50 protein-coding genes and 1 pseudogene (2 of these 51 running past the window's edge) are annotated in these 57671 nt (G+C 40.1%); 24 read left to right on the top strand and 27 right to left on the bottom strand.

Annotated features, from left to right (window positions below; translation table 11 throughout):
* On the top strand, window positions 1-3 hold the 3' portion of the coding sequence (locus H561_RS0103520) for a glycerophosphodiester phosphodiesterase family protein (protein ID WP_027385760.1). 876 nt of this gene lie to the left of the window's left edge; the window shows 3 of its 879 coding nt (coding positions 877-879); its start codon lies beyond the left edge, outside the window; its stop codon occupies window positions 1-3.
* A 166-nt stretch (window positions 4-169) separates the two neighbouring features.
* Window positions 170-442 carry a hypothetical protein gene (locus H561_RS0103515; RefSeq protein ID WP_027385759.1) on the top strand — a complete coding sequence of 91 codons (273 nt, stop codon included), beginning with the start codon at window positions 170-172 and terminating at the stop codon, window positions 440-442.
* A 408-nt stretch (window positions 443-850) separates the two neighbouring features.
* Here the strand turns inward: H561_RS0103515 and dnaK are convergent, their stop codons facing one another.
* A complete protein-coding gene (gene dnaK, locus H561_RS0103510) occupies window positions 851-2752 on the bottom strand; it encodes a molecular chaperone DnaK (RefSeq protein ID WP_027385758.1) in 1902 nt (633 codons plus the stop codon).
* Between the two features lie 254 nt (window positions 2753-3006).
* On the opposite strand from dnaK, the gene ppk1 reads away from it, so the two are divergent.
* The 6 genes from ppk1 to H561_RS0103475 all read left to right on the top strand — a co-directional run bounded on the left by ppk1 (window position 3007) and on the right by H561_RS0103475 (window position 11072).
* Window positions 3007-5079 carry a polyphosphate kinase 1 gene (gene ppk1, locus H561_RS0103505; RefSeq protein WP_027385757.1) on the top strand — a complete coding sequence of 691 codons (2073 nt, stop codon included), beginning with the start codon at window positions 3007-3009 and terminating at the stop codon, window positions 5077-5079.
* A complete protein-coding gene (locus H561_RS0103500) occupies window positions 5076-5963 on the top strand; it encodes a Ppx/GppA phosphatase family protein (RefSeq protein ID WP_027385756.1) in 888 nt (295 codons plus the stop codon). Before ppk1 ends, H561_RS0103500 begins: the two co-directional genes overlap by 4 nt.
* Before the next feature lie 285 nt (window positions 5964-6248).
* Entirely contained in the window at window positions 6249-6893 is a 645-nt protein-coding gene (locus H561_RS0103490; RefSeq protein ID WP_027385755.1) for an NAD-dependent epimerase/dehydratase family protein, read from the top strand.
* Window positions 6890-7045 (top strand): hypothetical protein, encoded by a 156-nt coding sequence (locus H561_RS23840; RefSeq protein ID WP_155845724.1) that lies wholly within the window; start codon window positions 6890-6892, stop codon window positions 7043-7045. Before H561_RS0103490 ends, H561_RS23840 begins: the two co-directional genes overlap by 4 nt.
* Before the next feature lie 156 nt (window positions 7046-7201).
* A complete protein-coding gene (locus tag H561_RS0103480; protein ID WP_027385754.1) occupies window positions 7202-10243 on the top strand; it encodes a choice-of-anchor I family protein in 3042 nt (1013 codons plus the stop codon).
* A 76-nt stretch (window positions 10244-10319) separates the two neighbouring features.
* Window positions 10320-11072, top strand: coding sequence for a barstar family protein (locus tag H561_RS0103475; protein WP_027385753.1), 753 nt, complete (start codon window positions 10320-10322; stop codon window positions 11070-11072).
* Between the two features lie 273 nt (window positions 11073-11345).
* Here the strand turns inward: H561_RS0103475 and H561_RS0103465 are convergent, their stop codons facing one another.
* Window positions 11346-11594, bottom strand: coding sequence for a NifU family protein (locus tag H561_RS0103465; protein ID WP_051289253.1), 249 nt, complete (start codon window positions 11592-11594; stop codon window positions 11346-11348).
* A gap of 42 nt (window positions 11595-11636) precedes the next feature.
* On the bottom strand, window positions 11637-12743 hold the full coding sequence (locus H561_RS0103460; RefSeq protein ID WP_027385752.1) for an Mrp/NBP35 family ATP-binding protein: 1107 nt from the start codon (window positions 12741-12743) through the stop codon (window positions 11637-11639).
* Window positions 12744-13016: 273 nt separating this feature from the next.
* Here H561_RS0103460 and H561_RS0103455 point away from each other — a divergent pair, with 273 nt between their 5' ends.
* Window positions 13017-15821 (top strand): GH92 family glycosyl hydrolase, encoded by a 2805-nt coding sequence (locus tag H561_RS0103455; protein WP_027385751.1) that lies wholly within the window; start codon window positions 13017-13019, stop codon window positions 15819-15821.
* 151 nt (window positions 15822-15972) lie between these two features.
* On the opposite strand, the gene H561_RS0103450 is transcribed toward H561_RS0103455, so the two are convergent.
* From H561_RS0103450 to H561_RS0103440, 3 genes are read right to left on the bottom strand one after another with little or no spacing between them, the layout of a single operon-like run.
* Window positions 15973-16686, bottom strand: coding sequence for a phytanoyl-CoA dioxygenase family protein (locus tag H561_RS0103450; RefSeq protein ID WP_027385750.1), 714 nt, complete (start codon window positions 16684-16686; stop codon window positions 15973-15975).
* A 32-nt stretch (window positions 16687-16718) separates the two neighbouring features.
* Window positions 16719-17153, bottom strand: a complete 435-nt coding sequence (locus H561_RS0103445; protein ID WP_155845723.1) for a SecDF P1 head subdomain-containing protein — start codon at window positions 17151-17153, stop codon at window positions 16719-16721.
* Window positions 17154-17162: 9 nt separating this feature from the next.
* Window positions 17163-18413: a dicarboxylate/amino acid:cation symporter gene (locus H561_RS0103440; RefSeq protein ID WP_027385748.1), complete on the bottom strand. Its 1251-nt coding sequence runs from the start codon at window positions 18411-18413 to the stop codon at window positions 17163-17165.
* Between the two features lie 223 nt (window positions 18414-18636).
* On the opposite strand from H561_RS0103440, the gene H561_RS0103435 reads away from it, so the two are divergent.
* Together H561_RS0103435 and H561_RS0103430 are read left to right on the top strand one after the other, a co-directional pair.
* The gene (locus H561_RS0103435; RefSeq protein ID WP_027385747.1) at window positions 18637-19128 is read left to right on the top strand and encodes a BON domain-containing protein; all 492 of its coding nucleotides are present in this window, start codon (window positions 18637-18639) and stop codon (window positions 19126-19128) included.
* Between the two features lie 6 nt (window positions 19129-19134).
* Entirely contained in the window at window positions 19135-19554 is a 420-nt protein-coding gene (locus tag H561_RS0103430) for an SH3 domain-containing protein (protein ID WP_027385746.1), read from the top strand.
* A 200-nt stretch (window positions 19555-19754) separates the two neighbouring features.
* Here the strand turns inward: H561_RS0103430 and H561_RS0103425 are convergent, their stop codons facing one another.
* Complete coding sequence (locus H561_RS0103425) at window positions 19755-20150, bottom strand: VOC family protein (RefSeq protein WP_027385745.1); 396 nt, start codon at window positions 20148-20150, stop codon at window positions 19755-19757.
* A gap of 451 nt (window positions 20151-20601) precedes the next feature.
* Here H561_RS0103425 and H561_RS0103420 point away from each other — a divergent pair, with 451 nt between their 5' ends.
* Window positions 20602-22461, top strand: a complete 1860-nt coding sequence (locus H561_RS0103420; protein WP_027385744.1) for a CocE/NonD family hydrolase — start codon at window positions 20602-20604, stop codon at window positions 22459-22461.
* 151 nt (window positions 22462-22612) lie between these two features.
* On the opposite strand, the gene H561_RS0103410 is transcribed toward H561_RS0103420, so the two are convergent.
* The 3 genes from H561_RS0103410 to speB all read right to left on the bottom strand — a co-directional run bounded on the left by H561_RS0103410 (window position 22613) and on the right by speB (window position 25166).
* Complete coding sequence (locus tag H561_RS0103410) at window positions 22613-23221, bottom strand: alpha-ketoglutarate-dependent dioxygenase AlkB family protein (protein WP_027385743.1); 609 nt, start codon at window positions 23219-23221, stop codon at window positions 22613-22615.
* A 158-nt stretch (window positions 23222-23379) separates the two neighbouring features.
* The gene (locus tag H561_RS0103405) at window positions 23380-24240 is read right to left on the bottom strand and encodes a bifunctional helix-turn-helix domain-containing protein/methylated-DNA--[protein]-cysteine S-methyltransferase (RefSeq protein WP_027385742.1); all 861 of its coding nucleotides are present in this window, start codon (window positions 24238-24240) and stop codon (window positions 23380-23382) included.
* A gap of 68 nt (window positions 24241-24308) precedes the next feature.
* A complete protein-coding gene (speB, locus tag H561_RS0103400) occupies window positions 24309-25166 on the bottom strand; it encodes an agmatinase (protein ID WP_027385741.1) in 858 nt (285 codons plus the stop codon).
* A 268-nt stretch (window positions 25167-25434) separates the two neighbouring features.
* Between speB and H561_RS0103390 the strand changes: the two genes are divergently transcribed.
* Window positions 25435-26094, top strand: coding sequence for an HAD family hydrolase (locus H561_RS0103390; protein ID WP_027385740.1), 660 nt, complete (start codon window positions 25435-25437; stop codon window positions 26092-26094).
* Window positions 26095-26225: 131 nt separating this feature from the next.
* On the opposite strand, the gene H561_RS0103385 is transcribed toward H561_RS0103390, so the two are convergent.
* The 9 genes from H561_RS0103385 to H561_RS0103345 all read right to left on the bottom strand — a co-directional run bounded on the left by H561_RS0103385 (window position 26226) and on the right by H561_RS0103345 (window position 34732).
* The gene (locus H561_RS0103385) at window positions 26226-27617 is read right to left on the bottom strand and encodes a type III PLP-dependent enzyme domain-containing protein (RefSeq protein ID WP_027385739.1); all 1392 of its coding nucleotides are present in this window, start codon (window positions 27615-27617) and stop codon (window positions 26226-26228) included.
* 119 nt (window positions 27618-27736) lie between these two features.
* A complete protein-coding gene (locus tag H561_RS0103380; protein WP_027385738.1) occupies window positions 27737-28360 on the bottom strand; it encodes a thiamine diphosphokinase in 624 nt (207 codons plus the stop codon).
* A 2-nt stretch (window positions 28361-28362) separates the two neighbouring features.
* Window positions 28363-29010 carry a tetratricopeptide repeat protein gene (locus H561_RS0103375; protein ID WP_027385737.1) on the bottom strand — a complete coding sequence of 216 codons (648 nt, stop codon included), beginning with the start codon at window positions 29008-29010 and terminating at the stop codon, window positions 28363-28365.
* Window positions 29000-29569: a cob(I)yrinic acid a,c-diamide adenosyltransferase gene (locus H561_RS0103370; RefSeq protein WP_027385736.1), complete on the bottom strand. Its 570-nt coding sequence runs from the start codon at window positions 29567-29569 to the stop codon at window positions 29000-29002. The genes H561_RS0103375 and H561_RS0103370 overlap by 11 nt, the downstream gene beginning before the upstream one ends.
* Before the next feature lie 353 nt (window positions 29570-29922).
* Complete coding sequence (locus H561_RS0103365) at window positions 29923-31917, bottom strand: PAS domain-containing sensor histidine kinase (protein WP_027385735.1); 1995 nt, start codon at window positions 31915-31917, stop codon at window positions 29923-29925.
* A 117-nt stretch (window positions 31918-32034) separates the two neighbouring features.
* Entirely contained in the window at window positions 32035-32841 is an 807-nt protein-coding gene (locus tag H561_RS0103360) for a GLPGLI family protein (RefSeq protein ID WP_027385734.1), read from the bottom strand.
* Between the two features lie 182 nt (window positions 32842-33023).
* Complete coding sequence (locus H561_RS0103355; protein WP_027385733.1) at window positions 33024-34016, bottom strand: phosphotransferase; 993 nt, start codon at window positions 34014-34016, stop codon at window positions 33024-33026.
* A gap of 117 nt (window positions 34017-34133) precedes the next feature.
* Window positions 34134-34391 carry a hypothetical protein gene (locus H561_RS0103350; RefSeq protein WP_027385732.1) on the bottom strand — a complete coding sequence of 86 codons (258 nt, stop codon included), beginning with the start codon at window positions 34389-34391 and terminating at the stop codon, window positions 34134-34136.
* Entirely contained in the window at window positions 34355-34732 is a 378-nt protein-coding gene (locus tag H561_RS0103345; protein WP_027385731.1) for a hypothetical protein, read from the bottom strand. The genes H561_RS0103350 and H561_RS0103345 overlap by 37 nt, the downstream gene beginning before the upstream one ends.
* 679 nt (window positions 34733-35411) lie before the next feature.
* Between H561_RS0103345 and H561_RS0103340 the strand changes: the two genes are divergently transcribed.
* The 6 genes from H561_RS0103340 (at window position 35412) to H561_RS0103315 (ending at window position 44785) form a co-directional block, all read left to right on the top strand.
* The gene (locus H561_RS0103340; protein ID WP_162143019.1) at window positions 35412-36377 is read left to right on the top strand and encodes a DUF4932 domain-containing protein; all 966 of its coding nucleotides are present in this window, start codon (window positions 35412-35414) and stop codon (window positions 36375-36377) included.
* 203 nt (window positions 36378-36580) lie between these two features.
* On the top strand, window positions 36581-36877 hold the full coding sequence (locus H561_RS21970; RefSeq protein WP_051349291.1) for a transposase: 297 nt from the start codon (window positions 36581-36583) through the stop codon (window positions 36875-36877).
* Window positions 36878-37217: 340 nt separating this feature from the next.
* On the top strand, window positions 37218-38732 hold the full coding sequence (locus H561_RS21965; RefSeq protein WP_051349290.1) for a reverse transcriptase family protein: 1515 nt from the start codon (window positions 37218-37220) through the stop codon (window positions 38730-38732).
* A 45-nt stretch (window positions 38733-38777) separates the two neighbouring features.
* Window positions 38778-42122 (top strand): WGR domain-containing protein, encoded by a 3345-nt coding sequence (locus tag H561_RS0103325; RefSeq protein ID WP_027385729.1) that lies wholly within the window; start codon window positions 38778-38780, stop codon window positions 42120-42122.
* 3 nt (window positions 42123-42125) lie between these two features.
* Entirely contained in the window at window positions 42126-43769 is a 1644-nt protein-coding gene (locus H561_RS0103320) for a hypothetical protein (RefSeq protein ID WP_027385728.1), read from the top strand.
* 524 nt (window positions 43770-44293) lie between these two features.
* Complete coding sequence (locus H561_RS0103315; protein WP_027385727.1) at window positions 44294-44785, top strand: DinB family protein; 492 nt, start codon at window positions 44294-44296, stop codon at window positions 44783-44785.
* A 70-nt stretch (window positions 44786-44855) separates the two neighbouring features.
* Here the strand turns inward: H561_RS0103315 and H561_RS0103310 are convergent, their stop codons facing one another.
* The 4 genes and pseudogenes from H561_RS0103310 to lptB all read right to left on the bottom strand — a co-directional run.
* Complete coding sequence (locus H561_RS0103310) at window positions 44856-45956, bottom strand: linear amide C-N hydrolase (RefSeq protein ID WP_027385726.1); 1101 nt, start codon at window positions 45954-45956, stop codon at window positions 44856-44858.
* 22 nt (window positions 45957-45978) lie between these two features.
* A complete protein-coding gene (locus tag H561_RS0103305; RefSeq protein WP_027385725.1) occupies window positions 45979-46929 on the bottom strand; it encodes a helix-turn-helix transcriptional regulator in 951 nt (316 codons plus the stop codon).
* A 107-nt stretch (window positions 46930-47036) separates the two neighbouring features.
* A complete protein-coding gene (locus H561_RS0103300) occupies window positions 47037-48764 on the bottom strand; it encodes an ABC transporter ATP-binding protein (protein WP_051349307.1) in 1728 nt (575 codons plus the stop codon).
* A gap of 500 nt (window positions 48765-49264) precedes the next feature.
* Window positions 49265-49990: pseudogene (gene lptB / locus H561_RS21960) on the bottom strand (LPS export ABC transporter ATP-binding protein); the annotation flags it as partial.
* Window positions 49991-50333: 343 nt separating this feature from the next.
* Here lptB and H561_RS0103290 point away from each other — a divergent pair.
* Entirely contained in the window at window positions 50334-51062 is a 729-nt protein-coding gene (locus tag H561_RS0103290) for a hypothetical protein (protein ID WP_027385723.1), read from the top strand.
* A gap of 81 nt (window positions 51063-51143) precedes the next feature.
* On the top strand, window positions 51144-51326 hold the full coding sequence (locus H561_RS0103285) for a bacteriocin (protein ID WP_027385722.1): 183 nt from the start codon (window positions 51144-51146) through the stop codon (window positions 51324-51326).
* Window positions 51327-51381: 55 nt separating this feature from the next.
* Here the strand turns inward: H561_RS0103285 and hemB are convergent, their stop codons facing one another.
* Window positions 51382-52371: a porphobilinogen synthase gene (hemB, locus tag H561_RS0103280; RefSeq protein ID WP_027385721.1), complete on the bottom strand. Its 990-nt coding sequence runs from the start codon at window positions 52369-52371 to the stop codon at window positions 51382-51384.
* A gap of 121 nt (window positions 52372-52492) precedes the next feature.
* On the opposite strand from hemB, the gene H561_RS0103275 reads away from it, so the two are divergent.
* The 3 genes from H561_RS0103275 (at window position 52493) to H561_RS0103265 (ending at window position 55172) form a co-directional block, all read left to right on the top strand.
* On the top strand, window positions 52493-52843 hold the full coding sequence (locus H561_RS0103275) for a T9SS type A sorting domain-containing protein (protein ID WP_027385720.1): 351 nt from the start codon (window positions 52493-52495) through the stop codon (window positions 52841-52843).
* Window positions 52844-52947: 104 nt separating this feature from the next.
* Complete coding sequence (locus H561_RS0103270; RefSeq protein ID WP_027385719.1) at window positions 52948-53859, top strand: ABC transporter ATP-binding protein; 912 nt, start codon at window positions 52948-52950, stop codon at window positions 53857-53859.
* Window positions 53860-53861: 2 nt separating this feature from the next.
* Window positions 53862-55172, top strand: a complete 1311-nt coding sequence (locus H561_RS0103265; RefSeq protein ID WP_027385718.1) for an ABC transporter permease — start codon at window positions 53862-53864, stop codon at window positions 55170-55172.
* A 78-nt stretch (window positions 55173-55250) separates the two neighbouring features.
* On the opposite strand, the gene sucD is transcribed toward H561_RS0103265, so the two are convergent.
* From sucD to efp, 3 genes are all read right to left on the bottom strand, one after another.
* Window positions 55251-56123 (bottom strand): succinate--CoA ligase subunit alpha, encoded by an 873-nt coding sequence (gene sucD / locus H561_RS0103260; protein WP_027385717.1) that lies wholly within the window; start codon window positions 56121-56123, stop codon window positions 55251-55253.
* A gap of 92 nt (window positions 56124-56215) precedes the next feature.
* Window positions 56216-57118 carry a UDP-3-O-(3-hydroxymyristoyl)glucosamine N-acyltransferase gene (locus H561_RS0103255; RefSeq protein ID WP_027385716.1) on the bottom strand — a complete coding sequence of 301 codons (903 nt, stop codon included), beginning with the start codon at window positions 57116-57118 and terminating at the stop codon, window positions 56216-56218.
* 125 nt (window positions 57119-57243) lie between these two features.
* A protein-coding gene (efp, locus tag H561_RS0103245) for an elongation factor P (protein WP_027385715.1) crosses the window boundary here: on the bottom strand, window positions 57244-57671 show its 3' portion. Its footprint extends 139 nt past the window's final position; 428 of the gene's 567 nt are visible here — the last part of the coding sequence; its start codon lies off the right edge, out of view — the gene reads right to left on this strand; the stop codon is at window positions 57244-57246.

Raw genomic sequence — 57671 nt, 5'->3', positions numbered from 1 at the left:
TAATAATCAAAAAGCCTCTTTAAAAAAGTAAAAATAAAAAATTGCCATTTTAGAATTATAAAAAAAATTGGTGGACATTTATGGATTATCCTTTCGGGAAATCAACAGAATTACCACTGAGAATATCAATAAAATTTTAGTACTTTAGATCAACTTTAATCATCATATTATGAAAAACAAATCTCAGGTATTACTGATCATTGGCATAATGGCTTTGGTCACAGGCGGCTATCTTTATTTTCAGGCAGATGGTGACGCAGTCAATCAGAAAAACACAGAAATTGCTACAACGGCAACCAGTGCAGAAGAGGCTGCTAAGCAAATTTCTGCCAATAACCGAAGTGAAATCGGCGGCAATTCTGCAGCATTGTTTTTACTAGGTCTGGGCGGTGTTCTTACTTTAGCATCTATCGTCAGCATGGTGAAGAAAAAACCGGTGTAATTTAATATTCAGTACGATAAAATAAAAACCGGAAATTGCTTCCGGTTTTTTATTTTACTTTTTTCTGTATGAACTGTTCTTAGTTAAGGCCTTTCGGTACATTGAACTGTTGACCTTGGTCCATGTTGAAAAAGCTTGTTGTTGTTATCTAAGTTTCTCGAAAAGTATGTTGTAAAAGGATAAAATAATTAACTTTAAACTGTAAGGATGTGAAATAAAAGATTCGGTCCGGAGAAGTCAGCACTAATTTTATTAAGTTCGCTTTATCGCACACTAAGCTCCGGTACAAATGATAAACTAAAATGCTGAAAAAAGTATAAGATTGGAAAGTATCCAAAAAAGAAAACCGCTACAAACAATTGTTTGTAGCGGTTTATATATTTTATTGATTAATATGTTAATCAATAATTATTTTACTTCTTCAAAATCTGCATCCTGTACATCGTCTGCACCTCCTGCATTGTTTCCTCCAGGATTCTGCGCACCTGCTGCATCAGCACCCGGCTGTTGACCTGCTGCATACAACTCTTCTGAAGCCGCCATCCATGCTGCATCCAAAGCTTCTGTTTTAGCTTTTACATCATCTCCGTTCTTCGCTTCGAAAGCCGTTTTCAATTCTGCATGAGCAGATTCGATTGCTGCTTTTTTGTCAGCAGATAATTTATCACCGAATTCTTTCAGCTGCTTTTCAGTCTGGAAGATCAGTCCGTCTGCTTTATTGAAGATTTCAACTTCTTCTTTTTTCTTGGCATCGGCTGCAGAGTTTTCCTGAGCTTCTTTTTTCATTCTTTCGATTTCTTCGTCAGAAAGACCTGAAGATGCCTGAATTTTAATCGTCTGTTCTTTACCGGTCCCTTTATCTTTAGCAGAAACGTTCAGGATACCGTTAGCATCGATATCGAAAGTTACTTCGATCTGAGGAACGCCTCTTGGTGCCGGCGGAATATCAGCAAGGTCAAATCTGCCGATCTCTTTGTTATCGTTAAACATCGGTCTTTCTCCCTGGCCTACTCTGATGCTTACAGCCGGCTGGTTATCAGAAGCGGTAGAGAATACTTCAGATTTTTTAGTCGGGATCGTAGTGTTCGCTTCAATCAATTTAGTAAATACAGAACCCATCGTTTCGATTCCTAAAGAAAGCGGTGTAACGTCAAGAAGCAATACATCTTTTACATCACCGGTCAATACACCACCCTGGATAGCAGCACCGATCGCTACCACCTCATCCGGGTTCACTCCTTTAGACGGCTTTTTACCAAAGAATTTTTCCACTTCTTCCTGAATGATCGGGATTCTTGTAGAACCTCCTACCAGGATTACTTCATCAATATCAGAAGTTGACAATCCTGCATCTTTCAGAGCTTTTGCAACCGGATCCATAGATCTTTTTACCAGTTCTGCAGATAACTGCTCGAATTTGGCTTTTGTTAAAGTCTTCACTAAGTGCTTAGGACCTGTAGCCGTAGCGGTAATATAAGGAAGGTTGATTTCAGTCTGTGGAGAAGAAGACAACTCGATTTTTGCTTTTTCAGCAGCTTCTTTCAGCCTCTGTAATGCAATAGCATCGGTTTTAAGTTCTACTCCTTCTTCAGCTTTGAACTCATCAGCCATCCAGTTGATAATAACATCATCAAAGTCATCACCTCCTAAGTGCGTATCTCCGTTTGTAGACAACACTTCGAAAACCCCGTCACCCAAATCAAGGATCGAGATATCGAAAGTACCGCCCCCAAGGTCATACACCGCAATTTTTTGATCTTTATGAGACTTATCTAAACCGTAAGCCAATGCTGCAGCGGTAGGCTCGTTGATAATTCTTTCCACTTTAAGGCCGGCAATTTCTCCCGCCTCTTTAGTTGCCTGTCTCTGCGCATCATTAAAGTAAGCCGGAACCGTGATTACCGCTCTTGTTACTTCCTGGCCAAGATAGTCTTCAGCCGTTTTCTTCATTTTCTGAAGCGTCATGGCAGAAATTTCCTGCGGCGTATATTCTCTGTCGTCGATTTTTACTTTTACCGTATCATTTGGACCTGATACAACTTCATAAGGGACTCTGGAAATTTCTTTTGCATCTTCTTTAAAGTGCGTTCCGATAAATCTTTTGATAGAATATACCGTTTTTTTAGGGTTTGTTACCGCCTGTCTTTTGGCAGGATCCCCTACTTTTCTTTCTCCGTCTTCCGTAAATGCCACGATAGAAGGTGTTGTTCTTTTACCTTCTGCGTTAGGGATTACAACAGGGTCTTTTCCCTCCATTACAGCCACACAAGAGTTGGTTGTTCCTAAGTCAATTCCAATTATTTTACTCATAATATTATTTATTTTTTCTGTTTTAAAATTAATTACACTCTCAATTTCTCAATATTTGTACCATTCAAAATTTTATGACAAAATGACACAATACCTAACACCAGACCCTTATCGCAGATAAAAAACGTCTTATTAGCTACCATTAAGACAGTGTGCCGATAAAGACAGAATGAAAGAATTAATTAAAGTTTAACCTGGAATATAGAGCCGGAAAGGGATCGAATTATTATTTTTGATAAATTATAAACTAACGAATGTCATTACACTTTAATCCGAGAGATATCACATGGCTTGCCTTTAATGAAAGGGTTCTGCAGGAAGCAATGGACGAAAAAGTACCTTTGCATCTGAGAATTCGGTTTTTAGGAATTTTCTCCAATAATTTAGACGAGTTTTTCAGGGTACGGGTCGCCGGCCTGAAACGGGCGATGGATTTTAAGGAAAAAGTAATTGCGGAATCCTTTTATCAGCCGCCGTCAAAAATCCTTCAGAAGATCAATGACATTGTGATGACGCATCAGCAGAATTTCGATAAGACCTGGAAAAGGATTCAGGAGGAAATGGCTGAACAGAAAGTTTTCATTAAAACCTCAAAAAACCTCAGTGCAAAACAGAAAGATTTTGTAAGAAGATATTTCGATGAAGTGGTAGAGTCCAATGTGATCCCTATTCTCCTTCACGAAAATACACCGATGCCTTATATGCGGGACAAGAGCCTGTATTTAGGGGTGGCTATGAGAAAAAAAGAATGGCTATATTCAAGCAATTATGCCATTATCGAAATTCCGTCACGCTTTGTCGGGCGGTTTGTCCTGCTTCCAACAGAAGATCCGGAAGAAAAGAATGTCATGTTGCTGGAAGATGTCATTACGTTCAATTTACCGCATATTTTTTCTTATTTTGGATATGACGAATTTTCCGCCAATGCTTTTAAGGTAACCAAAGATGCCGAGCTGGAGCTGGATAACGATATCAGGACCAACTTTGCGGAAAAAATTGAAAAGGGATTAAAAAACCGAAGAAAGGGAAAACCTACCCGTTTCGTTTTTGATAAAGATATGGATAAAGCGCTTCTTGAAATGCTGATCCGCAAACTGAACCTCACCAAAAAAGACAGCATTATCCCGGGAGGAAAGATTCATAATTTCAAACATTTCATGGATTTTCCCGATGTTTTTGAAAAATATGAAAGACCTGTTGAAAGAAGATCTTTCACCCATCAGGCTTTTGAGCACGGGGAAAGAGTAACGGATATTATTCTGAAACAGGATATCCTTCTGAGCTTTCCGTATCACAAATACAACCCGGTCATTGATCTGCTCCGTGAAGCGGCCATGGACCCGGATGTAAAATCCATTCAGATCACGGCGTACCGTCTGGCAAGCAGCTCAAAGATCATCAATGCCCTGATTTATGCGGCCAGAAACGGAAAAGAGGTGACCGTCATGCTTGAGCTTCAGGCGAGATTCGATGAAGAATCCAATCTGGAGTGGAAAGAAATGCTGGAGCCGGAAGGCATTACCGTGTTAATCGGCATCCCCAATAAAAAGGTACATGCCAAATTATGCATCATTAAAAAACGGGCACATAACAAAACCATCCAGTACGGCTTTATCAGTACGGGAAATTTCAATGAAAAGACCGCAAGGATTTATGGAGACCACCTGCTGATGACTGCAGACCGTGGGGTAATGGCAGATATCAACAAGGTGTTTAATGTTCTTAAAAAACCGAAAGAAGATTATCTGACCATTTTAAGGACGTGTAAAAACCTGCTGGTATGCCCGCAGTTTATGCGTGAAAAAATCGTTTATCACATCGATAAGGAAATTGAAGAGGCCAAGGCCGGAAGGCGTGCCGAAATGATCATCAAAGCCAATTCCGTAAGTGACCGGGCCCTGATTGAAAAATTATATGAAGCCGCCACAGCCGGGGTTATGATAAAGATGATTGTAAGGGGGATTTACTGTGCCATCAACCAGAGGGAATTTAAGGAAAAGATAAAAGCCATCAGTATCGTTGATGAATACCTGGAACATGCCAGAGTGATGTATTTTTATAACAAAGGGGCGGAAGACCTCTATATTTCTTCTGCAGACTGGATGACGAGAAACCTGGACTACAGAATTGAAGCTGCAGTAAAAATTACAGATAAGAATCTGAAGAAGGAATTGAAGGATATTCTGGACATACAGTTGAAAGATAACGTAAAAGCCCGTATTTTAGATAAAAAACTGAGTAACGAATACATCAGCAATGATAAGGAAGAATGCCGTTCTCAGATTGAAACATACCGATATTTAAAAGCCAAAACGAACAAGAAATGAAGATTGCAGCGATAGACATAGGAAGTAATGCCGCCAGACTTTTAATCAATGAAGTAAAAATCAATAACAATAAGCCTGAATTCATCAAACTTAATCTTCTGAGGATCCCTTTACGGCTGGGGATGGATGTTTTTACCCTGGGGAAAATAGGGGAAGAACGGGAGAAAATGGTAATCGACGCCATGAGGATTTTCAGCGACCTGATGAAAATGTATCGTGTTGAACATTATCGGGCCTGTGCTACAAGCGCGATGCGTGATGCGGAAAACGGACAGGAAATCATCAATGAAGTAAGAGAAACTTCAGGCATTGATATTGAAATCATTTCCGGTGACGAGGAAGCCACCCTGGTCTATGAAAACCATGTTGCAGAAGGTCTTGATAAGGACTTTGCCTATTTATACATTGACGTTGGCGGAGGTTCTACCGAGCTCACCTTCTATGAAAACAGCACCATGATCTATGAAAAATCATTCAACATCGGGACCATCCGCCTGCTGAATAACCTGGTAACGCCTGAAAACTGGAAGGATATGAAAGAGGAAATCAGGAAAAACATCAACAGTAAAAAGCCGATTGTGGCCATCGGCTCTGGAGGGAACATCAACAAGGTGTTTTCCATGAGCAAAACCAAGGACGGAAAGCCAATGTCAATTACCCACCTTAAAAAAGTATACCGGGAACTGAATGAACTTACGGTTGAGGAACGCATGACCAACTATAACCTCCGGGAAGACAGAGCCGATGTTCTGGTCCATGCCCTGAAGATTTTTAACAATGTAATGTCATGGTCGGAAATCAACAGGATCTTTGTCCCGAAAATATCGGTGGCAGACGGACTGATCCATAATATCTACAATCAATTGCAGGATAAAAAAAATTAAATATATTATTTGAAACCGGTCACTGTGATCGGTTTTGTTTTTAATTAAATGATTGGCTTTCATAGCCCGGATTGCAGCGAAAATCCTTTTTGAAAAAAAGATTGCAGCGGAAAGCCGGAAACAGCTCCCAAAAAATCATGAATAAGAAGGGTTTATAAACCAAATCACGAGGCTCATGCTTATAGTCTTAATATAGAAGATCATTAAAATACGTGTCATTTTGCCGCTGTTTAAAGTAAAACCGCCTGCAGAACGTCAATAACAATATAATTCAAAATAAACTCAATGAAAATAATTCTTACAGGAGCAACGGGAATGGTAGGAGAAGGTATTTTAATGGAATGTCTTGAAAATCCGGATATTTTTCAGGTCCTGAGTGTAAGCAGGAAGCCTTGCGGGAAAAAGCATGCGAAACTGAAGGAATATATTATTTCTGATTTTCTGGAAATTGACCTGAATGACGGGAATTTTAAAGGTTACGACGCCGTTTTCTTCTGTGCCGGAATCAGCAGTATCGGAATGGACGAAGAAGCATATACCAAAATTACCTATGACACGACTTTACATTTTGCCCAAGCAGTCCTCAACCAGAATCCGGATATGGTTTTCAACTATGTTTCCGGAGCATATACCGACAAGACCGAAAGCGGAAAGCAGATGTGGGCAAGGGTAAAAGGCAGAACCGAAAATGCATTAACAAAGCTGGGATTCAGGGCAGCCTACAATTTCCGTCCCGGCTTTATGAAGCCTGTTGAAGGTCAGGAAAACGTAAAATGGTTTTTCAAACCTTTGATCTGGTTCATTCCCATCATATTACCTTCAAAATCATTAACTTTACAACAGGTGGGTAAAGCAATGATCAACGCCGTGCGGAAAGGATACCCTGTCTCAACACTTGAAATTAATGACATTAAAAATCTTGCTCTATGAAAGAAATGTTAAAAAGAATTTTCCTGGTGGCTTTTATCCTCTTGGTTCTGACGGCTGTTTCAGGATTTTTTTACATGCAGAAACATCCGCTGGATGGCAGCAAAGCAACCGGGAAGAACCTGAATTTTTCAGGACGGGTATCATCAAAGTAAAGACCTGCAACCTATCCGGGGAATTGTCTGTTGACAAGTTTACCGGCTTGCCTTCCCCTCATTGGAATGACCCATTTATTAATCATTTATTAAGATTGCCTTAAAATATTTACCAGGCAGAAGCTTCATTTTTGCATAAATTCAATATACGTAAAAATGATTAACAACTACCTGTTAAAAGGATCTGTTATTGCTGCCTTCTTCATGCAGGGAGCCTTATCCGGACAGACCACTCTTATCCACTACTGGAATTTCAACAATAATACCTCTGCATCTGCCATTACGGCTCCGTCCTCAACCTTAACAGGCGGATCACTGACAGCAGCCACAAGCGGAACGACCGAAATCGATTTCACAGGAGGAACCGGACAAAATTTCAACATCGATAACCTGAATGCAAGAAACGGAGATGTTTCCGGCACTCATTTAAGATATAATTTTCCGATCAACGGAAATCTGCAGTTTAATCTGCCGACTACCGGTTACAATAATGTGGTGGTGAAATTTACCACCAGAAGATCAGGCTCGGGAGCCGGAACGCAGACATGGTCATATTCTACGGATGGCACCACTTTCCAGACCTACCAGACGGTAACTCCGCAGGATGCCAACCCGCAGCTGGTTACCTTTGATTTTTCTTCCGTGGCCGGTGTTGCCAATAATCCGAATTTCAAGCTGAAAGTACAGTTTGCAGCAGGTTCCGGAGGAAGCGTAGGCAATAACCGTTTCGATAACTTTACCGTTGATGCTACTGTTGCTGGCGGTACAGATACTGTTGCGCCTATCATAACCTACCTTCCTGCAAATGGTACAAACAACGCTTCAACCACGTTAAACCCTACCCTTACTTTTAATGAAAACGTGAGGTTGACAGACAATTCTGCGATCAGCGATTCCAATGCACAAATGCTTGTTGATTTCCGCCTTGGAAATGCAACAGGCACACCGGTTCCCTTTACCACGACTTTCAGTAACAATAAAATCACGGTAATCCCGACTTCAGGTCTGGTTCCCGGACAAACCTATTATCTGGCCTTAAAACCAAACATGGTGGAGGATGCAAGTGATAATGCGGTGACCGCCTCAACTTCAACCATTTTTACGACAGCAGGAACTTCGGTTTCCCTGGAGAAAAATTTTATTAAAGTCAATGAAAATGCAGGAACTCTGGCTTTTAAAATTAATATCAGCAACCCTTCAGCTTCATCCGTGAATCTGGTCGTAAAACCTGCACCGTTCGGTACAGCGGACAGCAATGATTTTACATTAGCCAGCCAGACGATAAACATTACACCGTCAACAACAAGTTATACCGTCAACATCCCGATCACTGATGACACGGTAGAGGAACAGGAGGCGGAGTATTTTGTCGTAAGTCTTGAGAACCCTTCCGGAGCTGCCCTGTCAGGCGATAACAACGCGACCGTTTATATTGTTGACAATGACAAACCCGCTCCGGTACCGTCCCATCAGATCCAGTTAAATTATATCGGAAGCTTTGACCCTTCGGGGAACAACAACAGCTCTACGGAAATTGTCGTTCATGATCCTTCCACGCAGCGGTTATTTACCATCAGTTCAATTACGGATGTGTTTGACATCATCAACTTCAGCAATCCCAATGCACCGACTGTTATAAATACCATCAATATGGCTCCGTACGGCGGAATCACAAGCATCGCCGTAAAGAACGGAATCATTGCAGCCGCTTCCCCGAATACCAACCCTCAACAGAACGGATCGGTGGTTTTCTTTGATATCAACGGAAATTTCTTAAAACAGGTTGCCGTGGGCGCATTGCCCGACATGATTACCTTTTCTCCGGACGGAACGAAAGTAATGACCGCCAATGAAGGCGAGCCTAATGATGCATATACGGTGGATCCTGAAGGAACGGTGAGCATTATCGATATTTCCGGAGGCATTAATACCCTTACCCAAAGTAATGTAATTACCCTTAATTTTAATGCTTTCGATTCTCAGGTTGCCACACTGGCTGCAACGGGCTTAAGAAAGGTAAGAACCAATAACACCCTTTCCCAGGATCTGGAGCCTGAATACATCACCATCAGTTCAGACAGCCAGAAAGCCTGGGTAACGCTTCAGGAAAACAATGCTGTTGCAGAAATCAACCTGGCGGCTAAAACGATTACAAGCATCTGGGGATTAGGTAAAAAAGACATGAGTATTCCGGGGAACGGTTTTGATGCTTCAGACAACAACGGTGAAATTTTAATTGCCAACTGGCCGGTAAAAGCTTATTTTCTCCCGGACGGTACCCAAAATTTTAAAGCGGGAGGAACCAATTACCTGGTAACAGCCAATGAAGGGGATGAGAAAGACCTGTCAGGATTCAGTGAACGGACCACGGTCGGAGCCGCGGCCTACACTTTAGATCCTGCCCTATTCCCGAATGCATCCATCCTGAAGGCATCTTATAATTTAGGGAGGTTCAGGGTTTCCAATGCTACAGGAAATACGGACGGAGATGCAGATTTTGAAGAAATTGCAGCATTGGGTGCACGCTCGTTCTCTATTTTCAATGCGGATACCAAACAGATCGTCTATGACAGCGGTGACCGGTTCGAACGGTATATTGCTGCTAACCATCCTTTAATTTTTAATGCTGACAACGAATCAAACGCCGTAAAAAACAGAAGCCGTGCCAAAGGACCTGAGCCTGAAGGCGTTGCTCTGGGAACCGTTAACGGCCAGACGTATGCCTTTATAACGCTGGAAAGAACCGGTGGTGTCATGGTTTACAATGTAACAGATCCGAATAACCCGACATTCACCGATTACAAACATTCACGTATGACTTCAGCTTACGGCGGTGACAACGGCCCGGAAGGGATTATCTATATTGATGCAGCGAATACCACCACAGGAAAAGGCTATGTGGTCATTGCCAATGAGATCAGCGGTACGCTGTCGATGTATGAAGTAGCCCAATCCCCGACATTAGCCACAGGCGAGGTAAAAACTGAAAAAGCGACATTCAATGTATTCCCTAATCCGGTATCCAAAGGCAATATGCTTTATTTCAACAGAGTTCAGGATTATGAATTATACGATATGTCCGGAAAACTGATTGGAAAAGAGAAAGCAGCCTTGACAATAGATACTTCAAAACTTTCTACAGGTGTTTATCTTGTGAAAACCTCGGAAGGATTTGTAAAAAGGGTTATTGTAAAGTAAAATATAATATTCAGTTGAATTATAAAATGAGTCCCGGAATTTTCCGGGACTTTTTATTATGGAAAATTGATTAATTTTGAAAATTAAGGATAAAACAAATATTACAATTAATAAAATGTTTGCATTTGCATTAGATACTAAAGAAGAAACTGATATTATCACCTATATTGATGATGTTAAAAATCTTGAAAGTAATATAACGAATCTTGGTTATCGGGAATTGCGTTTAATTAATGTTCATGATGTTGAAAAGTTGAAATCTGAAATCGAAAAGGCTATCAACATATATGATCATAATTGTTTTATTTACTTACTTGATGAAAAGAAATCGATCATCGCCGGTACCTTCATATCTGAAGTTAGAATTATTAAATCTAAAAAGAAAAATTTAATATTAAGTGGAAATGTATGGCATAAGCCTAAAGGTTTTCATAAAGCTTATAAAATGATGCTCAATAACGAAATCAAAGAAAAAAACAGCTGGAAAAATTTCAGAAAAGATGAATTACAAGGCTGGCTTGTTGCTGCTTTAAATAATGATAAAAACACTCCTAATAAGAAAAATGTCATCATCCAAATTGATGGCAATAATTTTCACAATCTCAATGAATTTTATTGTACACTTGGTGAAGAAGTAAATGGAATCGCAGGATATTTCGGAAGACAATTATACGCTCTACATGATTGTTTAAATGAAAATTTTGGAGTAAAATCAGTTGCAAAAGTTATTTGGAAGAATCATCTATTAAGTAAAAAACTTTTAAAGAATAACTTTAATAAAATAATTGATATTTTTAAAGAATATAATATAGAAGTAATTCTTAAATAAATAGCCCAGCAAATTTCACTTGATTTATTCAATGCAGATTCTTATAAGATTCATCAAATTTTTCAAAGATTTTTTTGTAGGCACTAACGATATTCATTTCCCTATTCAGGTTGTTTGATTCAATATTCCATTTTCTTGTACTATAAATATATGCAACTTCCTTTAAAAAGCCTATCATTAAATTGCAGTTCTTCCATTATAGGTAACGTATCATTCAGTCTCAAAAAAAAGACAGACCCTTACAGATCTGTCCCAAAAATATATTTTTTAACTTTATTCTACGCTTATTACTTTTTCAATTTCGGGCGCATGCTGTTTAATGGTATTCTCGACTCCTAACTTTAACGTGGAGAAGTTCAGTGAGCATCCGGAACAGTTCCCCAAAAGCTTTACATAGACCAGGTTATCCTTTACATCGATCAATTCAATATCACCTCCGTCTTTATTTAAAAACGGGCGGATGCTTTCCAGGGCCTCCATTACTCTTGTTACGGTATCTTCGTGCGTTATATTTGTTTCCATATTGTTTTGTTCGATTCGGTTTTTTCAAATGTTGAAAAATAATTATTTTGCTTTCGGCGAGCATCCTGCCATGGTGGTAATTTTTACCGCTTCGGTAGGAGGAAGGCTTTTGTTTCTCTCCACCAGGCTTTCTACCATTTTACGGGCAGTTTCCGTATAGATATCTGCAATTTCAGATCCTTCCTGCAAAGCAGCCGGCCTACCCACGTCACCCGCTTCCCTGATGCTCTGGATCAAAGGAATTTCTCCCAATACCGGAATTCCAAGGTCTTCTGCCAGATATTGCGCGCCCTGCTTTCCAAAGATATAATATTTATTGCCCGGTAATTCTTCCGGAGTAAAATAAGCCATATTTTCAATCAGCCCAAGAACCGGAATGCTGATGCTTTCCATCTGGAACATCGCAATACCTTTTCTTACGTCTGCCAGTGCCACATGCTGAGGGGTACTTACGATCACCGCGCCTGTCACCGGAACTTCCTGAATGATCGACAGATGGATATCCCCTGTCCCCGGCGGCAGATCTATTAACAGAAAGTCCAGTTCTCCCCACGCTGCATCCCTGATCATCTGGTTTAGTGCTTTGGAAGCCATCGGCCCTCTCCAGACTACCGCCTGGTTGGCTCCTGAAAAATATCCTATCGACAGCATTTTTACCCCGTAATTTTCAACAGGCTTCATCAGGCTTTTACCGTTAACTTCTACAGAAATCGGTTTTTCACCTTCTGTATCAAACATGGTAGGAACGGAAGGCCCGTAAATATCGGCATCCAGCAAACCTACTTTGAAGCCCATTTTCGCTAATGTTACCGCTAAATTAGCCGCAACCGTAGACTTACCGACACCTCCTTTTCCGGAAGCAATGGCTATAATATTCTGAATTCCTGCAATCTGTTTTCCTTTGATCTGGCTCTGCTGAATTTCGGCAGGCTCAGGAGAAACTATTTTCAGTTTCAGATGAACCTCTTCCCCGAACTCACTGGCAAAAGCCTGTTTCATCGCAGCCTCAAGCTTCTTCTTCTCGTGCATGGCCGGTGAATGAGCCGTCATATCGATATACACTTCATTGCCCATGATCTGAAGGTTGCTCACCAAATCATCAACTTCTATTTCTTTAAGGAAACTATGAACCTTTTCTTTCGTCAACATAAACTAAATAAATTGTTTACAAATTTACGAAAAATTAACCTATTTAGAATAAGTGAAAAGACTGATAGATACTTTCTTTCACAGAAAATATTTTGAAGTAAAAGGGAAATCATGAACCCTATTTTAAATCCGGACCTTTTCCTGTCGATTTTGATTACAATGCGCATACCGTTCACATTTTTAATGAAGAACATTGATTTATCGCTGTAATTAATGGAATTTTGTTAGATTTGTCAGCAACTATATCAAGTAAAAATCACATTAAATAAATTCATGAGTGCTAAAAAATTCATCCTGCTTCTCTTTTTAACTTCTCTTTGTTTACAGGCCCAGAATTATTCAAAATACGTCAATCCGTTTATCGGGACGGGCGGCCACGGCCACACTTTTCCGGGAGCCATTGTGCCCTTCGGGATGGTACAGCTTTCACCGGATACCAGAATTGACGGAAGCTGGGATGGATGCAGCGGCTATCACTATTCAGATTCCGTGATTTACGGTTTTTCACATACCCATCTCAACGGAACAGGCGTTTCAGATTACGGCGACATCATGCTGATGCCGACCATGGGAAATCCAAGCCTCGATTATAAGGAATATTCTTCAATATTTTCCCATAAAAATGAGAAAGCAGCGGCAGGGTTCTATGCAGTGAAATTAGATAAAAACAATATTGATGTCCGGCTGACGACCACCAAAAGAGTCGGTTATCATGAATATACTTTTAATAAAGCCGGAAACGCCAACATTATTTTAGACCTCAACCACAGAGATAAACTTCTGGAAGGTGAAGTAAAGATCATTGATGACAAAACCATTGAAGTTTTCAGGAGAAGCGAAGCCTGGGCAACCAATCAGTATATCTACGCCAGGATTAAGTTTTCAAAACCGATGAATATCTCAAAAAAGGAAGTGAACGGAAAACAGGAAAATCTTCTTTTTACTGGTACAAAACTGGCACTGGCATTTTCTGCAAAGGTGAAAAAGGGTGAAAAAATCAGGGTGAAGGTAGCAATTTCCCCGACCGGTTACGAAGGCGCAGGAAAAAATATGCTGGCTGAAGGCACATCCAATGATTTTGAATCGATCCGCAAGCAGGCGGTTGCAGACTGGGATAGAGAACTGTCTAAAATTGAAGTCAAATCTTCCGATCAGGATAAGCTGGCCGTTTTTTATACTGCCATGTACCATGTTTTCACACAGCCGAATATCAATATGGATGCCGACGGGAAATACAGGGGCCGCGACAATAAATTTTATATGGCCAAAGGCTTTGATTACTATTCGGTTTTTTCACTTTGGGATACCTTCCGCGGAGCGCACCCATTAATGACCCTGATTGATAGGAAAAGAACCGCTGATTTCATTAATACCTTTATTAAGCAATATGAACAGGGCGGGAAACTGCCGGTATGGGAACTGGCTTCCAATGAAACGGAATGCATGATCGGCTACCATTCGGTATCAGTCATTGCTGATGCGATGGCAAAAGGAATCCAGGGATTTGATTATGAAAAAGCGTTTGAAGCGTCCAAACATTCTGCCATGCTGGATATCTTCGGGCTGAACGCCTACAAACAGAATAATTTTATCAGTATTGATGATGAGCATGAAAGTGTTTCTAAAACAGTGGAATATGCGTATGATGACTGGTGTATCGCTCAGATGGCAAAAATTTTAGGAAAAAAGGAAGATTACCAGTACTTCATGAAACGTTCCCAGAACTGGAAAAACCTGTACAATCCGAAAAACGGGTTTATGCAGCCGAGGAAAAACGGAAACTGGTATGAGCCTTTCGAGCCGAGAGAGGTAAACAATAATTATACGGAAGGAAATGCATGGCATTATTCGTATTCTGTACAGCAGGATATCCCGGGCCTGATTGCGGCCCATGGCGGGAAAGAAAAATTCGAACAGTTTATCGATGCTATTTTCTCTGCTCCGGGCACCACTACAGGAAGAGAACAGGTAGACATTACAGGTTTGATCGGGCAATATGCCCAAGGGAATGAGCCGAGCCACCACATCGCTTACCTTTACAATTATGTCGATAAGCCGGAAAAAACAGACGCAAAAATCAAATATATCCTTGACAACTATTATAAGAATGCACCGGACGGACTGATCGGAAATGAAGACTGCGGGCAGATGAGTGCGTGGTATATTTTAAGCACCCTGGGCATCTATTCCGTAACGCCGGGATTACCGGAATGGCAAACCACCACTCCATATTTTGATGAGGTTAAGCTCCATCTGGAAGACGGGACGATAAGAACCATTACGAAAAACACCGGCCGGGCAGAACTTAAAAAGCTTGGATTTGAAAATGCGAAACCGTTCAGGGATTTTAAATATGATGAACTGACGGCTTCTCCTGTGATTGCCGCCGCACGGATTTTTGACCTGAATACAAAAGTTGAGATCACAGCCCTGAACCCTGATGACAAAATTTATTATTTAACAATGGATGAAGGTGATGTCAATGTGAGAAAAATGTTCATAGCTTACAAAGGTCCGTTCACCATTACAAAAACAACACAGGTTTCTGCCTACGCAGAAAGAAATGGAGAAAAAAGTTCAGTAGTAACGGCAAGCTTCAACAGAAGACCGAACAATTGGGATATCACGGTCAATTCCAAGCCTACTCCACAATATACAGCGAGCGGTAAACTGTCTCTGATTGACGGGATCAACGGGGATGCCAACTGGAGAAAAGGGGAATGGCTCGGCTATCAGGGCCAGACCTTCGAAGCGGTGATTGATATGAAATCGCCTCAGGATATTACCCATATTTCGTCAACCTATCTCCAGGACAGCAGGGCATGGATCCTGATGCCGAAGAAAGTGGAATATTATGCTTCCAATAACGGAAAAGACTTTATTCTGCTGAAAACCATCGACAATACACTTGACCCTAAAAATGAAACCATCCAGGTAAAAGAGTTCCCGACAGAAGTATTGCCTACCCAGGCCCGTTACATCAAAGTAAAAGCCTATCATTTCGGGAAACTTCCTGAATGGCACCAAGGAGCCGGCGGTGATGCATATATTTTTATAGATGAGATTTCCGTGAAATAGCAATCAATATTCGTAATAATAAAACCTCTTTCAAATTGAAAGAGGTTTTATTATTACGAATATTTTAAAGATTATCAGTTAGGAAATTTTCCATTAGGAACTAACTTGACTTCGAGGCTTGACAATGATGAATATTAAAATTTATTATTTTTCAATTCATTCTCTCAGACCAATTCAGCCCTTCCGGCAGTTCCCTGTCAGAAAACTCAATATGGATCACCCTTCTTCTGTTTCCGTTGGTGGTTCTGTTGGAACCATGAAGCAGTAAAGGTTTCATCATCATAATTCCGCCTTTTTCTACACAGCACAGCTCTTCAGTTTCCACGGTCCAGTCGATAGTCTCAGGCCTGTAGATTCCTTTGGCATGGGATTCCGGAACCACTTTTAAAGCGCCGTTGTGTTCATCGGTATCATCCAGATGGATCCGTATCGTATAGATATTTTCAAGAATATCCAGTGGCGGCTGAACGGCAAACTGTTTCTGTTTGGCAGTCCATGGCCCGAAACCCGGCAGTTCAAGCTTTTTATCAACAGAAATAGTCAGGTCCTGATGATAGGCGACATACCAGTTGGAGGTTTCGGGCTTATCAAAATAAATGCTTTTTACGGCAGCATATTTTCCCCCGAAGATTTCTTTGATAATGGTTTTCATATGATCATTAAAAATCAGATCCCTGACATCAGGAATTTCCTTCAGAAACTGCCGTATAGCAAACAGATCTTCCGATTTTCTGAATGTTTCTTTTGAAGAATCCGTATTCCGGATCACCATAATGATTTTTTCAATTTCTTCGTTAGAAAAAACATTGCTGATAACGGAATACCCTCTATCAGCAATAACTTCTTTGTGTTGTTGCAAATTCAATAGGTCTTTATTTAATGCTACCTGATTCAATTTTATTTTTTTACAACATTGATAATTTCATCAATTTCATCTTCCGTAAAATTACCGCTGATTTCTACCTTTCCGTCAGGAATCGGATTCATAACGAGAGGTGCTGAAATTAACTTTCTGTTCAGTACAATGGCAATAGGCCTGGCAATATTTTTTTTGGTTAACTTTTTAAATTTCCTGGCACCAGCTTCTGTGAGGACAATATCGATAACATACAGATCAATCTCATTTTTACGTTTTTTTATGGTTGAAATTTCTTTTGTTGAAATTCCGATATTGGGTGACAACTTCAAATCTATTAATGTACTCTTCTGCACATCATAATTAACGACCTCATAAAATCCGTCTTCTCTGTCAGAAAATACAGGCTTTTCTTTAACCTGCGAAAACAGATTCACCGATATTATAAGAAGTACTATTCGAAGTAATGCTTTCATACAGGATATCTAAAGACTTCCGCCATGGTTATCCAGCTGGCCTTCCCATTTGGAAACAGCGGAGGTAGCGAGTGCATTTCCAAGTACATTGGTCATACTCCTTCCCATATCGCAGAAATGGTCAATCGGTAATATTAAGGCAATCCCTTCCGGCGGAATTCCGAACATGGAACAGGTGGCCACAATAATCACCAGAGAAGCTCTCGGCACTCCGGCAATCCCTTTTGAGGTCAGCATTAATACCAGAAGCATCGTAATCTGCTGCCCGATGGTCATTTCAATACCGTAGATCTGGGCAATGAATATCGAGGCAAAGGTCATATACATCATACTTCCGTCCAGATTGAAAGAATATCCTAAAGGCAAAATGAATGACACGACCCTGTTGTTACACCCGAATCTTTCCAGCTCTTCCACCAGTTTCGGGAATACCGCTTCAGAACTGGTGGTTGAAAATGCGATCAGTAAGGGTTCTTTGATTCTTCTCAACAATTCAAAAAGACGGTTCCCGAGAATCAGGTATCCGACCAGTAAAAGCACCAGCCACAGCATACCCAATGCGAAGAAAAAATCCCTGAGATAAATGGCATAGACTTTAAAGATCTCAAAACCGTTGGTTGCGACAACGGCTGCAATAGCTCCCAACACCCCCAGCGGGGCAAACCACATGATGTAGCCGACCATTTTCAGGATTCCGTGGGCAATAATGTCGAACAATTTAACCACAGGCTGTGCATATTCGTCCCCCAGATTGGCCAGGGCAACCCCGAACATAATGGAAAACACCACAATCTGCAGCACTTCATTGGTGGCAAAAGCTTCAAAAACACTTTTAGGAATAATATGTTTTACAAAATCTTCCATAGAAAATCCTTTGCTGCTTTTCAGCAGTTCTTCGGCAGAAGCCGCATCCTGGATCGGAAGCTTGGTTACATGTCCCGGCTCAAGCCAGTTCACCAGGATCAGACCGATAAAAAGGGAAACCAGGGAAGCCGAAATAAACCATAGCATGGCTTTCGTCCCTACCCTGCCGATCATTTTGATATCGCTCATTTTGGCAATTCCCACTACTAAAGTGGTAAAAACCAGAGGCGCAATAATCATTTGCACCAGACGGATAAAAACCGTCCCTAAAAGTTTTATATTGTTGGAAAAGGGTTCTGCGCTTTCCGGATATTTTACATGTACCAGTCCGCCGATCCCCACTCCCAGGATCAGTGCGATGATAATGGCTATAAATAGTTTATTCTGTCCTTTCATATTGATAATTCAAGTTTCGCAAATATAATATTTTTACAATTGCCCGGGCATTTACTTTATCAATGATGGATCCCGTCCCAAAACAGAGCATCATTCAAAATTAAAATACTGATTTATAAAATATTGCATAAGGCAACATAAATATATATTATTTTTTTATTTATTTGGTATACATTTTATTACTACTTTTACTTATACAACAACATTGACAAAATATACAATTATGAAAAAAACGATCGCAATGGCTGCACTGGCTGTAGCCGTATCCTTCGGTTCTGTTTCCTGTAAAAAGAAAGTTTCTGATTCCGATCTTCAGACTCAGGCTACTACGGTAGTAACTTCCAATCCCGGAGCTTCCGTAGAAGTGAAAGACGGCGTAGCCCATCTGAGCGGAACTTTTGAAACCCAGGAGGCAAAAGATGCCATGATCAAACAGCTGAAAGCCATCAACGGGATTAAAGATGTTCACGATATGTCTACCGTAGCTCCTGCTGCTAAGGTTGTTGCTCCGGTTGAAACGCAGTCTGCCGTAGATCCTGCCGTACAGCAAAAAGTGAAGGATGCGGTAAAAGATATCCCGGGAATAAAAGTAGAAACAGTAAAAGGCGAGCTTACCCTTACAGGAAACGTCTCTTCTGCTGATGCCCGAAAAGTCAAAGAATCGGTAGACGCTTTGAAAGTAGGAAAAGTAAATTATAACTACACCGTAAAATAATCAAATATGAGCACATTACAGGATAAATATTCAAGTGTGGTTTCTGCTGCCCAGTCTGCAGGAATCTCTGATCTTCAGGTACAGGAACAGGACGGGATTCTTTACGTTTCAGGAAGCGCTTCCAATACCGCCGCCAAAGATTCGGTATGGAATGCTCTGGGAGCAATTGATTCTTCATATTCCGCTTCCGACATTAATATTGACGTACAGGTTTCAGGCCTTGCCGCCGGTGCTGCGCTTACCGTAGCCACCGATGAATCCAACCTCAATATCAGACAGGAGCCTTCCACCGATGCCGCTGTTGTGGGTAAGGTTGAAAAAGGTTCTTCCGTAACACTGGTAGAGCAGACTTCTGACGACTGGTGGAAGGTAAAAACCGACAAAGGCCAGGAAGGATATGCCTACTCAAGATATCTTAGGGCTTAGTCAGATTAAATATTCCATTATTTATATACAGCATCCTGTTTAGGGGTGCTTTTTTTGTTCCAGTATTGGAAATGAACTGGTAAAATATGCTCATCAATTATAGATTTTATTTGTCCGGTTTGAAATGGAATACATGCAGTATAAATATAAAAATACCCCAAAATTAACTGAGGTAGTTTTATATTTATAATTAAAAATTTTTAACTGAATTTCTTAATGGCTTCTTCACTTACCGGCGTGAAAAAATTAATAAGATTCCCATCCGGATCGCAAAAGAGAAGCGACCGGTTCCCCCAGGGCATTGTGACAGGCTTTTGGACAATATCATTCGTAATTGTTTTGATCCTCTCGTATTCCTGATCGACATCATCCACAAGAAATTCTATGATAGCGCTTTTATAACCGGGCATGTCGGTAAGATTTTCGCTGAACATTTTCATCGTACGGATGCTTCCTATGGCCAATACAACAGAACCTGCCGGGATCTCGGCAAAATCTTCTGTATACCATTGGGCTGTTATTCCAATGGCCTTCTCGTAAAACTGGACGGACTGCCGGATGTTCCGGGTAATAATTCTTAATGAAGTTAGTTTCATACTCTTAATTTAAATAGATATACAAAAATAAGGTGCTGCTGCGACAACAGTATGTCAGTAGCATACTCGTGAGCCCAACCTATTTTTCCCGCTCAGGAAAAACAGAAGACTAAAGATTGTTTTATATTCTAAAACCTATCAGGATGTTTGATTTAAAAGCATAATCTGATTTTTTCGCTTTGTTTTTTTCAACCGTAAGGTTCAACCGTTTTGCTTTCTTAAAAAGAAATCAAATTTATGTCAGGTGTTTAACATTGCGGTCATTACCTATGTTCATTGACAGATAGAGAATCTGATAGCCTGATATTTAAAGATTCAGATCAAATTAGTTGACAGACCTTAATTCTCCTGTGAAATGCCAACATTATACAGGAGTGAAATCATAACTAAAATCTGAAATCCATTTTACATTAGTCTTTTTTATGTTAAATTAGCGGTAAATTTTAAATTAATGAAGATTCATTTTTCAATTTTACTGATTCTATGTTTCATTTTTGGGAATTCACAGGATAAGCAGCAGCCCGATACTTTCGTAAAAGACAATTTCACCAAGAAGGAGTTTTATATCCCGATGCGTGACGGTGTAAAACTGTTTACTTCCGTTTATATCCCGAAAGATATTTCCAAAAAGCAGAAATACCCGTTTCTGATGCAGAGAACCTGCTACAGCATTGCGCCGTATGGTGAAAATGAGTATAGGACGAAGCTGGGTCCTAATCAGTACCTGATGCAGGATAAATATATTTTCGTATTCCAGGATGTCCGCGGAAGATACATGAGCGAGGGAACTTTTACCAACATGACCCCGCAGGTTGACCATAAGAGCAAAAAAGATGTTGATGAAAGTACAGATACCTATGATACGATTGAATATCTTCTGAAAAACATCAAAGACAACAACGGAAAAGTTGGGCAGTACGGGACTTCTTATCCCGGATTTTATACCGCTGTCGGAGTTCTGTCACAGCATCCGGCTTTGGTGGCTTCTTCCCCGCAGGCGCCGATCTCGGATTTCTGGAACGATGACTTCCTTCATAACGGACGGTTTATGTTAGGCTATTTCAGGACCTTCCCGGTATTCGGAGTTCAGAAAACAAAGCCGGAAAATAAAGCCTGGTATACCGATTCGATGATCAAACCGACATCCGAAGACGGCCTGAAGTTCTACAGGGACTTGGGAACGTTAAAAGACGGCTATGAAAAATACTACATGGATAATTTTTTCATGACCGAAATTATGAATCACACCAACTATGATGAATTCTGGCAGCAGAGAAGCCTCCTTCCCCATCTGAAGAATGTGAACCACGCGGTGATGACAGCCGGAGGATGGTTTGATGCGGAAGATTTATCAGGACCGTTAAATATTTATAAAACGATTGAAAAAACAAGCCCGAAAGCTAAAAATACAATTGTAATGGGACCTTTCTCCCACGGAGCATGGGCCTATGAGCAGGGAAAACATTTCCACAACCAGATTTATTTCGGGGACAGCATTGCGACCTATTACCAGAAAAATATTGAAACGAAATTTTTCAATCATTATCTGAAAGGAAACACCAAACAGGATGCCGGTTTACCGGAAGCTTTGATGTATGATACCGGAACCAAGCAATGGCGCGAATTTGCATCTTATCCTCCGAAGGAAACAAAAAAAATGAATTTTTATTTAGCTAAAGGAACACTGAAAAATTCTGCCGGACAAAGCTTCTCTGAATATTACAGCGATCCAAGTAATCCGGTTTTAAGTTCTGACAACCTGAAAGATTTCAATGGATTCACTCCCAGGAATTATATGTCCGAAGACCAGAGGTTTGCAGAAGGCCGGCCTGACGTTTTAACGTTCACCACCGATGTCCTGACGGATGACATGACTTTCGCAGGAGAAATTATGGCTAAATTAAATATCGCTTCCACTTCTACAGATGCCGATTTTGCCGTAAAACTAATTGATGTTTATCCTGAAGATTTCAAACCTGCCGAGAAAAAAGAAGGCGTTGTGTACGGAAATTACCATCAGATGGTAAGAAGTGAGATCATGCCTTCGAGATTCAGAAATTCAAAGGAGAAAGCGGAAGCATTGGTCCCGAATCAAAAAACAGTGGTGAACTTCAGGTTACAGGATGTGGTGCACACGTTCAAAAAAGGACATAAAATCCAGATCCAGATTTCTTCAACCTGGTTTCCGCTTTTCGCAATCAATCCACAGAAATTCATGGAGAATCCCAATTTTGCCACCAAGGAAGATTACACAAAAGCATTCATCAGGATTTTTGAAGACAGTGCGATTGAAGCTGAGGTTTTGAAATAAAAAATAATTTTTATGATATGTATGGTGACTGAGGTGTTCGAAGTCACCATTTTTATTTTACCTCCCGCCGGTTTTCAGATGACACAGATTTTGCTACAATCATCTGCTGGATTTAAACTTGCACCAGGTTTGTGGTTATACTTTGTAAAAATTATTCATCAATCGTTCTGAACGTCAGGTTGATCCTCGGCGTTTTTATTTTTGCCGTCGGTGGAAGCCGGTGCAGCCAATGGTCCTGAGTAGTGCCCTTCATCACAAGCAGGCTCCCGTTTTCCAGGAATATTTCTGCTTTTTCCTGGGTTTCTTTATGCTTGAATAGGAACTTTCTTTCCGCACCGAAACTTAAGGATGCAATGGCGCCGTGTTTTTTCAGATCTTTTTCAGCATCGCTGTGATAGGCCATTCCCTCGCTGCCGTCATGGTACAAATTGAGAAGGCAGGAGTTGTAGGTTTCACCGGTAAGTTTTTCGCATTTCTGCTTGAGCTTCAATAATTCAGGGGTCCAGATTTTAGCCTGTTTTGTCCGTTTTGAATAGGTATATTCAAACGGCTTTTCCCCGAACCATGCGACTTTTCTTTTGGTTAAAATCAGTTTCCCGAAAATCACGGCTTCATCATGTTCCCACGGAATCTGATTCAGTAAATAACCATAATAAAAATCCAGCTTTTCTTCAGAGAAAATTTTTCCGTAATAGAGAACGGTTCCGTCTTTAGGGAGAATATTTAAGGGATCGTCTGACGGATCTTCGAATAGGTTCAACATCTTTAAATTCATGTTTAAAAATTAAAACATTAAGATTGATTAAGTTGGTAAGAATCGTTAAGTTGCTTCGTCTAAAAAGGTATATTTAAAATCAGAATGATTTATCTTAATAAACTTCATTACTTAAAATAAATCTTAATGGTTTAAATAAAGTTTTACGGTAAAAGAGAACTTTCAGAATACATCCTTGAACTTTCCCAGCCAATCATCATTTGTTTCCTGTCACTTCCCCACCGATACCCTCCAAGATTTCCCGAAGACTGAATCACCCGGTGGCATGGAATCAAAAAGGCTACAGGATTGCTTCCGATGGCTGTCCCGACAGCCCGTGAGGCTTTGGAGTGCCCGATTTTTCCGGCTAAATTGCCATAGGTTGACAGTTTTCCCATAGGAATGGTTAACAGGCTTTCCCAGACCTTCAGTTGAAAATCAGTGCCTTTTAAATGGAGTTTGATCGTATTCAGTTTTGTCCAGTCTTTATCAAAAATGGACAGTGCGTTTTTCTGAAGGTCATTATGTTCCTCAAAAAAAGAGGCATTGGGGAATTTAAGCTTTAAATTTCCCAATGCCGTCTCTTTATTATTTTCAAAAGCCATGTAACAGATCCCTTTTTCAGTGGAAGCCGTAATGATGTTTCCAAAAGGGCTTTCTGAAAAGCTGTATTTAATACTCAGGCTTTTCCCTCCGTTTTTATATTCTGCCGGAGACATGCCTTCGATTTTGACAAACAGATCATGCAATCTGCTGGTACTCGACAGGCCTGTTTCGAAAGCGGCATCAAATAAGCTTGCTTTTTCCTCTTTTAACAAACCTTTCGCATGTTCAAGGCTGATAAACTGCAGAAATTTCTTAGGGCTGGTCCCCGCCCAGTCTGAAAACATCTTCTGAAAATGGGCCGGGCTCAGATTAATCTGCTCCGCCACTTCATCCAGGCCGGGCTGAAGTTTAAAATTACTTTGGATATAGGCTATTGCCCTGGCAATTCTGTGATAATCTATCTGACTTTGGGTAGACATAGGATCTGTTTTTATTTCACAAATTTCCAAAGAATATACGGCAGAAAAAATCCGATTCCTGCGGAATTTTAATTGTTGTTAAAGGTATGATAATAGGCAAGCATTTTGTAATACAGCTTCGCCGCCAGGAATGCACTTGGCTTTGCCATCGGCGAATCCATTAACTCTACAATATCAAAGGCGACCACGTTACATTTTTCAAATACTTTTCTCAATAATTCCAGCGTCGGATACCATTGTAAACCGCCCGGTTCAGGAGTTCCTGTTGATGGCGCAATGGAGGGGTCAAAAGCATCCAGGTCAATGGTGATATACACATTTCCTGAAACTTTTTCCAGAACATCATTCACCCAGTTTTCATTGTTGGCAATCTCATGAGCGAAAAACACCCTTCCTTCCGGCAGATATTCGGCTTCTTCGATGTCCATGGAACGGATTCCCACCTGTACCAGGTTATGTTTCTGATTGGCTTCAAAAACCGCACAAGCATGGTTGGAGGTTGACCCGTGGAACTCAGGACGTAAGTCAGTATGGGCGTCCAGCTGAAGAACCGTTAGGTTTTCATATTTTTCCCCTACCGCACGGATGGAACCGATAGAAACAGAATGTTCTCCTCCGAAAAGGGTAAACAGCTTGCCGTCATTGTCTAAAAGTTCTTTTGTCTTTTGGTATACCGCTTCCGTCATGGCTTCAGGGGTTTCATTTTCAGAAATTTCCCCTGCCATATACACGCCTTCAAGATAAGGCTCAGTCTGGGTTTCAATGTCATAAAGCTCCATGTTTTCAGAAGCATCAAGGAACAGTTGCGGACCTTTGTCAGCACCTTTTCCCCAAGTTGAGGTCCCGTCATAAGGAACTGTTACCAGCATTACCTTTGAGTTTTCCAATGATGCATTTTCTTCAGGAATTCCTGCGTATGTCTTCATGTCGTATTTAAAATTAAATGATTTCAGCAAAGATACAAAGAAGTTCGGAAAAAGAGGGATGGCGGAAGAAGGAACCAGGGAGTTCTTTACCATGTAAAATAGGCAATATAATTTAAACGTAGATCATCCGGCTTTAGACTTCCAAACTGCATAATCATTTTCAATAACAGTCCTTACAGTGAGTAAAATCAGGCGGAATTATTTAAACTTCCCGGCTCCGGCTCCATGCTTCCATCCAAAATTATTAACTTTGTAAAAAATTCAAAACATGTCATTAAAAGCTGTGCTGTTCGATATGGATGGCGTTATTGTAGATACGGAACCTTTGCACAGAAAAGCCTATTTTAAAACATTCGGAGACCTGGGAATTGCAGTTTCCGAAGGGATGTACACTTCTTTTACCGGTGCTTCCACTAAAAGAGTCTGCGAAACCCTGATTGCTGAATTCAATCTCCACCAGACCTATGAAGATATTGCTGAAATCAAAAGAAATTATTTCAAGGATTATTTTTATCATGATAATGAATTTGATTTAATTCCGGGCGTAAGAGAACTGATCGAGCATTATTATGAAAACGGGATTACCCTGATCCTTGCCTCTTCGGCAACCATGACCACCATCAATATGGTATTTGAAAAATTCGGACTGGAAAAATATTTCAGCGGAAAAATAAGCGGTGCCGATTTAAAGGAATCCAAACCTCATCCTGAAGTTTTCCTTCTGGCTGCTGAAATGGCCGGAGAACCTGTTGAAAACTGTATGGTGATCGAAGATTCAACCAACGGAATCCTGGCAGCGCACCGGGCCCATATCTTTTGTGCGGCATATCGGAGCTCACACTCCAAAAACCAGGACTATACACTGGCGGATATCGTAGTTTCAGATTACCCCGAACTTGAACTGGATAAAATTTCAAAATATTTCTAAAAACAAAAGCTCTCAGAATCTGAGAGCTTTTGCTTTTTATGTTTTGATTAAAAACCAATTAATCTGATTTTTGTTATTGATGAGATTGCTTCGTCGCTCTCGCTTCTCGCCATGACAATAACCAATATTTATTAATACCCAAGAAGCTTCAATACATCTTCCGGTTCCTGTTTCTCACGGAAAATTTCATACTGCAGGTCCCCGTTTTCATCTTTCTGGATCAGGATATGCCTTGGCTGAGGCATCAGGCAGTGATGAACCCCGCCGTAACCGCCGATGGTTTCCTGATAAGCTCCTGTATGGAAAAACCCGATATACAGAGGCTTGGTATCACTGAAAACCGGCAGGTAAATTGCATTCGTGTGCTGTTCAGAGTTATAATAATCATCCGAATCACAGGTCAGCCCGCCCAGGAACACCCTTTCGTAGGTATCATCCCAACGATTCAGCGGAAGCATGATAAAGTGCCTGGAAATCGCCCAGGTATCCGGAAGCGTGGTCATGAAAGAAGAATCGATCATATTCCATTTTTCCCTGTCGTTCTGGCGTTTCTGAGAGATTATTTTATAAATGTTCGCACCGCTTTCCCCAACGGTAAAGCTTCCGAACTCGGTATAGATATTAGGTTCCTCCACGCCTTCTTCTTCACAGAATTTCTTAATCTGGGAAACGATTTCTTCCACCATGTACTGGTAATCGTAATCGAACTGCAATGAAGTCTTGATCGGAAAACCGCCGCCGATATTCAGTGAATTGACTTCAGGGGCAATTTTCTTAAGACGTGCGTATACGCGAAGGCATTTGTATAATTCGTTCCAGTAATAGGCCGTGTCTTTGATCCCGGTATTAATGAAGAAGTGAAGCATTTTCAGTCTCGCATTCGGATGCTCCGCAATCTTCTGGCTGTAATACGGGATGATGTCCTTATATCCGATCCCCAGTCTTGAAGTGTAAAATTCGAATTTCGGTTCTTCTTCCGAAGCGATCCGGATTCCGATATCGAATGTGGTGTCAATGCTTTCCGTAAGCTTATCCAGTTCGCGGTAGTTATCCAGGATCGGCGTAATATTTTCAAACCCGCTGTTGATCATCTCTGAAATTTTCGCCAGATAATCATCGGTCTTGAATCCGTTGCAGATCACTTCAATATTTTTGTCTACTTTCCCTTTCTTATAAAGCGCTTTTACAATATCCATATCGTACGCGGAAGATGTTTCCATGGAAATATCATTCTTCAGCGCTTCTTCAATAACAAAATTGAAATGGCTGGATTTTGTACAGTAGCAGTAGGTGTAGTTCTTTTTATATTCTGTCTTTTCAAAAGCTTCCTTAAACCAGCTTTTTGCTTTCTGAATATTCTGAGAAATTTTCGGGAGGTAACTTACCTTTAAAGGGGTTCCAAACTTTTCAACAACATCCATCAGGGGAATATCGTGAAACAACAAATTGTTTTCAGAAACATTGAATTCTTCCGTTGGAAAATACAATGTCTGATCAATAAGTTCCGAGTATTTTATTTTCATTTCTAAGTAAGTGAATTAAGAATGCAAAATTGCTAAAAAAGTTTGATTTTTTAGTTTTAAATTTTCTTAAAGTTTTTACAGATTTGAAATTACCCGGATTATTGTTGTCTATGAAATTTTCAGAGGTATTTTGTGCCGACAAATATCATCAGGTCGCCTTTTTCATATTCAATGGAAACTTCATCCTCAACGGCAAAATTGCGGGTCCCGATCCTTGAGGTAATACTCAGGTTTCCATGGGTTAATCCCCAGTTCAGACCTGTTGTAGTGATATTTTCAGCAATGGGAAAAGGGTATAATGAAACAAGTTTGTCCTTTGTGTTCTTTACCGTAATTTTTTTGGGAATAAAATAATATTCAGAAAATTCATCATAAAATTTTAGGTCTAAATTTTCCTTAAATAAATAAGCCACCGTCAGATTTCCCAAAAAATGGTCCTGCTCTCCTCCGCTTCCGCCCAACACATCCACCTGTACAAAGCCTTTCTCCATGATAATTTCAAGGGCTTTCTGAAAATCCGTTTTATCCTGATCCGGCGTATAAATGAATTTTTCGTCATACACTTCTTCATCCTTACCGGAATGGGAATCAAAATCCCCGGAAATGAAATCAAGCTTATCGAGAGGGAATCCCAGGTCTTTCAGATAATGAAAAGCACCGTCAGTACAGGCGATCAAACCGTATTCTTCAATTTCCGGAAAAGATTTCGGAGGATCTCCGTTGATAAAAAGTAATGCTTTCATATTTACTGAGTCGGTTTCCTTATCAAATCTTCAACATTCTGCTGTGATGTAATGATCCATCTGCCTACATTTTTGCCAGGTCTTTTCTCTTTCACTTTTTTTATGAAATTCTTAGCATCATTGGCATCTTCTGCATTGGGTTGTAAATCAACATATTTCTTGTACGTTTCCAGCATTCTGTCGACTTCAGTATACGTTAGTCCTTCCCTGTACAGCAGTTTCCGGTAAGATCTTGCGATATAATAATTTATGCCGAAATACTGGTCAGACTTTTTATCAATCAGGTCGTAAGCCTTTTCGAAATAGTATATTGCTTTCCGGAAATCAGGTTCTTTTTTACTGAAATTATTAATGCCTCCGTACCATAGGGCAGCAGTAAAATCAGGTTTTTCAGATAAAATTTCACCGATAACAATTTCCGCATCGTCATTTTTATCCTGACTGAGAAGAGCCAATGCCAACTGTGATTTTAAAATCAAATTGTTCGGATCTTCTTTTAAGCCTTTTCGGAATACGTTCTCTGCCTGAGAAAATTTATTCTCTGCAATATATCCGTCTCCCTGATCAAGATACGCAGAACTGCTCTGTGAAAAGACCTGATTGGAAAATAATATCAATGTAAAAAAGATCTTTTTTACTTTATCTTTCATTCGGGTTCCAGTATTCTTCCGGTTCGCTGTTGATTTTCGAAATGTATCTTGCCAGGACAAACAAATAGTCTGAGAGCCGGTTTAAATATTTAATCAGTTCGGGACGCACTTCTTCCGATTCATTTAAGAAAACCAGAGAGCGCTCTGCCCTTCGGCAGATGGTTCTTGCCGCATGTAAAAACGTGGCCGGCTTTCCTCCGCCCGGCAGGATAAAATACTGCAAAGGTTCCAGCTGCTCTTCAAAAGTATCCATCCAGCTTTCCAGGGCTTCAATTTCAGTATCGGAAATAATTAACTGGAGGCGGGATTTCCCGTTGGCCAGCATCAGTTTATCCACCGGCGTGGCAGCCTCGGATCCTACGGTAAATAAATCAAACTGGATTTTCTTCAGCTGTTTCAGGACGTCTTCATCTTCGATATGGCTCTTGGCAATTCCTATGAATGAATTCAGCTCATCTATATTCCCGTAGCTGTCCACCCTTGCACTGGCTTTCGAAACCCTTGTTCCGCCATACAGGGCAGTCTGGCCTTTATCACCTGTTTTTGTATAAATTTTCATACGACTAAAATACTTTTTTATCATAAAGCTGACAAGTTATTTTGTTAAAGCTATTTTCACCTGAAAATCAAAATAAATTCCTGTTAAGCCTTACATATTTATATTTGTATGATCATGTATTATTTTTAAGTTATGAACGTGTTTAAGCGTAGGGGTATAGGTAGTCTTACAGGATTTATCGTTTTTTGCGATTATGGTTTAATTTCTTTTAGAACCTTAACCTTCGTACAAGATTTTTTTCTTAGTTGAATTGCTGATGAACATTCTCGTTATATGTCCTATCTCTAATATAGCCTGACGGGTTGTTGTAAGGATTTAAAAGAATAAGAAACTCAAAGCCAATCATTAAAATGTCAATTAATAAACTTCTGCCCATCTATTGGCAAAATAAATGAGAATATGGTGCCTTTGTTTTCAGCACTCTGTACCTGAATATGACCACTGTGAAGTTCAATAATTTCTTTACATAGATAAAGTCCTATACCAAAACCTGATATCGACTGGCTATTGATATCCTTTACCCGATAATAGCGGTCAAATATCCGCTGCTGGTCATCGGCGGGTATTCCTATCCCCTCGTCTTGGACGTTAATCTTTAAACGGTTATCATCAATGATCAGATACTCGACGATAATAGTGGATCCGAAAGGAGAATACTTGATCGCATTTCCAATAAGGTTATTCAGGACCTGGAAAATCTTTTCACGGTCTGCAAGTACGGATTGTGGGCCGGAAGGCTTAAAAATAAAATTATGGTGGTGATTGGTTGAAAGTATTTCTTCTTCAATTTCCGAGAACAACAGCTGGAAATCAAAAGCTTTTTTGTCAATGTGCAACTGCCCGGAATCAAGTCTTGATACATTGAGAAAGCCATTAATCATACTGTTCATATAATCTGTCTGTTTTAGACATTTTTCCAGTATATTTTCCTGCCTGGGATTTTCTGTATTTACGGCCAATCGTTGTAAAATCTGAATATAGGCCTTAAGAGATGTAAGCGGTGTTTTAAGTTCATGACTCACCATGCCCATAAAATCATCTTTCCGTTCCTCTTCTTTTTTCTGTTCTGTAATATCCCTGAGGGTACCATTAAGGCTTAAAGGCCTGCCCTCCTGATCATAAAAAACTCGGCCATTGGCCTGTAGCAGCCTGACGTTTTTATCTTTTTTATTTTGGATTTTGTATTCTATAAAATAATGGCCATCAGAATCCTTATCCAGTGAATTCGTGATTGCTGCAATAACCCGGTCCCGATCCTCCGGCACAATGACTTCCAAGGCCAATGACAGGTCCAGGTTTTCTTCAGAAGACAGGCCGAACCAGGTTTTAAGCAGGGTATTTCCGGAAAAGAGGTTGGTTGCAGGCTGGTAATAGAAAGTAGCAAGCTGTCCTGCATCGATGGCCAGGGCCAGCATTTGCTGGTCATTTTCATTCTTCCGGCGTTCCAAAACCTGCTGGGTAATTTCTTCAAGAATGATAAGAACACCTGAAATATCGCCATGATCAGAAAAAATCGGCTGGTATATGGAATTTACGATAGCTTCCCGTAATCCGTCATTATGATGTAATTTGACCGTAAATTCAGTATTGATTTTGGGCTTTCCGGTTTGGTAGACTTCTCTGAGCCACCTGTTTACAGACTGCCCTCGCAATTCCGGCCGGGCATCCTCATGCGGGTGGCCAATGACTTCAGATTCCGTACGCCCCCATATCGTAAGGATGGCCGGATTGGCGATTTCTATGATATGTTCCGGCCCTTTCAGCATGGCAATTCCAACAGGAGCCTGCTCGATAATGGTTCGGATATACTCCCTGCTTTGGTCAAGCTGCTTTATAGAATTGCTAAGCTCTTCATTAGTGGAAGTCAGTTCTTCAAGCGTGGCAGCCATTTCTTCATTAAGCGCATGTTCCCTTTCTTCTTTCTGCTGTATTTGCTGTATAAATTCACGGCGCGCGGTCACCTCAAGCGCCGTATTGAGTATACACCATGTTTTATTATTCTGATCGGTAAGTGCCTTATATTCATAATCAAAATAATCAAGCATTTCCACTCCGTTTTTGATCAGTTTTGCAGGAGCCTCATGGACGGAATACGTTTTACCGGAACGCCATACCTCTCGCAACAACTCTAAAAAAGGCTGTCCTTCAAGCTCAGGAATTGCCTCCATCAAAGGTTTACCTATGGCAGATGAGTCCTTGCCCCATAAACTTAACATGCCCGCATTGGCAAAACGTATGACCATATCTTCGCCTGAATAAATGGCCGTTGGTGAGGGAGATGAAGCCAATGCCTGGATAATTAAATCTATGCTGAAGCTTGTATCGGATAAAAATTCCTGGGTAATCATAAATTGACAAATATATGCAAAGTAATTTTACTGCCCTTAAACAATGGTATATGAAATCTTAGAAAAGTATACCCTTCATCATGATGGGAATCTGACTCATAATTTTAAAGTATGTTGCTAGTCAGCCAGTTCTATAGGATTATTATATTTTTTCTGATCTTCTCTGGATTTCTCCTCAATACCGCGGATAATTTCATTAGGATCCCGGTCAACTAATTTTATAGTGCCATTATACACCCCTGCCTTAAAGTCACGTGCAGGATCTTTTTTATATTCAGCAATAATCTGAAGAAATTTGGTTTTACTGACCTTAAGATCTTTGTCTACATATCTGGAACTTGGTATATCAATGTCTTTTCGAAGTAACTTATGGTTTCCAATTAATTTAAAGTGGTAATCGTTTTTGTCATCATACAGCTCAACTATAAGTCCCGGCAGACCATAAAATTTATAGGGTCCGGTATTTATGGGGATTTCCGGATTAAAATAGGCGTTCCACTTACGTCCTTTAAAAAAGGCCACTGCTTTTTGCAGCTGATTTCCGTGATCATCTTTTTTCTTTTCACTGGTGACAGACCAGTCAGGTATAACAGAATCATCATAAGTATATCGTATTGCGCCCTGAACCTCTGTAATGACAAAGCTGCTGTTACCGGCTTTCCTTTTAATTACATATAAAATGTTTCCGACTTCTTCATATTCTTTATTACTGTCTGAATGATATAAAGAATCCAATATAAACCTGTCATAACTGCGGAAAGAATATTCTAGATCATCAACATCCAGACACATTCTTTCACTTTTATATAAAGTACTTGCAGAATCTTCCTTATAACGTAATTCATAAATAAACCTGTTTACTTGCTGAGCACTTAAAAACGAAAAAATACATAGTAAAAATGGAAATAAGGTTTTAGAAATCATAATAAAAATTAAATATGAGTAAAAAATAAAAATATTGTGACAGCTCCATTTTTTCTTAGATAATATCGGAAAATACCAGAACGAATATGTTAAGCATGCTATCAATGCAGGCAAAACGGACAGTGAAATGATATTTGACATGACTCCTGTCCATTTTGCATTTATTTTAGTTGGTTAATTTGTTATTCAATCTCAATCTTGTTGTAAACAATCCACCGTTTCAGATTTCCAACCATTCTTTTTAAATGATCTTCATTCAGGAAAATATTTGTCCAATATTCAAATCTGTCGCACTGGACACTTATGTAATAGGTCATAATGGCCAAACATGCAAAAGGTAAAAACATTTTTTCCTCAATACTAATTTCAGTTACAGTCTCATAACCCTTTATGAAGCTGTCAGCCTTTACCTGATATTCCTCTTCGTTCAAATGCGTTGCAAATAACTGAAACAAAAAATAAGAAATATCAAAGCATAAATACCCGTTGCCGCAAAAATCAAAGTCAAAAAATGTTATGTGTTTTTCATCATCAATATGCAAATTGTCAAACCAGACGTCAAGATGAACAGCTCCATATCTCATTTTCTGTCTGTCGGTATTTTCCATCTTTAGCGTTAAAAAAACAGAAAGGGTTTCTAAAAACTCAATCTCGCTGCTGTTTTTACTATAAAATGTTTTTGTTCTTAAAACGGGGTTCTTAAGCAGGTTTTGAGCATTGTAAGATATTCTCATCAGTTCTAAATTTTCCGTGGATCGATGAACTTTTGCCAATGCCTGTCCAATCAGAAAACTTGTCTGGGATGAAAATTTTGCGGTCTTTGTGCCTTTAGCATACGAAAATAAAACACCAAATCTTATTCCTTCCGGCGCTTCAATTTCCTGAATAAATCTGTTCGATTGATCAGCTATCGGAAAAGCAATTTGCAGGTCTGCTTCTTTTAGAAGAATTAAAAGCCTTAATTCCTCTTCAATGTCTAACTTTGTCCGCCAATTATGGGTGTAAACTCTAAAAACATATTTGTCTATGCCATCCTGAACAATGTATAAATGATTCATAGCAAGCCGGAATATGCTGCATTCCGTTTTGTCGCTTAATCCATATTTTCGTTGAATCAGTTCACCCAATCCATTGGGTGAAAGGGTACTGTTTATTGCCGGAAATTTCTCTGTCATCAATTCTTTGTTGTAGCTGGTTATAAACTCTATGCAATTTAGTTAGCACTTTTCGGCTTTACTATTACACTGTTTTTTGATTATTTTATTCGAACTGTAATTTGACATCATCATTGACTAATCTGCAGTCTCATCATATTGTTGTAAATCAGATAACTTAATTCCCTGAGCATCTACATAAGCGTATAAATAATGCAAAGTTTGCGGTAAATCTGTCAATTTTGCTAAATCGACTTCCGGATAATGTTTTTTCATCCATGAATTAAATTTTTCTCCTTTTGAGCTCAATTCCGTAATATAATTTTTATAATCCTCAGTAGGAGCAAGCGTTACGCTGCTTACTTTCTCCCCGCTGTGGTTATGGTCATTTTCCACTTTGGAAATTTCACATCAAGCAATTTCAGGTAAAGTGACCGATCTTCTACTACATAATCATTTTTATTTTTTTCACTGGCGTTTTCAATCACATGGAATTTAGCTTTCAACGTTTTGGAATCTTCTAAATAACTACTTAAAAATTCTTTTCTATCCGTAGTTTTCGTGACAAATTCCCTTTTAAATTTAAAATCAGGCGTTATAATAGCTTCTAACTCTTTACCCTGATAATGATTCAGATAACTTAGAAATTTATCCGCTGTATTTCTTTGTTGGGTATATGACTTACTGTAAGTTATTACGAGCATCAACAGGCACAGGTAAAATTTGATTTTCATCATTTTTGAGATTATTAATTAATAATATTACACAAATTATTTTATCAAATCCAAAATTCCATTCCACTTAATTGATTTGTTCATTCCCCAGGTTATTAAGCTTTTCCATCTTCCAATACATTTTCAGCAATATAGCATTGCTGTTTTCATGTAAACCCGGGCTTTTCCATCAATAATAATTTTAGTAATGGAATTGTAAAGCTCTTGATTAAATTGTGACCTTTCTATCATGTATCAAAATTACAAAATTTACCTTATCGTCAGGTTAGTGGACCCTGGGTCATTATTTAATATCGATGATAGTCTGATATAATAAAATACTCCAAACATTCAGCAATCTACTTTCATCCAATGACAAGCAACTTTTAATCGTTTCGTGAGATTTCATTCAGGCTTTCTTCCATCTAAAAGCTATTTTGATTAATCCCGGATTTGGAAGAAATTAAATTTTACTGGACGGTAAAAATAATAGACATCGCATGTAATAAATTTAAGACCTGAAATGTTTCTATCTATAGGGAATAAAATTATTACCGGTAAATAATTGATTTTTGCAAAATGTACAGAACCATAGGTAAACACATTCTCTGTATAAAAACTTATATTACAAACAGCAATGAAGAAACTGTTATTTCTGCTTTTAATGATTCATGTATTTTCATTTGGGCAAAAAAAGATAGATGTGAAAATAGATCCCAGAATTGAAGCGATCAGTATTTTCTATACGCTGGCAACAAGGGATACATTAGATAAAAAGCCTACACCCTCAATATACTATCGTCAATTTGATAATTATTTTGAAAAGTATAAACAGCACAGTTCGTTAAACTGGTATAGAAATCTTGATGCCTGGGATGGTTATGACCTGTCGAGCATAGGGCTCTACCTATCCGACAAATATCCGTTCAAATTGAAAATTCCCTATACAGGTAATCAATTGCGCAGCTGCGACATCAAAATATTTCTGGAAAAATTTAATGATTTTTATAAAGACTGTAGGGTTGGAGATTTTATAAAGGCCCATAAAGCAGATTACTTACGTATTACCAAATTTGCTCATGATAAAGTTAATGAGAGCGGTATCTTAAAAGATGTTGATCATTTTTTCAATAAGCCTTCACAGGGCGGAGTGGAAATTTATATAGATATTCTGAATAATCTGGGAAGCAATGCAATATCAATTGATGACAAAAGTTTCAGAGGTAAAAAGGTTTTTAAACTGGCCTATCTTAAAGATGAAAATATGATACAGACCAATGATACAGAAGTAACATTTATACCCCTGCCAAATGTAATGATTCATGAATTATCACATCTGTATTTAAGTGATTTCCTCTCTTTGTACAGGGAGAGGTTGGCTAAAAAAAGAAATATCTTCTTAGTAACGTCAAAAGGTGAAAAACTGAAAGAAAGTGAGTGGGAGAACGAGGCTGATGAATTGATGGTGAGAATCTGTGTATCCAAAATACTGGGCGAAAAATATGGTCCGGAAGCCGAATTGAAAGAGGTTGAAAATCAATCAAAACATTTTAAATATTTTAAAGAATTAAACTTGTTTTTCAACAATTACACTCAGCACAAGAATAAGTACAGCAATATAGCACAGTTTTATCCAGAAATTATGAATTATCTGGAGACGTTAAACTGACGATGGATTTACTGTTCCCTGTAAAATTTTTTCAAAATTAGTTTTAAGAAGTCTATTTTATCTTGATAATCCAGCCTTATAAGAATTTATATGGATTCCAACCCAATTGCGAATAGCGTGTATTTGCAATTGGAAAATCCATTACCCTATTCAGGGCCTCATTCTCTGGAAATATATTTAGGCAGAAACTTACAATTTTACTGATGAAAGCGCTGCAATATTTACTGATCCCGCTTCAGGTAATCCTGGCTGACGGCTGTTGCAGGGAAGGTAATATTGGAAAAATAAAAGCTAAGTCTGGGTATATCATTCAAATCATTATTCGAAATGGCAAAAAAGATAAAAATTTTGAACCCATTCATAAAAGATGGATTGTTGAACGTACTTTCTCCTGGTTTGATAACGACAGGAGACTATGCAGAAATTATGGGCTTCTGATGGAAAATTCTGAAACTATAGTCACATTATCCACCATAAAACCTGTATCGAATAAAATTTAAACAGGTTTTAATAATTCAAATAAAAATAAATAATCAAATTGATGCGGGTACCATAATATTTTTTAATATATTTGGTAAAGATAGATCCTTGCTTTTCTTTTTAAGAAATGATGATGTTTCGTCATCGATGTACAATTGCTTAGCATACTGCACTACATACTATCTTTAATGGTGAAATTGGTACTAGTGCGTGCCTTTTCAGTTCATTTTCCGGGAAAATAAAGGTACGCACTAGTACCATTTCTGGAGTTGATAGATATAGTCCTCAGAAGATACGAAGGTATATCAGAACAAAGCCCTATTCAGTTGTAGGGCTTTTTATTTATAAAAAACACACCAAATGTCACAAAATCTCAGCAGACAACAGATTTATGACCGTATAAAAGCATCTTCCAAAGACAGTTACATCTTGGATGAAATGAAAAGACTTGGTTTTTGGCAGGAAACTTCCACGCCTTCCGTTCCCGAACAGCTGATCCAGAGAGAAGCCATTCTACAACAGGAATTGCAGGAATTATTGGCAAAAGACAGGAAATACGGCAATCAGGAAGCCATGCTCCGTGAAATGCGTAAAAAGCGGATGAATGACGCAAAAGCCAAAAGAGAAGTAACCCGACAAAAAAGCGAACAGAAACGGCAGGACAAAGCTGATTACTGGAAAAATTTACAGCAGCAGCAAATCATTTACCTTGGCGAAAATGTTTCGAAAGGTCTTCATAAAGGCGATTCGGATGCAGAAAAACTGCTTCAGTTTTCACTTCCTGTTTTTGAAAATGTATCAGATTTCAGTCAGAAATCGGGTTTCAGCCTTTCAGTAATAAAATACCTTGCTTTTCACCGGAACGTTTCAAAAAAATCCCATTACCACGTTTTTGAAATTCCGAAAAAATCAGGGGGAAAAAGAAAAATTTCCGCTCCTAAGCCTCAATTGAGACATTTCCAGCATTGGATTTTGGAAAATATACTGAATAAAATCCCCGTGGGAGATGCTGTCCATGGTTTTACCATAAAAAAATCGATTGTCACCAATGCAGAACCGCATATTAAAAAAGACATCATCATCAATATAGACCTGCAGGATTTCTTCCCGTCAATCAGCTATAAAAGAGTGAAAGGCCTGTTTTCAAAACTTGGATATTCAGAACAACTGTCCACCATCTTTGCATTGGTCTGCACACAGGCACATACGGAAGAAATCTTACTCGATGAGGTTAAATACTTTGTTCATAAAGGAGAAAGATTTTTACCGCAGGGCTCACCTGCAAGTCCGGCGATAAGCAATATCATTGCTTACAAACTGGATAAAAGATTACTGGGGCTGGCTGCAAAATACGGATTTACCTATACCCGTTATGCTGATGACCTTACTTTTTCTGCCGGTCAGGATAACGAACAGAACATCAATAAGCTTTTATATTTCGTAAAACAGGTGATCAGTGCCGAAGACTTCACGGTTCATCCCGATAAGCTTCATATCATGAGAAGGAAGCATCAGCAGAAAGTGACGGGAATCGTAGTCAATGAAAAACTCAATGTCGAGCGAAAAAAGCTCAGAAAATTCAGAGCACTCTTACACAACATTGAAGCCAACGGATGGCAAAATCAGACCTGGGGGAAAGCATTTCATCTTATCAATGCGGTAGAAGGCTATATCAATTTTGTGAATATGGTAAATCCTTCCAAAGCATTGGTTTTCAAAGAAAAACTGAAAACGATCATTGCAAAACACGGCAAGCCCTTTGTAGAAGTCAGAACAACCATTCCTGAAATTGCGGAAACAATTAAAGTTTCCGAAGACCAAGAAGAAATTACAACACCAAAAGAAGAAAAAACAGACTGGTGGAATATTTTTTAGCCTGAACCCAACACATACCTGCAACCATCTTAATCAATTAGATAGATGAGAATTATCAAACAGACCAAACTATTTTTCCACGAAGGAAAATCGGATAAAGTTTACGAAATAGACCTTTGTGAAGTCAATCCTGATGCTTATATCGTTAATTTCCGTTACGGAAAACGCGGGACGGCATTGAAAGAAGGCAGTAAAACTCCCGAATTTGTCTCCAGGGAAAAAGCGGAAAATATTTTTGACCAACTTGAAAAAGAAAAAAGAAACAAAGGATATCAGTCTGAAATCGAAGTATTTGTAGAACTCCCTTCATTAGACACCTTAAATATGAATTCGGCAGAAGGCGTTATATTAAAACGCCTGGAAGATGCCACACAGGGAATCAATTCCTTCAAAACGGAATGGAAAACTTCCCGCGTGATCTGGAAAGCCGCTCAAATGGAAATCAAAGAAGCCGTTCCTTACATCCTGAAATTGGCGACAAAAGGTGATGAAATGCAGCTGTATGCTTCCATTTTTTCAATCAGAACATTAAAAGTTACCCAGGCTTCTGAACTTCTTCACAGCATTGCACACAGTACAAGGCACAAACAGTATATCAGGAATGTGGCTTTTGATGCGCTTTTGACAATTAACGAAGGTCCGGAACTGGAAAAAACGGTTTCGGAATTATTGGAAATTTTGCCTCCCGAAATAAAGTATGCCATCGATAAAGGCGATTACCACAGTCTGAAGAAGCATTATTCCGAAAAATTCGGGGAAAAAGAAAAAGCAGACGAACTGGCCTATCTTTATCTCTTATCAAAAGCATACCCTTCTTTGATTCAGGTCATTGAAGATCTCCTAGGGCAGATCCCGTTTGAATCGCCTTATTTCAGGAACATCCGCGCGGTTTATAAACTCGCCCGTTTCAGAGATGATGCTCAGATTTTGGGAATGCTTTCATTTTTGTTTGAAAAGAAAACGCCGATGTTCAACAGAACAGCCAGCCTAGACAAAGAAGCATGGAATCAGGACCAGTACTTTTATCAGTTCGGAGGTTCCGTTAATGTAAGAAAAGAGCTTTCCGGTAATGAAAGCAGGCTTGCATTTTCAAATTTCACCAAACTTTATTTTCAGAAAAACGGTTTTTACTATTTACAAGAATTGGGAAAACAAAATAAAGCAAAAGAATATTTAAGGTTTGCGGTAAACGTCCTTATTCAATATTCTGATGCAGATTATACTCCCGAAAACAGAAGGCCTTTAAGCACTTACGGAAGATATGACTGGGAAAGCAGACAATATTATTATACGGTGGTGGATTTCCCTGAATGTTACCAGTCTTTACTTCTTACAACTTTACTTTTCGGAAATGATAAAAACCGTAAAATGGACTCCAAGCTTCAATTCTATTTCAAAAAAGAAGAATTTTGGAGTACCGATTATTATTATCAGGAAAATAAAGTCAATAAAGTAGAGTCAGGAACAAATGGAAACTCAATTCCTTCCGAAAACCCTTCCGTTAAAAATCAACCGCAGGGAGCCTTAGACAATATCATCAGTACATTTAAAAATATTTTTGGATCAAATAAAGAAAAAGAGGCTGTTCCTCAGCCTAAACAGGAAGAATATAGGATAAAACCTCATCCAGAACCGTCAAGACCTCAATTGTATCCCGGATTCTGGGACGAAATGCCCGAAGCTTACATTCAGCTTTTGATGCAGGCAAAAATGGATCTGGTCATGAAGTTTGCTTACGAAAATGTTTCCGTTCATGGGGATTACGAAGATTTGCTGTACAAAATAGAGCCTGAAATGATGATCCGGCTGCTCTCCAAATCTTCAAAATATCCCCAGAATTTAGGTTTTGATGCTTTGAAAAGAAAACAGGAAGAATTAAGGCAAAATGAAATTTTTGTGGCACAAATTTTAATTTCCGAAAACGAAGAAGCAAGAAACTGGGCAAAAACAACCATCGAAAACAACACACAACATTTTCTTTCTTCCACAGAATTCATCACGATTCTGGTGATGAACTCACGAAAAGAATCCAATGAATTTATCAATCATTTACTTCAGAAAACATCTTTGCCGGAAGCGCAGCAAAAAGCAGTGCTCGGAAAAGTAATCATACAACTGATCTCTCTGGAAAATAATGAAGAAAACAACAGGATTACAGAATCTGCCACAAAAAAACTTAAAATAACAGCTTTCTCTAACTTTTCAGAGATCAGCTGGGAAATTGTCGCCCAATTACTGACTTCCCCGTTGAATAATAACCGGTTTCTGGCAAGTGAAATTCTGCTTTTCAAATCCCAAAAATACCCCGTAACGGAAACTCCTCTTTCCATTATTGAATTGCTGTTAAACAACGAAAGCGAATCCATCAGGCAAAACGGGATCAGTCTTTTAAATCAATATCCGAAAGAAGAAATTGCGAAAAACTGGCAGGAAGTTCTCAGATTGATTTCTTCCGGTTACAAAGAAGTGGCAGAAAACATACTTTCTTTGAACAATCAGCTTGAATCTCAATCTGAAATTCAGCTGCAAACCATTGAAAAGTTGTTTGATCTATTGATGACCGGGCAAAAATTTGAAAACTCCCATCAGCTATTCAGATACTATCTCGAAAAAACAGCTCCGAAATACAGTACCGATATCCCTGTAAAACGGATCATCAGATTACTCTTTGCCAACAGTGTGAAAAACCAGCTTTTCGGCTTCGAACTCCTTAAAAAGGTAAATGATGACGGCAGATTTACTTTGAAACAGGTAATTTCTCTGGCCAGTCACGAATTTCTTGCAGTAAGGCAATGGTCATGGAATTTTTATAAAAATAATGTTCCAAAAATCAAATCGGACCGTAACCATGCGCTGGGAATTCTGGATGCCAAATGGGATGACAGCCGGGAATTTGCCTTTCATTTTTTCCAGACCGAATTCAAAGACGAAGACTGGGATACAGATTGTCTAGTCGGAATTGTGGATTCAGTGCGTCCTGATGTGGAAAATTTTGGTAAAAACCTCATCATGAAATTCTTCAAAAAAGAACACGGATTGGAATACCTTACCAAACTGAGCCAGCATCCGAGTCAGAACATCCAGCTTTTCGTGACCTCCTATCTTGAGAAATATGCAACAGACCAACCTGAAAAACTTAAGGAATTGGAGTTTTATTTCCGTTCCGTACTTTCAAGGGTAAACAAAGCGAGGACTGCCAAAAACCGGATTTTCATTTTTCTGGAAAAAGAAGGAAGAAAAAATACGGAATCAGCGGAAACCGTCAGTAAAATCCTAGACGATTTATCGGCAACAACAGCACTTCAGGATAAGGCAAAGTGCATCAATATCATTTCCGATCTGAAAATGATCTATCCCCAACTGAATGTTCATCTCAAACTAATCTCTTAAGCCATGCTATTCGATTATAAATTTCATAAAGATACAGCCGTTACAAACTCTGCCACGAGCACGCAGATGAGCTTTTCACCTGATCTGAAAAGAGATCCTACATTTTTTGTAGGTAAACTCAATAAAAGAATTCCTTTCAGGGAAGCCATTTCGGCATTGCATGATGTGGTGGTTTCCGATCTCCGTTTCAAGCCGAAAGACAAAACCGAATACAAGGACTGGGTTGCTGAACAGGAAAAACTCTGGCTGAGCGACTACATGGCAGAATTTCAGATAGAGGAAGTCCGACAGAGAATGGCCGAAGTGAGAGGGGAACTTGACCTGGTGTATAAAGAAAAAAACCGGGTATTAGGTCCTTTCAATACCGCTAAAAAGACTTATTTCGATTACTTGTACCAAAAAGACAAAGATGCCTGGTTTGTTCTCGATCCCGTCATTACGGTTCATCCTGATGAGGTTTTCTTTGAATGCTTTAGCCAGGACGAATCCACTTACGGAAAATTGAGCAGCAGCTATAACGTTTTCACGGAGATCAGCGAATTCAAATGTGGGACGACCAATATTGATTATTCGGCTACGCTTTACAACGAATTCCAAAAAATAAGGGACTATAAAGACACGGAATTTAAAATTGACCCTTCAGGTTTTGAGGCGATTACCACAAACGAAGAAGTGTACAAGGAAGAAAAAATAGATTTGCCCGATTCCTGGGTTCGCGGATTTTTACAGGTGAGTTCTGCAATGACTTTACCGGCAACGACTTTCGATCTTCATCCGATGGATATTTTCAGCATTTGTCAGTTTCTAAGAAGGTTTAAGGAGAAAAAAGGACCGAGGGCACTGCGTTTTATCCTTGAGCCCGGAAAACCGGTTCAGGCAGTTTTTGAGCCGTGGTACGAGACATTAACTTTTCACCGTTCCATTTATAAGGGACCGGAAAGTAAAACGATCAGGATTTGGGGGAGAAGAAGGTTGTTGATTTTGGAAAGATTGATTCCTATTGCCAAAAATTTCAGGGTGGTTTTATTAGGAAACGGAATGCCTTCATTTTATATTGCGGATCTGGGAGATATGTCCTTTACTCTGGGACTTTCAGGATGGACCACCAACGATTGGAGCAGGGCAGGAAATTTTGATCTGATGGCTCCTAGGAGTCACGTAGACTTACTGACTCAGGAAAAGGTTTTCAATGCCTTAAAGGAAACATGGTTCGGAACCACTGTTGAACTTTCAAGAAAACTGAATCTCGATACCGCTGCCATTTCGTCTTCGCTGACGTCTTATACCCAGGCGGGGAGAGTAATTTATGATCTCAATTCGGGATTGTACAGAGTTCGCGAACTGACCCAGGAACCTTTGGACATGAAGCAGCTGCGTTTTTCGAGTCCGCAGGAGGAAAAAGCGGATCAGCTGATTTCGGAAGGCAAAGTGAAAATTGATTACAGTGTGAAAAATGATGTTCTCCATATCCGCGGAACGGTAAGAGAGAATAATTCCACTTACAAAACGGAAGCTTATATCGATAAGGACCAACGATTGACCGATGGAAATTGTCAATGCGGTTTTTACAAAACCAATGGTTTAAAGCAAGGTCCCTGCGAGCATATTCTGGCAACCCGAATGATGCTCAACAGGAAGCAGAATTAGAATTTCTACAAAAGGATATTAAGCGGTGTCTATTTTTGTTTGCTGGTGATGCTCAATCATCAGCAGTAAAAGTAATTATTATCACTTTCAAACACCTTGTTTTCACAAGTACAATGTGTTCCTGTGCCAGAAAAGAATTATGATCCCATCAATACAATACAGAAAAAGTCCTTAAGCAATATCTGGCGATGCATCTTTTTCCGGAGGGAAATATATATACGCATCAGAAAAAAATAAATTGAATCTGTTTTTTATGCTGAACGAAACAGGATTCAATTTTCAAGTTCCCATTACTTTTTAGCGCAGTTTTCTTCACTCGTAATAAAAAAGACCGGCCTGAAAAGACCGATCCGTTCAAATTATTTATCGATAACAACCTATGATATAAGCCTGTTTTATGAACGGAAAAATTACATTAATATTTTAAAAATAAAATAATTTTTAAGTATTGAAAACACTGCTGACAAACTGTTGTCACAACATGGTTTTACCTTTGTCCCGACAATAACAAACAACATTACATTATGAGTACTACCACACACACCACCACCCGATTCGTGACTTCTGAACAATTGCTGGATCATTGGCAGGGACACCGGAATTTAACCCGGAGAATCATCGAAGCATTTCCGGAAAAAGAATTATTTGAATTTTCGATCGCCGGGATGAGGCCTTTTGCAAAACTGGCCGTTGAAATGATCAGCGTAAGCGGACCAGGCCTGAAAGGCATTGTCAGCCAACAGACGGAAGCCTATAATGAAGATGCTTTCAACCCGGAAACCAAGGAAGAGCTTCTGAAAAAATGGGACGAGGAAACGGAAACCATCAACCATTATTTTGCACAGATTTCGGAAGAACGTTTCCAGGAAAGCTTTAATTTATTCGGCCAGTACGAGTTTCCGGTCTATCAGAATATCCTGTATTTTGTAGACAATGAAATCCACCACCGTGGTCAGGGGTATGTTTATTTAAGGGCATTGGGAATTGAACCGCCTTTTTTCTGGGAAAGATTTTAACCTCAGAATCTTTTATAAAAAAAAGCTTTCAGATTTGTTTCTGAAAGCTTTTTAATTTTCATGTTTTCTGTTATTCCGGAAGAATATTTTTAAAGAATTTAATGATATTCCCTTTGAGCCTGGTGAACATTTCCGAAGTTCCGAACTCTTTGTTGTCATACCCTATGGGAAATCCTTTTTCTACGTATTCATTGTTTTTACCTAGTGTAAGAATATTGAAATCTTTATTCACTTCTCCCAGGCTTTCGGTATGGATGTCTAAGAATTTCACAGAAGCATTTTTAGAGAAATCCAGTTTTTTAATGTCAATGGTTTTCACTTCCTTTTTCAGATCGGACCGGAAAGAAAGGTTCATATTCTTAAGGTCGATCACGGTCTGCCATTCCCCGGCATGAATCGAGTTCAGGATATTCCAGGCATACGCTACCGGTTTCTGATCATACTTATAATTGTTCAGCATATAATAGGCCCGGTTGTAACGGTCTTCCCATTTCCCCTGATCCGCAAAATTAAATTTTTCCTGACCGCCTAAAAAATCAAACTTCTGAGCGCCGGCCAGATCTTTTTTGTACTGGTTATTGCATAAAAGCGGCATCGGCATATCTTTATCCGTCAGTACTTTATACTTTCCGTCAAGCAATGCGATGGTTGCCGTATTCCCGGCGGCATCACTCAGGAAGAAGTGGCTTCCAGCAGCATTCGGCCACCAGTCGATATTCGGACCTTGATTCAGGTGATCCACAACTTCTTTTACCGATTTGTAATTATCGAGCTGATACTGGATCCATTGGGCCCAGAACATATTCGGCTGGGAAGGATTTTTCACTTTTGAAGTTTCTTCAAGATAAAGCTCAACCAGGAAAAGCCCTTTTTCATTCACTCCGTAACACGGAAAATCATAGCCTAACAGATTGAAGGTTACGGAACCGTATTTTGAGTTCCATTGCTTGGCATACTTGGAATTGTCGGTCGTCAGGTTTTCCCAGCTGATATTTCTTTTCCAAACATCGCGCTTATTGACCACAATCATCCCCGGCATCGTTTTCCAGTTTTCATTGAAGCCGACTACAGAATAGCCTTTCCCTTTTAACAGGAAAGCTGAACATGCAGAAGCGGCTGTTGAATAAACGACGGTACATAATAATAAACAACGTAATAGTAAAAATTTCATAATGAATTTGAATAATAATATTTTAGATTTTTTTTGAAATATCTGCCATTAATTTTTTGAGGCTTTCTTTTAAAGATTCAGGTTCCAGAATCTCCGCATAATCTGCAAAGGTAATCAACCATCGCGGAAAACCCTCATCGATCCAGTCGGTTTCGAAGATAAGTTCGACATGATCGCCGCATTCTATCTCTTCAGTAAGGCCATAATACTTTTTGGAATTGATGATATGCCCGATAATTTTTTTCTCTACCAGAAGCCTGACTTTCGTTTTGTTGCCGTTCGGGGCTTTGCGGTAATCATTGATCTGTCCGTATTCCTGCAAAAACGGATGTTCCGTTATGGAGATCTTCAGAATCCTGTCAATCCTGAACTGCCGGAAGTCATTGCGTAAGGTACAGAATGCCATGATATACCAGAAATTGAATTCAAAGAAAACACCTACGGCCTCAATGGTCCTTACGGAAATTTTGTAATCAACGGTTTTATATTCCATCAGCAGCTGACGTTTTTCGGCAATACTTTCCAGAATGATCGGGATCACGTTTTTAATAGGATCTTCGGTTTTAGGCTGGTAATTGTAGATGTCAATCTGCTTTTCAATATTTCCTATTAAATTCCGGTCCGAAAATTTCAACACGGAACGGACTTTCTCCATAGCAGACTGGTAATGGTTGCCCAGGCTTTCATGTAAAAATTGCTGCATGAGCTTTTCTGCCGTAATGAAACTCAACACCTCTTCTTTGGTAAACATAACAGGCGGAAGCCTGTAGCCTTCCATTAAAGAATAGCCGCTTCCCGCTTCCCCGACAATAGGGATCCCGGCATTTTCCAGGGTTTTAATATCCCGGTAAATGGTCCTTATGCTCACATCAAACTTCCGGGCAAGATCCTGCGCCCGCACCACCGGTTTAGACTGTAATTGAGTAAGGATCGCGGTTACCCGGTCAAGTTTTTTCAGATAATGATCATTCATGGACTAAGACAGAAATTTGAAGTTTATCGCCAAAATACTTTATACTTTATACTTTATACTTTATACTTTATACTTTATACTTTATACTTTTTACTTTTTACTTAACATCAATGATCTTTAAAACTATTCACCAGCTTATCAAGATTCAGGCTCCTTGCGGAAGCATCGAAAATTTCACGGTAGGTTCCGTTAAGCTGTACCAGTTCGTCATGGGTTCCGTTTTCCACTACCCTTCCTTTTTTCATCACGTAAATTTTATCGGCATCTAGAATCTGTGATAAGGAATGGGAGATCATAATCACCGTCCGTCCTGCTTTTATCGCGTCCAGGGAATTTTTAATCTGTTCCGTGGAAATAGCATCCAGGCTTGCCGTAGGCTCATCCAGGAAAATAATCGGCGGGTTTTTGAGGAACAGTCTGGCAATGGCAATCCTCTGCTGCTGGCCGCCGGAGAGTTGGGTGGCATCATGCCGGTATTGGTCCGGAAGCTCCATGATCTGTTCATGGAGATAGGCTTTTTTAGCAGCTTCTTCAATTTCCCTGAAATCGGCATTCATATTGCCGTACCGGATGTTGTCTTCAATGCTTCCCTGAAAAATATGGTTTTTCTGAAGCACCAGGCCCAAATCACTTCTCAGAAAGGTATTGTCAAAATCACTTAAATCCACATCATCCAGCAGAATTTTCCCCGAATCCGGCAGGTAAAATTTACACAGAAGATTGATCACGGTAGATTTTCCGGCTCCGCTTAAGCCTACCAGGGCCGTAGTCTTTCCGTTTTCGATTTTCATGGAAACCTCATGCAGAGCCTGGGTGCCGTTCGGATAGGTAAAATTTACATTTTTCAGTTCAAAGTTCCCTTTGATATTCTGTTCCACAAAAGTTCCGTTAGGCTCTTCTTCGTTTTCGGCATCCAGAATATCGAAATACCCTTCTGCATAAATCATCGCATCATTCATATCATCATAAATCCTGTGCAGCTGGCGGATCGGTGCCGAAACATTATTGAAGAGCATTATATGCAGCATGATCGCACCGATGGTCATCTGCTGGTCAAGCACCAGATAAACGGTTAAAATGATGATCAGCACCACGCCGAACTGTTCAATAAACGTTTTCAGCCCGTCGTAAATGAAATTGGTCTTCCGGGTAAACATCTGGCTCCCCATCAGCTGCATTTGCAGGTCGTACTGTTTTTTTCCTTCGAATTTTTCGCGGACAAAGCTTTTGATGACCATGATGGAATTGATCAGATTCAATAATCCCGAGGTTTTCTGTTCGCGCTGGTTTCTTAAGGTTCTCCTTACTCCGCCTAATTTCTTGGCCTGTAACGAGCTGATGTAAAAATAAATGGGAACGATGATGGTAGAAACCATACCGACATATACATTCTGCATATACATGATCACCAATGCAATGACCGAATTGGAAAACAGGGGCAGCATGTCGATGAAAAAATTCTGCACCAGTTTCGTCAGGCTTTCTATGCCGCGGTCGATCCTGATCTGCAGTTTTCCCGATTCATGGTTTTCATCATTGAAATACGCCACTCTGTAGGTAAGAATTTTGTCGATGGCCGACTGTGCCAGCACCGAGCTTACGTTGATCCTGATCTTTTCGCCGTAAAATTTCTGTCCGAAGTTGATGAAAATATTCAGCAGTTCCTTTCCGAGCAGAATAACGGAAATCAGGACCAGTACATGGATGCCTTCAGACATTGGGTGCGGAAGATGCGTCAGATTGGTTACTTCATCAATCGTATATTTCAGGACCAGCGGGTTGACCTGTGCGGCAAGCGCTCCTAAAAAGGTAAGGAACAGCGTCCCGTAAATCATCAACCGGTACGGCCGGATAAAGGGAATAAGCTGCTTGTATATCCCGAATAAAGTGAGTGTTCTGTTGAAAGGCTTGGCCATAGGAATGAGTTTAACGGAAAAACGCACCGTTTACTGGAGAAAAGGTACGTTTTATTCTGTTTTTAAGCAAATCTGCCTGTTAATTATCCTTCGTAAATATAAGTCGTCACATAATGCAATTCAGGGGTACCGGCAGCTTTGGACTCTTCTTCTGCCTGCTCCGGTGAATATTGTGAATTGATTTCCTTTTTCTGGAAAACAAAGGAATTGTTGGCATTTTTATCCACCACATCATTGAAAATATGCTGGATCTCAGAATTCCCCAGTGATGCAAAGCTGATGTCTTCAAACCCGTACATGAGCCTCAGGTCATCGAACTGCGCAAAGTTGTCATCCACAAAACCCTGCAGCTGGGCTTTGGAATCGAAGTTCCCGGCCCAGATATTATAGGCATAGCTTTTCTTTTTCGGCTTGTCCAGGATGCTCTGGTAGACGAAGTTTTCACCCAGATAGGCTTCCCTTACCAGAGGGTCATTCGCCAGTTCTTCGGGAAGGCCTTCTTTCAGGATTCTCCCTTCAAACATGATATAGGTTTTATTGGTGATCGCCAGGGTCTGCTGGACGTTGTGGTCGGTGATTAAGATCCCGATGTTTTTATCCACCAGGCTTCTTACGATTTTCTGGATATCTTCTACGGCAATCGGGTCTACCCCGGCAAAAGGCTCATCCAGCAGAATAAAGCTCGGGTCCGTAGCCAGACAGCGGGCAATTTCCGTTCTCCTTCTTTCACCCCCCGACAAAAGGTCTCCGCGGTTTTTGCGGACATGCTGCAGGGAGAATTCTTCCACCAGCTCATCGCATTTCACCTGCTGCTCGCGTTTTGAAAGCTTGGTCAGCTGCAGAACACCCATGATGTTCTCCTCAACCGAAAGTTTACGGAACACGGAAGCTTCCTGCGCCAGGTATCCGATTCCTTTCTGTGCCCTGCGGTACATCGCATCGGTGGTAATTTCCTGCTTATCCAGGAAAATTTTTCCGGAAGTCGGCTTAACCAATCCTACAATCATATAAAACGAAGTGGTTTTCCCGGCCCCGTTCGGACCGAGCAGACCTACGATCTCGCCCTGCTGAACCTGTACAGAAACACCTTTTACTACTTTTTTAGGACCGTATTCTTTGATTAAGTTTTCTCCGCGTAAAATCATAGGAGCAAAGATAAAGTTTTTTTGAATTTAATATTCAGATTAAAAAACCGTCATTGAAAGTTTTATGAAAATTTAAGATCTCGGTAATTGAAAGTTCCGGAGCACGGAAGATTGTAACGGCTGAGCTATTTTAAGATAAATGGCTCAGATCCTGTGCTTCAAAAAAACACTCACAGGTAATGGTGATCATGCCGGTTTTTCTGTGTCTTTAAATCTGCTCATCTGAAATCAGGACAGTTCTTACAATATAGATTTTGAAAATCGCTGATTTTCTGAGGGGAATAGAATCACCGCTTATTTAATTTCCATAATTTTATAACACCAACCCAAACACTTTATTACTATGGAAAACAATCAGCAACTGACCGAGCTTCTGGCTCTGGACCTGGGCATTAATATCATCAACCGGAGGCCGTATGCCAAGGAAGTTTTCAAATGGCAGGATATGGATCTGCTCCCCCACTCCTCTACCGACACCATGCTCTGTGAAATTTATGAATGGAATGGCAGGAACTGGCGGACTACCAACAATAACCTGATCGGATACCTGTTTGAAGGAGAACGGCTGAATACCGTTAAAAAACAATTGATGAATATTCAGAAATTCCCTGCCTTAATTCCTGATTTTGAATTTACAAAGGAAAATATAACGGAGTTCGGGCTTTCCCTGCCTTCCCTTTTCAATATCGGGGTTAACGGAAACCTCAATAGTGCCAGAGCTTTTTCAGTACGGGTCAATGGCGTTACCAAATCCAGGATCACCAACATTGATTCGCCGGGCATTGAAATCCTGAGAAGCTATTCTGAATTCACGCAGGATCAGTCCAAATCGTACAGAAGAAATATCAAGTTCAATTACCTCAGTGCTTCTTTATTTTATGCGGACAGTGTGGAAATTTACCTTGAAAAGGAATCCGGAGCCGTTATCGACGTAAGCTTTCAGACCCAGGATGTAGAGGTGACTGCGAAAGTGGATACCAATACCAAAAAACATTTTGTCCTGAAATACAAAGGAAGCCAGGCACCATTTGCCGCAAAATTTACGAAAGGAAAGAATTTTAATATCATGTAATATAAAGGAATTTTTTATTATATCCATACCATGTGACAAATTTTTATTACCTTAGAGGGGATTAACCAAATCCATATTATCATGAAAAAATTAACAAAAAAAGACCTGATGAAAATTAACGGAGGAAATATCCGCCCGCCGGATGCCAATGGCAACTGCCAGCCGGGATGGTATTTATGTCCGTCTAATATCTGCGTCTATGACAAAGGCGGAGAAAACCCTATTGTTCCGGGATCTCCCCATTATCATGCCTGCTTCGGATAAACATTAAAAACAAATAACACCTCGGCTGAGGTGTTATTTGTTATATTTTTATTGCCTACCTGTTTAAAAGAATCGCCGCTTCCTTGGCAAAATACGTAAAGATCATATCGGCTCCGGCCCTTTTGAAGCAGGTTAAGCTTTCAATAATAGTCTTGTCATTATCCAGCCAGCCGTTCTGCGCGGCTGCTTTCACCATGGCGTATTCCCCGCTTACGTTATACACGGCAATCGGGAGGTCAATGGCCTCACGGACTTTGGAAACAATATCCAGGTACGGAAGCCCCGGTTTGATCATAATAATATCAGCCCCTTCTTCGATATCTTTAAACACTTCATTCAATGCTTCTCTCGAGTTGTGAAAATCCATCTGATAGGTTTTTTTATCTTTCGGGATTTCCATATCATCTTTCGGTGCGCTGTCCAGGGCGCTTCTGAACGGCCCGTAAAAAGAACTGGCGTATTTTGCGGCATAGCTTAAAATTCCCACGTCTGTAAATCCGCTGTCTTCCAGCGCCTCCCGGATGGCCTGAACCCTTCCGTCCATCATATCGCTCGGGGCCACGATATCGGCTCCGGCTTCTGCATGCGAAACAGACATTCTGGCCAGGGCGTCATTGGTCGCATCATTTACAATCTTACCGTTTTCGATAATCCCGTCGTGCCCGTAAACCGAATAAGGATCCAGTGCCACATCAGGCATGATGATCATTTCAGGAACCGCATCTTTGATGGCCCTGATCGTATTCTGCATCAGCCCGTACCTGTTCCATGCTTCTTTTCCGGTATTGTCTTTAAGGTCTTCAGACACTTTCATGTACAGGTTAACGGCTTTCACCCCTAAAGAAAACAATTCCCTGCATTCTTTTACCGTCAGGTCTATGCTTCTCCTGAAAATTCCCGGCATTGAAGCAATGGGTTCTTCTTTGTTTTCACCTTCCATGACGAATACCGGCATTACGAAATCACTGGTCGTAAGCGTGCACTCTCTCACCAGGCTTCTGACCGATTCGTTCACTCTCAGCCTTCTGTTTCTTGAATGTATCATTTTTGGAATACTTTTTGAATAAAATTTAATACAAATTTACTACAAGTTCTGTAAAAAACTATTGCAGGCGATTGCAGAATTGTTTAGTTTTGTTTTAATATAGTTACGAAATTTTAATTTGATGAAAAAAATTTTACTTTTATTTATATTTTCGGGCACTTTTTTTGGATTTTCCAATAATATCAAAGCGCAAATCAAGGAACCTAACTCTTTCTCTCAGAAGTCTGATGACGGGGTATTGGTTGCTTATCCCAATCCGGCTAAGGATTTCCTGATCATAAAAGCTAAAGAACCTAATCTGAAAGTTAAAAGCGTTACTTTTTATTCCATTTTAGGGACACAGGTAGCCAACTATTCGGTCAACATGAATTCCGGAGAAATCAATATTGAAAAACTTAAACCCGGAAAATATCTGATCCGGTATATTTTGAGTGACAATACCATGAAGGTCACTCAGATTGTAAAACAATAACTTAAATCCTGATAATCATCAGGATTTTTTCTTTTCGCTCAGTTCTATTTTAATATTTCCGTAACTTTCGGCACTTTATCTTACTAATAAGAAAAAACAATTTCATGCTGAAAGCTGAACACATCAGAAAGACTTACAACGCCGGTAAAAAGGTAGCCCTGGATGATTTTAGCATCCACGTTCCTAAAGCGAGCGTGTATGGCCTTTTAGGCCCTAACGGAGCCGGGAAGACCTCTTTTATCCGTATCATTAACCAAATTACCCAGGCTGACTCCGGGGAGATTACCATCAATGGAGAAAAGCTCAACCCCAGCCATATTAAAGACATCGGCTATATGCCTGAGGAAAGAGGCCTGTATAAGAATATGACGGTCGGTGACCAGCTTCTTTATTTCGGCGAACTGAAGGGAATGAGCAAAAATGATGCTTTGAACGAAGCCAAAAAATGGTTTGACAAACTTCATATCGACCAATGGTGGAAAAAGAAACTCTCTGAGCTCTCAAAAGGGATGGCCCAAAAAATCCAGTTTGTGGTCACGGTGCTCCACAGACCGCCTCTACTGATTCTTGACGAACCGTTCTCGGGTTTTGACCCTGTGAATGCCAACCTGATCAAAGACCAGATTATTGAACTTAAAAACAACGGAACCACCATCATTCTTTCGACCCACCGGATGGAAAGCGTGGAGGAAATGTGTGATTATGTAGCTTTAATCAACAATGCTGAAAAGATCATTGACGGAAGGGTATTTGACGTAAGGGAGAAATTCAAGAAAAATATTTTCGGGATTACCCTTTCCGAGGTCAGCGAAACTCAACTGGACAGTTTCAGAACCAAATATGAAATTTTTAATGTCGCCCGTGAAAACAGCCTGCTTTTATTCGATCTAAAAAATGAAAGCGACCAGAATCATATTCTGCTGGATCTTGTGCAGGTAGGAAAAGTACGGTCGTTTGACGAAAAAATCCCGAGCATGAATGAAGTATTTATTAATGCGGTAAGCAACAACTCTTAATTATGAATCATATTTTTTTAATTACAAAAAGGGAATTTCTTACGCAGGTAAAGAAAAAATCCTTCGTTATTCTGACGCTGCTGGCCCCTGTCATGCTGATTGCTTTCGGAGCCGTGGTGGGCCTGATGTTCAAAGCCAATGAATCTCACAATGTTATTGAAGTAGTCGACAGAAGCGGCCTTTTTAAAAACAAACTGAAATCTGACGATCAGCTGAACTATATCTTTGTGTCTGCCGCCGATGAAAAATCAAAAGTCAGCAGCCTGAAAGATAATGAAGCACTGGACGGCATTTTAATTTTGCCGGAATTAAAAGACCGGAATTTCGATGATTTATTAAAGAGTACACGACTGGTCATCAACAGCAAGATCGGGTTTGATACCAAAAAGAAAATTGTTTCCGATATTACTGAGGTCATTAAAAAAGAGAAAATCAAGCAGCTCGGCATTGCCGAAACCCAGCTGAATGATCTGGATAAGAGTTTTACGTTAAAGACCATCAATGTTTCTGAAAACAACAAGGAGGATTCCGATCTTGCTTTCGGCGTGAAAAGCGGCTTAAGCATCCTGTTGATGTATGTAACCTTTATGTTTATCATCATTTACGGGGTAAGGGTAATGCGGAGCGTGCTGGAAGAGAAAAATAACAGGGTGGTGGAAATCATCATTTCCTCCGTAAAGCCTTTTGAGCTGATGATGGGGAAAATCTTAGGCGTGACACTGGTTGCCTTAACCCAGTTTCTCGTCTGGATCACCATGTCTGTTATCGGAGCCTTGGTTTTAAATACCGGATTTTCATCGATCCAGAAAAACATTCCCGGCGGAAATGAACAGCTGGCAGGCAAGCTTGACGTTGCCCAGATTGCCACCCAGGTTTCCCACAGCTTACTGGAACTGAACTTCCCTTTAATTATTTTTGTATTCATTGTATTTTTCCTGTTGGGATATATCTTTTACAGCTCGATTTATGCAGCCATCGGGTCTGCAGTGGATAACGAAACCGAAACGCAGCAGTTTACTTTATTTGCCATCCTGCCTTTGATGCTGGGGATGTACGGAAGCTTTTCTCTGATGAATAATCCGGACGGGCCGCTCGGATTCTGGCTGTCCATTATCCCGTTCACTTCTCCGGTAGCAATGATCGCGAGAATCCCTTTCGGGGTTCCTGCCTGGCAGATCGCCCTGTCCATCGGACTGTTATTGGGAACCACTATTTTTATGATTTTCGTAGCCGGAAAGATTTACCGGGTCGGAATTTTAATGTACGGAAACAAAGCCACCTTAAAGGAAATCTGGAAATGGATTAAAGGATAAATTGAAACCAATCAACGGATAAACAAAATCCCGGACTTTACAGTCCGGGATTTTTTATGTTTGAAATGAAATACCTTCTTATCCTAAAACCTTTGCTACGGTAGCACCGATATCAGCCGGGGAATCCACAACGTTGATTCCGTTTTCTCTCATGATTTCCATTTTAGCCTGAGCGGTATCTTCATCACCGCCAACAATAGCTCCTGCGTGTCCCATTGTTCTTCCTTTAGGAGCAGTCTGCCCTGCAATGAAACCGACTACCGGTTTTGTGGAACCGCTGGCTTTGTACCATCTTGCCGCTTCCGCTTCAAGACCGCCACCGATTTCTCCGATCATCACCACGGCTTCAGTTTCAGGGTCATTGATGAATAATTCCAAAGCTTCTCTTGTCGTTGTTCCGATGATCGGGTCTCCACCGATCCCGATCGCTGTAGAAACACCGAAACCTGCTTTCACCACTTGGTCAGCCGCTTCATAGGTAAGGGTTCCTGATTTTGAAACGATCCCTACTTTTCCTTTTTTGAAAACGAAACCTGGCATAATCCCAATTTTAGCTTCATCAGAAGTAATGATTCCAGGACAGTTCGGACCGATCAGTCTGCAGTCCCTGTCTGCGATATAAGATTTTACTTTTACCATATCCGCTACAGGAATACCTTCAGTAATACATACGATCACTTTAATACCCGCTTCAGCAGCTTCCATAATGGCATCAGCAGCAAATGCAGGCGGTACGAAAATGATACTTACGTTAGCGCCGGCCTTTGTTACCGCATCAGCCACAGTATTGAATACCGGCTTCCCCAAGTGCTCGCTTCCTCCTTTCCCCGGAGTAACACCGCCTACAACATTGGTTCCGTATTCGATCATCTGGCCCGCGTGGAAAGTACCTTCATTTCCTGTAAATCCTTGTACAATTACTTTAGAATCTTTGTTTACTAAAATTGACATTTTATTATAATTTTAATTTATTTATTACTTTTTATTGATGCTCACAAATTTACTTATTTTTCTTTGATTAAAGATACATCTGAACAATTTGTTTATTTAAGGTTTTTCAGCCTGACCTCTTTTTTAAGATACGTTTTGAAATCCTCCGCAAACATCCCGATATAGGTTCCTTTTTCAAGATTTCTGTTGACGCCGGTTTTACCTAAAATAACAGATCCACTGGCAATGGTATTTCCTGAAGCCATCCCTACCTGTCCCCATAAAGTCACTTCATCACCGATCACACAGCACCCTGCAATGCCCACCTGGGAAGCAATCAGGCATTTTTTACCGATAATGGTATCATGCCCGACCTGGATCTGGTTATCCAGCACCGAACCTTCACCGATTACCGTGGAATCCGTGACTCCCCTGTCAATGGTACAGCCGTTTCCGATTTCGACATTATTTTCAATCACAACATTGCCGACCGAAATAAGGCGGTCAAAATTTCCGTTCAATCTCCGGTAGTAAAAGGCATCGCCCCCCAAAACGGTATTGGACTGAATGATCACATTATCGCCGATGACGGTTCTGTCCCCGATGACTACATTCGGGAAAATCAGGGTGTTCTTTCCGATGGTTACGTTATTCCCGATCACGGCGGAAGGATGGATTTTTGTTCCTTCCCCGATTTCAACATCATGAAGCTCTTCCGTGAAGTTATAGATCCTGGTAAAGTGGGTATTGATTGTATTGAAATCCCTGAAAGGATCGTCGGAAACCAACAGGGCCTTTCCTTCCGGGCAATCAACTTCTTTATCGATCAGGATAATGGTTGCCGCAGAATATAATGCTTTATCATAATACTTCGGATGGTTCACAAACACGATATCTCCGGGTTTCACCCTATGGATTTCATTGGTTCCCAGGACTTCGAAGTTCTCCGGACCAACGAATTTTGCACCGATAAGATCAGCAATGGTTTTCAATTTTTGAGGCGCGTGGAATTTCATAACAATTGATTTTCTTTAATGGATATGGGCTGCTCCCAATTTTATCAGCCGTATTTTCATACCGGCTATAAAACAAAATTCGGAATGCGTGTGCAAACCGAATGGGTATAAACTTTATGTGTAATTTATTCTTTTACTCTTTCCAGGTAAGAGCCGTCTTCGGTACTTACTTTGATTCGGTCTCCCGGCTCAATAAACAAAGGAACCATTACTCTTGCTCCCGTCTCAACGATGGCATTTTTAAGGGCGTTGGTCGCTGTATTTCCTTTTACTCCAGGATCGGCTTCGATGACATCAAGATAAACGGATTGCGGCAGTTCTGCAGAAAGCGGTGTTTCATCAGCTTCTTTCATAATGATTGTCACTTCTTCACCGGCTTTCATCAATTGAGCATTTTCAATCATCTCTTTATTGAGGTAAAGCTGGGAAAAATCGTCATTGTTCATAAAGTGGAAACCGTTCTCATCATCATAAAGATACTGGAACTTTCTTGTAATCACCTTTACCTCCTCAATTTTATGACCTGCAGAAAAAGTATTATCAAGCACCTTTC

Origin of the sequence: Chryseobacterium gregarium DSM 19109, from assembly GCF_000430845.1 — a bacterium.
Taxonomy (GTDB): domain Bacteria; phylum Bacteroidota; class Bacteroidia; order Flavobacteriales; family Weeksellaceae; genus Chryseobacterium; species Chryseobacterium gregarium.
This window is presented reverse-complemented; position numbering and strand designations above follow the sequence as displayed.

What these genes read in the sequence shown, in the direction of transcription:
- H561_RS0103515 (WP_027385759.1), top strand. Translation starts at nt 170, where the DNA reads ATGAAAAACAAATCTCAGGTATTACTGATCATTGGCATAATGGCTTTG.
- dnaK (WP_027385758.1), bottom strand. Translation starts at nt 2,752, where the DNA reads ATGAGTAAAATAATTGGAATTGACTTAGGAACAACCAACTCTTGTGTG.
- ppk1 (WP_027385757.1), top strand. Translation starts at nt 3,007, where the DNA reads ATGTCATTACACTTTAATCCGAGAGATATCACATGGCTTGCCTTTAAT.
- H561_RS0103500 (WP_027385756.1), top strand. Translation starts at nt 5,076, where the DNA reads ATGAAGATTGCAGCGATAGACATAGGAAGTAATGCCGCCAGACTTTTA.
- H561_RS0103490 (WP_027385755.1), top strand. Translation starts at nt 6,249, where the DNA reads ATGAAAATAATTCTTACAGGAGCAACGGGAATGGTAGGAGAAGGTATT.
- H561_RS23840 (WP_155845724.1), top strand. Translation starts at nt 6,890, where the DNA reads ATGAAAGAAATGTTAAAAAGAATTTTCCTGGTGGCTTTTATCCTCTTG.
- H561_RS0103480 (WP_027385754.1), top strand. Translation starts at nt 7,202, where the DNA reads ATGATTAACAACTACCTGTTAAAAGGATCTGTTATTGCTGCCTTCTTC.
- H561_RS0103465 (WP_051289253.1), bottom strand. Translation starts at nt 11,594, where the DNA reads ATGGAAACAAATATAACGCACGAAGATACCGTAACAAGAGTAATGGAG.
- H561_RS0103460 (WP_027385752.1), bottom strand. Translation starts at nt 12,743, where the DNA reads ATGTTGACGAAAGAAAAGGTTCATAGTTTCCTTAAAGAAATAGAAGTT.
- H561_RS0103455 (WP_027385751.1), top strand. Translation starts at nt 13,017, where the DNA reads ATGAGTGCTAAAAAATTCATCCTGCTTCTCTTTTTAACTTCTCTTTGT.
- H561_RS0103445 (WP_155845723.1), bottom strand. Translation starts at nt 17,153, where the DNA reads ATGAAAGCATTACTTCGAATAGTACTTCTTATAATATCGGTGAATCTG.
- H561_RS0103440 (WP_027385748.1), bottom strand. Translation starts at nt 18,413, where the DNA reads ATGAAAGGACAGAATAAACTATTTATAGCCATTATCATCGCACTGATC.
- H561_RS0103435 (WP_027385747.1), top strand. Translation starts at nt 18,637, where the DNA reads ATGAAAAAAACGATCGCAATGGCTGCACTGGCTGTAGCCGTATCCTTC.
- H561_RS0103430 (WP_027385746.1), top strand. Translation starts at nt 19,135, where the DNA reads ATGAGCACATTACAGGATAAATATTCAAGTGTGGTTTCTGCTGCCCAG.
- H561_RS0103425 (WP_027385745.1), bottom strand. Translation starts at nt 20,150, where the DNA reads ATGAAACTAACTTCATTAAGAATTATTACCCGGAACATCCGGCAGTCC.
- H561_RS0103420 (WP_027385744.1), top strand. Translation starts at nt 20,602, where the DNA reads ATGAAGATTCATTTTTCAATTTTACTGATTCTATGTTTCATTTTTGGG.
- H561_RS0103405 (WP_027385742.1), bottom strand. Translation starts at nt 24,240, where the DNA reads ATGTCTACCCAAAGTCAGATAGATTATCACAGAATTGCCAGGGCAATA.
- speB (WP_027385741.1), bottom strand. Translation starts at nt 25,166, where the DNA reads ATGAAGACATACGCAGGAATTCCTGAAGAAAATGCATCATTGGAAAAC.
- H561_RS0103390 (WP_027385740.1), top strand. Translation starts at nt 25,435, where the DNA reads ATGTCATTAAAAGCTGTGCTGTTCGATATGGATGGCGTTATTGTAGAT.
- H561_RS0103385 (WP_027385739.1), bottom strand. Translation starts at nt 27,617, where the DNA reads ATGAAAATAAAATACTCGGAACTTATTGATCAGACATTGTATTTTCCA.
- H561_RS0103380 (WP_027385738.1), bottom strand. Translation starts at nt 28,360, where the DNA reads ATGAAAGCATTACTTTTTATCAACGGAGATCCTCCGAAATCTTTTCCG.
- H561_RS0103375 (WP_027385737.1), bottom strand. Translation starts at nt 29,010, where the DNA reads ATGAAAGATAAAGTAAAAAAGATCTTTTTTACATTGATATTATTTTCC.
- H561_RS0103370 (WP_027385736.1), bottom strand. Translation starts at nt 29,569, where the DNA reads ATGAAAATTTATACAAAAACAGGTGATAAAGGCCAGACTGCCCTGTAT.
- H561_RS0103365 (WP_027385735.1), bottom strand. Translation starts at nt 31,917, where the DNA reads ATGATTACCCAGGAATTTTTATCCGATACAAGCTTCAGCATAGATTTA.
- H561_RS0103360 (WP_027385734.1), bottom strand. Translation starts at nt 32,841, where the DNA reads ATGATTTCTAAAACCTTATTTCCATTTTTACTATGTATTTTTTCGTTT.
- H561_RS0103355 (WP_027385733.1), bottom strand. Translation starts at nt 34,016, where the DNA reads ATGACAGAGAAATTTCCGGCAATAAACAGTACCCTTTCACCCAATGGA.
- H561_RS0103345 (WP_027385731.1), bottom strand. Translation starts at nt 34,732, where the DNA reads ATGATGAAAATCAAATTTTACCTGTGCCTGTTGATGCTCGTAATAACT.
- H561_RS21970 (WP_051349291.1), top strand. Translation starts at nt 36,581, where the DNA reads ATGAAAGCGCTGCAATATTTACTGATCCCGCTTCAGGTAATCCTGGCT.
- H561_RS21965 (WP_051349290.1), top strand. Translation starts at nt 37,218, where the DNA reads ATGTCACAAAATCTCAGCAGACAACAGATTTATGACCGTATAAAAGCA.
- H561_RS0103325 (WP_027385729.1), top strand. Translation starts at nt 38,778, where the DNA reads ATGAGAATTATCAAACAGACCAAACTATTTTTCCACGAAGGAAAATCG.
- H561_RS0103320 (WP_027385728.1), top strand. Translation starts at nt 42,126, where the DNA reads ATGCTATTCGATTATAAATTTCATAAAGATACAGCCGTTACAAACTCT.
- H561_RS0103315 (WP_027385727.1), top strand. Translation starts at nt 44,294, where the DNA reads ATGAGTACTACCACACACACCACCACCCGATTCGTGACTTCTGAACAA.
- H561_RS0103310 (WP_027385726.1), bottom strand. Translation starts at nt 45,956, where the DNA reads ATGAAATTTTTACTATTACGTTGTTTATTATTATGTACCGTCGTTTAT.
- H561_RS0103305 (WP_027385725.1), bottom strand. Translation starts at nt 46,929, where the DNA reads ATGAATGATCATTATCTGAAAAAACTTGACCGGGTAACCGCGATCCTT.
- H561_RS0103300 (WP_051349307.1), bottom strand. Translation starts at nt 48,764, where the DNA reads ATGATTTACGGGACGCTGTTCCTTACCTTTTTAGGAGCGCTTGCCGCA.
- H561_RS0103290 (WP_027385723.1), top strand. Translation starts at nt 50,334, where the DNA reads ATGGAAAACAATCAGCAACTGACCGAGCTTCTGGCTCTGGACCTGGGC.
- H561_RS0103285 (WP_027385722.1), top strand. Translation starts at nt 51,144, where the DNA reads ATGAAAAAATTAACAAAAAAAGACCTGATGAAAATTAACGGAGGAAAT.
- hemB (WP_027385721.1), bottom strand. Translation starts at nt 52,371, where the DNA reads ATGATACATTCAAGAAACAGAAGGCTGAGAGTGAACGAATCGGTCAGA.
- H561_RS0103275 (WP_027385720.1), top strand. Translation starts at nt 52,493, where the DNA reads ATGAAAAAAATTTTACTTTTATTTATATTTTCGGGCACTTTTTTTGGA.
- H561_RS0103270 (WP_027385719.1), top strand. Translation starts at nt 52,948, where the DNA reads ATGCTGAAAGCTGAACACATCAGAAAGACTTACAACGCCGGTAAAAAG.
- H561_RS0103265 (WP_027385718.1), top strand. Translation starts at nt 53,862, where the DNA reads ATGAATCATATTTTTTTAATTACAAAAAGGGAATTTCTTACGCAGGTA.
- sucD (WP_027385717.1), bottom strand. Translation starts at nt 56,123, where the DNA reads ATGTCAATTTTAGTAAACAAAGATTCTAAAGTAATTGTACAAGGATTT.
- H561_RS0103255 (WP_027385716.1), bottom strand. Translation starts at nt 57,118, where the DNA reads ATGAAATTCCACGCGCCTCAAAAATTGAAAACCATTGCTGATCTTATC.